Source organism: Draconibacterium sp. IB214405 (assembly GCF_033963885.1).
Classification (GTDB): Bacteria; Bacteroidota; Bacteroidia; order Bacteroidales; family Prolixibacteraceae; genus Draconibacterium.
Map to the genome: position 1 here is coordinate 634,387 of NZ_JAXBMA010000002.1, position 57,671 is coordinate 692,057.

General features: G+C 40.6%; 41 protein-coding genes (2 of these 41 only partly in view). 16 read left to right on the forward strand and 25 right to left on the reverse strand.

Annotation, left to right across the window (positions count from 1 at the left end; translation table 11 throughout):
• The 11 genes from cysC to SLH46_RS09000 all read right to left on the reverse strand — a co-directional run.
• Positions 1-456 carry the 5' portion of an adenylyl-sulfate kinase gene (cysC, locus tag SLH46_RS08950; protein WP_320280833.1) on the reverse strand. It extends 165 nt beyond the left edge of the window, so 456 of the gene's 621 nt are visible here — the first part of the coding sequence; it begins with the start codon at positions 454-456; the stop codon falls past the left edge of the window.
• 229 nt (positions 457-685) lie between these two features.
• Entirely contained in the window at positions 686-1,477 is a 792-nt protein-coding gene (gene cysQ, locus SLH46_RS08955; protein ID WP_320280834.1) for a 3'(2'),5'-bisphosphate nucleotidase CysQ, read from the reverse strand.
• Positions 1,478-1,757: 280 nt separating this feature from the next.
• On the reverse strand, positions 1,758-2,354 hold the full coding sequence (locus tag SLH46_RS08960; protein ID WP_320280835.1) for a transposase: 597 nt from the start codon (positions 2,352-2,354) through the stop codon (positions 1,758-1,760).
• Between the two features lie 253 nt (positions 2,355-2,607).
• On the reverse strand, positions 2,608-3,720 hold the full coding sequence (locus SLH46_RS08965; RefSeq protein WP_320280836.1) for a Wzz/FepE/Etk N-terminal domain-containing protein: 1,113 nt from the start codon (positions 3,718-3,720) through the stop codon (positions 2,608-2,610).
• Positions 3,721-3,784: 64 nt separating this feature from the next.
• Entirely contained in the window at positions 3,785-6,118 is a 2,334-nt protein-coding gene (locus SLH46_RS08970; RefSeq protein ID WP_320280837.1) for an SLBB domain-containing protein, read from the reverse strand.
• Positions 6,119-6,179: 61 nt separating this feature from the next.
• The gene (locus tag SLH46_RS08975; RefSeq protein WP_320280838.1) at positions 6,180-6,704 is read right to left on the reverse strand and encodes a hypothetical protein; all 525 of its coding nucleotides are present in this window, start codon (positions 6,702-6,704) and stop codon (positions 6,180-6,182) included.
• 297 nt (positions 6,705-7,001) lie between these two features.
• Positions 7,002-7,829, reverse strand: a complete 828-nt coding sequence (locus tag SLH46_RS08980; RefSeq protein ID WP_320280839.1) for a hypothetical protein — start codon at positions 7,827-7,829, stop codon at positions 7,002-7,004.
• 431 nt (positions 7,830-8,260) lie between these two features.
• On the reverse strand, positions 8,261-8,788 hold the full coding sequence (locus SLH46_RS08985; RefSeq protein ID WP_320280840.1) for a UpxY family transcription antiterminator: 528 nt from the start codon (positions 8,786-8,788) through the stop codon (positions 8,261-8,263).
• Positions 8,789-9,717: 929 nt separating this feature from the next.
• Entirely contained in the window at positions 9,718-10,494 is a 777-nt protein-coding gene (locus SLH46_RS08990) for a phosphatase PAP2 family protein (protein ID WP_320280841.1), read from the reverse strand.
• Positions 10,495-11,108: 614 nt separating this feature from the next.
• The gene (gene argF, locus SLH46_RS08995; RefSeq protein ID WP_320280842.1) at positions 11,109-12,107 is read right to left on the reverse strand and encodes an ornithine carbamoyltransferase; all 999 of its coding nucleotides are present in this window, start codon (positions 12,105-12,107) and stop codon (positions 11,109-11,111) included.
• A 182-nt stretch (positions 12,108-12,289) separates the two neighbouring features.
• A complete protein-coding gene (locus tag SLH46_RS09000) occupies positions 12,290-13,267 on the reverse strand; it encodes a carbamate kinase (protein WP_320280843.1) in 978 nt (325 codons plus the stop codon).
• Between the two features lie 429 nt (positions 13,268-13,696).
• Between SLH46_RS09000 and SLH46_RS09005 the strand changes: the two genes are divergently transcribed.
• Together SLH46_RS09005 and SLH46_RS09010 are read left to right on the forward strand one after the other, a co-directional pair.
• Complete coding sequence (locus SLH46_RS09005) at positions 13,697-16,141, forward strand: FtsK/SpoIIIE family DNA translocase (RefSeq protein ID WP_320280844.1); 2,445 nt, start codon at positions 13,697-13,699, stop codon at positions 16,139-16,141.
• Positions 16,142-16,236: 95 nt separating this feature from the next.
• Complete coding sequence (locus SLH46_RS09010) at positions 16,237-16,887, forward strand: LolA family protein (RefSeq protein ID WP_320280845.1); 651 nt, start codon at positions 16,237-16,239, stop codon at positions 16,885-16,887.
• Between the two features lie 75 nt (positions 16,888-16,962).
• On the opposite strand, the gene pyk is transcribed toward SLH46_RS09010, so the two are convergent.
• Both pyk and aroQ read right to left on the reverse strand, forming a co-directional pair.
• On the reverse strand, positions 16,963-18,381 hold the full coding sequence (pyk, locus tag SLH46_RS09015; protein ID WP_320280846.1) for a pyruvate kinase: 1,419 nt from the start codon (positions 18,379-18,381) through the stop codon (positions 16,963-16,965).
• Positions 18,382-18,483: 102 nt separating this feature from the next.
• Positions 18,484-18,900 (reverse strand): type II 3-dehydroquinate dehydratase, encoded by a 417-nt coding sequence (gene aroQ / locus SLH46_RS09020; RefSeq protein WP_320280847.1) that lies wholly within the window; start codon positions 18,898-18,900, stop codon positions 18,484-18,486.
• A gap of 140 nt (positions 18,901-19,040) precedes the next feature.
• Here aroQ and xerD point away from each other — a divergent pair, with 140 nt between their 5' ends.
• Positions 19,041-19,940 carry a site-specific tyrosine recombinase XerD gene (gene xerD / locus SLH46_RS09025; RefSeq protein WP_320280848.1) on the forward strand — a complete coding sequence of 300 codons (900 nt, stop codon included), beginning with the start codon at positions 19,041-19,043 and terminating at the stop codon, positions 19,938-19,940.
• Positions 19,941-20,181: 241 nt separating this feature from the next.
• Complete coding sequence (gene pckA, locus SLH46_RS09030; RefSeq protein ID WP_320280849.1) at positions 20,182-21,786, forward strand: phosphoenolpyruvate carboxykinase (ATP); 1,605 nt, start codon at positions 20,182-20,184, stop codon at positions 21,784-21,786.
• Positions 21,787-21,842: 56 nt separating this feature from the next.
• Here pckA and SLH46_RS09035 read toward each other — a convergent pair whose 3' ends face one another.
• Positions 21,843-23,990, reverse strand: coding sequence for an FUSC family membrane protein (locus tag SLH46_RS09035; RefSeq protein WP_320280850.1), 2,148 nt, complete (start codon positions 23,988-23,990; stop codon positions 21,843-21,845).
• A gap of 62 nt (positions 23,991-24,052) precedes the next feature.
• Positions 24,053-24,919 carry a TIGR01777 family oxidoreductase gene (locus SLH46_RS09040; protein ID WP_320280851.1) on the reverse strand — a complete coding sequence of 289 codons (867 nt, stop codon included), beginning with the start codon at positions 24,917-24,919 and terminating at the stop codon, positions 24,053-24,055.
• Positions 24,920-25,015: 96 nt separating this feature from the next.
• Here SLH46_RS09040 and SLH46_RS09045 point away from each other — a divergent pair, with 96 nt between their 5' ends.
• The 3 genes from SLH46_RS09045 (at position 25,016) to SLH46_RS09055 (ending at position 29,694) form a co-directional block, all read left to right on the forward strand.
• Positions 25,016-26,797 carry a chloride channel protein gene (locus tag SLH46_RS09045; RefSeq protein ID WP_320280852.1) on the forward strand — a complete coding sequence of 594 codons (1,782 nt, stop codon included), beginning with the start codon at positions 25,016-25,018 and terminating at the stop codon, positions 26,795-26,797.
• Positions 26,790-28,592 carry a chloride channel protein gene (locus SLH46_RS09050; protein WP_320280853.1) on the forward strand — a complete coding sequence of 601 codons (1,803 nt, stop codon included), beginning with the start codon at positions 26,790-26,792 and terminating at the stop codon, positions 28,590-28,592. The genes SLH46_RS09045 and SLH46_RS09050 overlap by 8 nt, the downstream gene beginning before the upstream one ends.
• Positions 28,593-28,698: 106 nt before the next feature.
• Entirely contained in the window at positions 28,699-29,694 is a 996-nt protein-coding gene (locus tag SLH46_RS09055) for a N(4)-(beta-N-acetylglucosaminyl)-L-asparaginase (protein WP_320280854.1), read from the forward strand.
• 52 nt (positions 29,695-29,746) lie between these two features.
• On the opposite strand, the gene SLH46_RS09060 is transcribed toward SLH46_RS09055, so the two are convergent.
• Entirely contained in the window at positions 29,747-30,181 is a 435-nt protein-coding gene (locus SLH46_RS09060) for an RNA recognition motif domain-containing protein (protein ID WP_320280855.1), read from the reverse strand.
• 329 nt (positions 30,182-30,510) lie between these two features.
• Positions 30,511-31,206: a cytidylate kinase-like family protein gene (locus SLH46_RS09065; RefSeq protein ID WP_320280856.1), complete on the reverse strand. Its 696-nt coding sequence runs from the start codon at positions 31,204-31,206 to the stop codon at positions 30,511-30,513.
• A gap of 301 nt (positions 31,207-31,507) precedes the next feature.
• On the opposite strand from SLH46_RS09065, the gene SLH46_RS09070 reads away from it, so the two are divergent.
• Positions 31,508-32,554 (forward strand): Gfo/Idh/MocA family oxidoreductase, encoded by a 1,047-nt coding sequence (locus SLH46_RS09070; protein WP_320280857.1) that lies wholly within the window; start codon positions 31,508-31,510, stop codon positions 32,552-32,554.
• On the opposite strand, the gene SLH46_RS09075 is transcribed toward SLH46_RS09070, so the two are convergent.
• The 8 genes from SLH46_RS09075 to SLH46_RS09110 all read right to left on the reverse strand — a co-directional run bounded on the left by SLH46_RS09075 (position 32,551) and on the right by SLH46_RS09110 (position 42,384).
• On the reverse strand, positions 32,551-34,191 hold the full coding sequence (locus SLH46_RS09075; RefSeq protein ID WP_320280858.1) for a SulP family inorganic anion transporter: 1,641 nt from the start codon (positions 34,189-34,191) through the stop codon (positions 32,551-32,553). The two genes, SLH46_RS09070 and SLH46_RS09075, sit on opposite strands and share 4 nt — an antisense overlap.
• A gap of 171 nt (positions 34,192-34,362) precedes the next feature.
• Complete coding sequence (locus SLH46_RS09080; protein ID WP_320280859.1) at positions 34,363-35,280, reverse strand: aldo/keto reductase; 918 nt, start codon at positions 35,278-35,280, stop codon at positions 34,363-34,365.
• Positions 35,281-35,370: 90 nt separating this feature from the next.
• The gene (locus tag SLH46_RS09085) at positions 35,371-36,177 is read right to left on the reverse strand and encodes an FRG domain-containing protein (protein ID WP_320280860.1); all 807 of its coding nucleotides are present in this window, start codon (positions 36,175-36,177) and stop codon (positions 35,371-35,373) included.
• 109 nt (positions 36,178-36,286) lie between these two features.
• Positions 36,287-36,502, reverse strand: a complete 216-nt coding sequence (locus tag SLH46_RS09090; protein WP_320280861.1) for a hypothetical protein — start codon at positions 36,500-36,502, stop codon at positions 36,287-36,289.
• A gap of 207 nt (positions 36,503-36,709) precedes the next feature.
• Positions 36,710-37,411 (reverse strand): class I SAM-dependent methyltransferase, encoded by a 702-nt coding sequence (locus SLH46_RS09095; protein ID WP_320280862.1) that lies wholly within the window; start codon positions 37,409-37,411, stop codon positions 36,710-36,712.
• A gap of 162 nt (positions 37,412-37,573) precedes the next feature.
• The gene (locus SLH46_RS09100; protein ID WP_320280863.1) at positions 37,574-38,356 is read right to left on the reverse strand and encodes a PhzF family phenazine biosynthesis protein; all 783 of its coding nucleotides are present in this window, start codon (positions 38,354-38,356) and stop codon (positions 37,574-37,576) included.
• Between the two features lie 127 nt (positions 38,357-38,483).
• The gene (locus SLH46_RS09105; RefSeq protein ID WP_320280864.1) at positions 38,484-40,892 is read right to left on the reverse strand and encodes a TonB-dependent receptor; all 2,409 of its coding nucleotides are present in this window, start codon (positions 40,890-40,892) and stop codon (positions 38,484-38,486) included.
• A gap of 247 nt (positions 40,893-41,139) precedes the next feature.
• Positions 41,140-42,384 (reverse strand): T9SS type A sorting domain-containing protein, encoded by a 1,245-nt coding sequence (locus SLH46_RS09110; protein WP_320280865.1) that lies wholly within the window; start codon positions 42,382-42,384, stop codon positions 41,140-41,142.
• Between the two features lie 205 nt (positions 42,385-42,589).
• Between SLH46_RS09110 and SLH46_RS09115 the strand changes: the two genes are divergently transcribed.
• The 8 genes from SLH46_RS09115 to SLH46_RS09150 all read left to right on the forward strand — a co-directional run.
• Positions 42,590-44,194 (forward strand): fumarate hydratase, encoded by a 1,605-nt coding sequence (locus tag SLH46_RS09115; protein WP_320280866.1) that lies wholly within the window; start codon positions 42,590-42,592, stop codon positions 44,192-44,194.
• Positions 44,195-44,669: 475 nt separating this feature from the next.
• Positions 44,670-45,554, forward strand: coding sequence for an NAD(P)-dependent oxidoreductase (locus SLH46_RS09120; protein WP_320280867.1), 885 nt, complete (start codon positions 44,670-44,672; stop codon positions 45,552-45,554).
• A 44-nt stretch (positions 45,555-45,598) separates the two neighbouring features.
• The gene (locus SLH46_RS09125) at positions 45,599-48,550 is read left to right on the forward strand and encodes a glycosyl hydrolase (protein ID WP_320280868.1); all 2,952 of its coding nucleotides are present in this window, start codon (positions 45,599-45,601) and stop codon (positions 48,548-48,550) included.
• Positions 48,551-48,734: 184 nt separating this feature from the next.
• On the forward strand, positions 48,735-49,349 hold the full coding sequence (locus SLH46_RS09130) for an RNA polymerase sigma-70 factor (protein ID WP_320280869.1): 615 nt from the start codon (positions 48,735-48,737) through the stop codon (positions 49,347-49,349).
• A gap of 66 nt (positions 49,350-49,415) precedes the next feature.
• Positions 49,416-50,417 (forward strand): FecR family protein, encoded by a 1,002-nt coding sequence (locus SLH46_RS09135; protein WP_320280870.1) that lies wholly within the window; start codon positions 49,416-49,418, stop codon positions 50,415-50,417.
• 214 nt (positions 50,418-50,631) lie between these two features.
• Positions 50,632-53,943 carry a TonB-dependent receptor gene (locus SLH46_RS09140; protein ID WP_320280871.1) on the forward strand — a complete coding sequence of 1,104 codons (3,312 nt, stop codon included), beginning with the start codon at positions 50,632-50,634 and terminating at the stop codon, positions 53,941-53,943.
• A gap of 11 nt (positions 53,944-53,954) precedes the next feature.
• On the forward strand, positions 53,955-55,550 hold the full coding sequence (locus SLH46_RS09145) for a RagB/SusD family nutrient uptake outer membrane protein (protein ID WP_320280872.1): 1,596 nt from the start codon (positions 53,955-53,957) through the stop codon (positions 55,548-55,550).
• 322 nt (positions 55,551-55,872) lie between these two features.
• Positions 55,873-57,671: the 5' portion of a glycosyl hydrolase gene (locus SLH46_RS09150; protein WP_320280873.1), read on the forward strand. Its footprint extends 1,867 nt past the window's final position; 1,799 of the gene's 3,666 nt are visible here — the first part of the coding sequence; its start codon is at positions 55,873-55,875; its stop codon lies beyond the right edge, outside the window.

Here is a 57,671-nt window from a genome sequence, read left to right on the forward strand (position 1 = left end):
ACGAGCTTTTTTGTAAAGCCCTTTAGGGTCGCGCTGTTCGCAAACTTCCAACGGTGTGTTTACAAAGATTTCCAGGAAATCGTCTTCTCCAATAATTTCTCGGGCCATATTGCGCATCTCGTCGGTAGGACTGATAAAGGAACAGATCAGAATAATTCCGCAATTCATAAACAGCTTACTTACTTCGGCTATACGTCGTATGTTTTCTAAACGGTCTCCTTCGGTAAATCGCAGGTTTTTGTTAATCCCCGAACGTACATTGTCGCCATCCAGTATCTGGCAAAAGTAGTTCAGTTCAAACAGGCGTTTTTCCAGCTTACTCGCTAAAGTGGTTTTCCCGGATCCGGAAAGACCGGTAAACCAAATTACTTTGCCTCTTTGTTTTAGGTAGACTTCCTTTGCACTTCTGTCTTTGATTTTGTCAAATGTTGTGTAGATGTGATTGTTGTTATTCATGATGATGATCTGTTTTAATAATTTTTGAGCTTAGGTGGCTCAGATGTTGGAGATTCCTCTCTGTGTTCGGAATGACAACACTACTATTTGGTCGGGCGGCGCGGGGACCAACTTTATTATAACGAGATGGATTGTGCGCCGCCGGGTGTTAATAAATGCTCTGTCATTCCGAGGCCTGCCTGCCGGTAGGCAGGGAGGAACGACCGAAGGAATCTCATTTAGCTCTACCTTACTTCACGATAAAGTATGGATTAAGCAGGTTCTCTTTATTATATTTCAATTCTTCGCTTAAATCAGTTAACATGAGATGCTTCCCCGCTGCATTAGCAATGGCATGGCCGGCGGCTGTGTCCCATTCCATGGTCGGGCCAAAGCGTGGGTACTGATGTGCAGAACCTTCGGCAACCATACAAATCTTTAGGGAACTACCTTTAGATACAATCTCGATTTGCGGATGTTCTTTTTTTAGTTCATTGATGTAGTCTTCCGTTTCTTGGCTCATATGCGAACGACTGCCCACCACTTTAAAAACTTCAGAACTAAGTGGAGCAGGGAGCTCTTGTCCTTTGGCTTTTAATTGTTCCAGATCGCAGTTTTCATTCGCATCTTCCAGTTTCCAGGCTCCGTCTTCCGGCGAGCCGAAGTATAAAGTTTCACTGACCGGAACATAGATGACACCCATTACCGGTTGGTTGTTTTTTACCAGGGCAATGTTAACGGTAAACTCGCCATTCTTTTTAATAAACTCTTTGGTCCCGTCAAGCGGATCGATGAGCCAAAAGGTATTCCAATGTCTACGTTCTTCGTATTCGATCGTTTTTCCTTCTTCAGACAGAATAGGAATACCGGTTTCTGCCAAGGCAGCTTCAATCACCTGATGGCTTGCTTTATCAGCAATGGTCAATGGTGAATTGTCGGCTTTTTTCTCTATTGAGAAGTCGGATGTTGGATCCTTATAGATTTTAAGAATTTCTTCTCCTGCCCGGATGGCAGCTTTTATTGCTGTGTTTATGATTGTCATTAATGCTTTTTAGTTTTTTCTGTTCAATTCAAATTGCTGTGTGTTGGTTTCTCCGCCAGCTGGCGGATTTACAAGTTTACCGCGGTTCCCGAACTATCGGGACAGGCTGTTCCTGCCTGCCTGCCTGCCTCGCAAAGACAATTGATTGAATTTGCCGGGCGGCGTGTGAACTTTATTGATAAAATGAGATGTCTAAAACGCCGCCGAATCAGACACAACATTTGGTCATCGCCCCCGCTGGCGCAGATTTGCAATCTGTGCCAGTGCCTGCAGGCCAATACTATTTTATAACATTAAGTATTCCTTGCTCTCCTGCATAATCAGCCGCACTACTGTACAAGTAATCTTCTGCCCGGAATACAATTCCTTCTTCAACCGGATTTATCCCTGTGGAATAACGCTTCGCGTTAGATCTTTGATTTATTCCACGGGATTGAAATGGATGCCTGCCTGCGGTAGGCAGGTAGTCTATTTTTTGATCAATGACCTTATTGCTCCAGAACTCTATCGGTTTATTGTCACCTCGCCAAAAACGATAACCTTCCGGAATTTTAAATTGTTGTAATAACCATTCTTTTCTGCTTTCCAGACTATTTTCTTCAATTGCCTTTATTATAGCTTTGCTAGTAAATTTTTTAAAATCACGAAGAATATCTTGCAATAGGTGGCCATCTTCAGCCCGTGTAATTAAATGTATATGATTAGTCATTACACACCATGCAAAGATTTCCATTCCTTTGTTTTTTTGGCAGTATTTTAAGTTCTCAATAATGATGTTTTTGTACTCATTACGCGTAAATACGTCAACCCATCCCTGCACGGCAGATGACACAAAATAAACTCCATCAGGATTATGAAATTTGTATTTCCGGCTCATTGTTTAAATACAATATTTTTTCAGCCTTGTGGCTGAGGTACGGATTGCAAATCCGCACCAGCGTGGGGAACTAGGGGAGATGATGAAACTTGTTTTTCCTACTCATTGAATTTTTTTAGCCTTTACCATGTCGAATGAGGCTTGGCATCAAAATCTCCGATTTTATTCTACTTGATGACGGGCTAAAGCAAGGATTGCAAATCCGCGCTAGCGCCGGAAGCAATCTGATTTGATGACTGATACTTATTAAAAATTATTCTTCTTCCTTCCACCGTTCCTTAAGCGTTGCCAAAAACTGTTTTCCAAAGATCCAGGCGATGGCGATCACACCACCGAGGAAGGTCCATATCATTAAGGTTTTTGCACCGCTGTTATTATCTTCCAATGGAACGGTAACCGGTTTAATTACGGCAAAAACAGGCGTGTCTTCTTTTACCTTTATCTGTGCCTGTTCCATTTGTTGAGCCAGTTGCGAATACACATCAAAAGCCAGCTGGTAGTCGCTTTGCAGACGCTCTTCCTGGGTACGGGCAAGGGCAGAAGTTACATTTTTATTACGATCGCGGAATTCGGCCAAAGCCGCCTGTGCTTTTTCAAAATCAGCTTTTTTCTCCGCATAACGTTCTTCGATAAAATCAAGTTGAGCTTTGGCTTTTTCAATTTTAAATTCGGTGATCGAAGCCTGTAAAAGTTCCTGTGCTTTTTGCCCTACCTGTGCTGCCAGTGCTGCTTCCTGAAATGTGGATCTTAACACAATATAACCATCCTTATCATTGGTTTCCAGATTGACATTGCCGGCTACTATTTTGCGTACTTTCTCCTGATCCTGTGTTAAGCGGATCGTTGTGCCGGAATTCATAGGATTTACCGATGCTGATTTTTGTTCACCTTTTATGGCTTTCAGTAGCACAAAGGGCAGGCCGATGGTATATTTTTTTACCTGGGCCAAAAAGCCGGGTTTACTGTATTCGGTGTAATAGTCAAACAAAGAAACCGGCTGTTCTACATCCGAAAATGTAAAAGTAGTATTCATCAGTTCCAGCTGAAAGGGAACACTTTGTACGATCTGCGGATACACAAAAGGCGAAAGATCGCTGCTTGTATTGTCCATATTCAGGTTAAAGCCGGCCATCGCTGCCAGCGAGGAAAGACCGCCCATTTTATTGGAACTGCCGGCCAATTGGGGAACCATGGTGGAAGAAGCGGTATATTCTTTTGGTGTTAACAGTGCGACTGTCACACCCAAAATTACAAATACGACCACCACTTTTATGATGAATTTTCGGCTTTCCCAAATGGTCTTTGTCAGGGCAAGAAGATCAATTTCGTCTTCTTCGGGAGCGTTATTTTTTATTTCTTCAGACATTTTAGCTTTTTTGACCCTTAAATCCCCCGAGGAGGACCTAAAGATGATTTTTTATCCGACAATTCTAATTGGTAAGGTTTACAATCGTTGCGATTGATACGGTTAAGGAGGCAATTGCACTGGCAATGGCCAGCCATCGTCCAGATTCTCCAGGTTGTTTCTCCGGTTTCTCCGGTACTACCACCACACTGCCGGGGGTTACTTCCGGGTAGCGTTTAAAAACCACTCCTTTGGTTACGGCTGTTTCGCCGTTAGGGTACCTTACATAGGTTTTTTTACGTTTGGCATTGCTGTCGAAACCTCCTGACCGGTCGATATAGTACTTGGCGTTTTTGCCGCTTTGATAGGTAATCGAGAATGGATTCTGAACGTTACCGGTAATTTTTACAGTCTGCATAAATTCAGGAATACTAAGGCGGTCGCCATTATTTAAGAAAAGGTCTTTTTCGCTTCTTGGGTTTTCCAGTATAGTAGCCAGGTCAATGGCCACTCGTTCAGCTCCCAGTTCTTCGGAATAACGTTCAAGCGTTGCACCTGCCAGGTAAGCCTGTGGTGTGATCCCTCCGGCCATGGTTACCAGGTCGGAGATGCGCAATTGTTTATTGCTAATGGAATAAGGGCCCGCGTAGGTAATTTCACCGGAGATAAAGGCGGTTTCTCCCTGTCGGTAGTTAGGTGCCCGCCGTACGGAGATATGATCGTAAGGCTGTAACTGAAGGTCGGCATCATTTTCACCGATCGTCAGCTTCCTCGACAGGTTGGCAACGATAATATGCCCTACCGTATCAGAAAGAGCAGCTGCCTCAGTATAAGACAATCGTCGTGCAATTTCGATAAATGTGCTGTCGGCACCTTCGGTAAAACCTCCGGCCAGAAAAATTGCATCACCAAGTGTTAATCTATCCGACCAGTTGAATTGTCCCGGTTGAAGCACTTCTCCATCCACGCTAATGTATTGCTGTTCCTTTAATTCAAAATGCGATTTAATCAGGACCATATCTTCCGGCTGTAAAACGATGTCTTTGCTTCCTTCGGCAATTTCAGCCACACTAAAAGCAATGGTTGAAGTGCTAAGATCGGGATTGTAGCGGGTGATCATTCCTCTTGACTGAAAGGCATCTGCCGTCAGGCTGTCTGCCTTTAAAATAAGTTGTGATAAAGTTAAACCTTCTGTCCATTCGTATTCTCCGGGACGGTAAACTGCTCCGGCAATCGTGATCCGGTTGGCAAAACTTTCGAGTATTTTGGCATTACTGACTACATCGCCGTTTAGTAGGGGGGTGGTTGCCATCTGGTCGTAACGTACATCAATGATCTGTTGCCCCTGCTGGGTTTTACGAAGTACCTGTGTCCGTGCCAGGTAAGCATTTTCGGTGAACCCTCCGGTAAAACGGATCAGGTCGTTGAGCATATCCCCTTCTTTAAGTTCAAATATGCCATTACGTTTGAATTCTCCTTTGACCTCCACACGTTTATCGGCAGGAGGAATAAAAAGAATGTCGCCGTCTTTTAGAACAATATTATCAGTAGGATCAGCACTCACCAGAAATTGATAGATGTCGATGACTTTTTCGATTTTATTGTCGCGGATCACTTTGATGTTGCGGAATGAACCGATGTTATTGGGGCCACCCGAAAGGTACAAACCGTTAAAAACAGTAGCTGTTACCGGCAGTGTGTAGGTGCCCGGCGTTACCACTTCTCCCACCAGGTTCACCTGAATTGACCGTAACTGCCCCATATTCACCTGGGCAAAGGTCCCGGGATTGTTTCCGCCCATATCGGAATAGATTTCCGTCAACCTGCTTTTGATTTTTTCTTCTGCTGCGTTGAAAGTCAGTCCGGCGATGTACACCGGTCCTACATCAGGGATATTGATCTGTCCGTTTGAATTAACGTTTAACTGGTAATCGTTTTGTGAGTTTCCCCAGATGTGGATCAGCAACTGGTCGCCAATACCAATCTCATAGGTTTTGGGTGTCTGTATATTCAGCCGGGGCTCAAATGTCAGGTTTTTGCTGTTAAAAAGGTAGGCGCCAAATATCCTTCCACGTGTTTCAAAACCGGCACTGCGTGTCGATCTTTCCACATCCTGCTGTTCTTCTACAAGTTCACTGGCTTCTTCCACGGGATCGGAGATCACGGCATCACCGGTGCCTTCCTCTGTAATGCGGTTGCGAAAATCGTTGATCTGTTGCTCGGTAGCTCCGCGCTGACGTGCGAGGTCTGCTGCGTCGTCAACGGACAGACCGGCATCCTGCATGGCTTGCTGAGCCTTTTTTATGTCTTGCTGCGGTACTGTTTTGACGTCCACATTTTTAACATCCTGTGCGCTGCTTGCAAAGAATAAAAAGATGCAGGCAAACACTGCCAGTATCCTGTTTGGTATAATTTTCATAAAGGTTAAATTTTATTCGAATTTAACTAAATTCTTGTTTAAATTTTGTCTCGGACCCTTATTAATGGTTCCAAAGAAGTAAAGAGGTATTATTTGTCAGGTATTCCTTTTTTTCCTCGGGGGGGAGTACCAGGTAACGTATCCTCCGGTTGATCTGTTTTTCCACTTTTTGTGCCAGCTCTGATAAATGATTGTAGTTGATATTTTTGCCGATCAGCAAAAGGTCAACGATCGTTGAATCCTTACCGGAAGCGAGGTCGCCGACAAGGTAGGCTTCATCCAGGTTTCCGATATTGGCCACTACGTTGTCAATCAGCCGGTCGATACCGATTGTTTTTCGTAAAATGCTGTTTATTTCCTTGTACAAGGGGTAGTCGGTATTCGCCCGAAAATATTTTTTGTTCCCTGATAGCTCCGCATTTAATAAACCGGCTTTTTCAAAACGGTTCAGTTCGATTCGAATGGCATTGGTTGATTCCCCAAACTCGTTCTCAAGGTTTCTAAGGTAACTGGTTGTCTCCTTGTTCAGAAAAAACTTGAGTAATAGTTTTAGCCGGGTTTTGTTAGTAATTAGAGATTCTAACATAAGGGAATTCTGTTTTAAATCGGTTAAACGGGGACTTCGGAATCGTAAAGGATTTTTACTGCTTTGGGCACTGCTTCGCCTCCTCAGTTACAGGTGTCGTATGAGTAGGTTGCTTTTAGTAGAATTGAGTAACAAATGTACTCGTTTTGTTCGGATTCTTATGAGATTCTTTGAAAATATTCAATCTTTTTGACTATTTGTTAAATTAAACATAAGTCATTGTTTGGTTTGTTTGGTGATTGTGTAATGGTCTGGGAATGTGTTCGATAGTGGTGTTTTTTGTTGCTCGGTCTAATATTATTTCCCGGAGAAAGGCAGTACCGGTTGATTATATTTTCCTTTACGGCTTTTGTGTTTCCCCAGTTCGTTGGAGTGGTAGAAAATACCAATCTTAAACTCAGTATACAAACCCCGGATATCATAATCAGTACGTCTGTTGTATTCGCTGTTGCCGATATCATTGTTATAATTGTGTACAGCATCCAGAAAATCGTAAGGTGAATAGTTCAGGGCTATGGATGTGTTGATGATCAGATGCCGGCTTTGATAGGTTCGTATACCTGCCGAAACAAAATACAGACTTTTGGTCAGGTTCCAGTAATTAAAAGCACCGGTATTTTTTCCAAAGATTAGTTCATCGCCCGGAGCATCGATGTAACTGAATTTTGACGTATAGCTGGAATAACCGAGTCCGGCCCGGATAAAAGGTTCAAGACGCATCGGGCGGGTAAAATAGTCGAATTTACGGAAATAGTAGCCTACAAAGAACTTTTGCCCAAAGAGCTGCGTGCGGTATTCCACCGGGTCGCTGATGGGCAGAAGCATTGCCGGGTGGATACCTTCCGCCGAAAATTGCGGATCATAAGTTTCTCCTTTTAAATAGGTGAGGTGTACATCGGTTCCAATTTCAAAATGATTGGCAATTAATTTCGATAGTTCGATGCTAAAAGCGGGCGCCATTTTGTGGTCGAATTCGTTGGGGATTTTTGTAAAATCGGGTGTCAGTTCGGTATTTACCTTGGCCATTCCCAGGTTGACACCAATAATCAGTCCGGCATTGGGATGTTGTGCCAGGGCAAAAACAGAAATAATAAGAAAGCTAACTATTGCTATGAGGTGTTTCACGTTATCCGATTTATGAGTTTGTAAAGAAAGGAAATTATTTGCAACATAAAATTGATTTGCCGGAATTTCCGCCGCTCTTAAAGTTTATTTAGTCTATATCCTGAAACGGATTGGGTGGAGGTTTATTGTGGAGATTGGGAGAGGATGGGAAGATGAGACTGCAAGATGAGACTGCGTGAATATGGGCACTGAGACTGTGAGAGGGTTGAGATAGAAGGAAAAAAAGTCATGAAGGTAAAAGTGAAAAGTAGAAAGGCAAAAGGAGAGGGAAGCATGATTGATTAAGGTTGGATTGGTAACATTGAACGGAGTCAGGTACACAGTCACAGTGAGCAGTCGCAGTTGACATTTTTGTGTTTTCTACTTTGTGTGACTTTGTGATTCCTTTGTGCAACTTTGTGGTAAAACTATAGGATAATAAATTTGAGGTATTAGATTATCGTTTCGGGTAGTGCGCTGAGATAATTAGCTGGAATCTCCACCATGAATGAAGTTTCTATCTGTTCGATACGGAGGGCAAATTTATTTTTTCCACGCGATTCAATAAGCTCGCCTTTTAGTCCGATCATAGGGCCTTCGATGATCTCCACCAACTTGCCGGGTTTGAAATTTTCGGTGGTAACGTCCACGTTAAAATCAAACTGCTGCAAAAGGGTACGAAGGACATCAATTTCCTGCTGGCTGACGATGGCAGCTTTGCCTTCGAAAGTGATGTAGTGAACCACATTATTCAGCTGTAAAACCTTGTCGTAATCTTTGCGGGTGATGTTCACAAAACAATAACCGGGAATGAGTGGTGTCTCTACCCATTTTTTGCGGTCTTTCCATTGTCGCAACCTCTTTTGCAAAGGAAGGAAGCACTCGATTTTGTTCGTGCTAAGTTCCTGAATTACTTTTTTTTCAGCACGCGAACGGGTGTAAACCACATGCCATTTCTTTTGAGCCTGTACGGTAGTCATTAGTCTGTCTTGTGAAACAAAAATAAAGGACAAAAATATAAATTGCAGTTGAAATAACGCGGTATGTTCAACAATATTTTAAACGGGAATAAATTTAGGTGAAATGCTGAGTAGTGTTAAGGTTTTTGGAAGGGATTGGGGAGTAATGAGAGTTTGAGAAGATGGGACTGTTAGATGAAGATGTTAATGAGTGATTGGATTAATGAGGCAGGAATCTTGAGCGCTGAGACGATGAGGCAGTGAGAAGATGAGAGGGTGAGAAAATGAGAAAATGGTCAATCTGAAGTAAAAAGGCAAAGTAGAAAGGCAAAAGTGAAAAGTAAAAATTAGAAAGGTAAAAGGAGAGGGAAAGATGATTGATTAAGGATGAATTCGTAACATTGAACGGAGTCAGGTACACCGTCGCAGTTCACAGTTTTGTGTTTTCTACTTTGTGATTCCTTTGTGCAACTTTGTGGTAAAAATGAGCACTGAGAAATAAGACGGTGTGCGCTGAGACTGTGAGAGTTTGAGAAGATGGGACTGTTAGGTGAAGAAGTTAATGAGTGATTGGGTTAATGAGGCAGGGATCTTGAGCGCTGAGATGGTGAGAAAATGAGAGACTGGGAGCACTGAGATGATGAGGTAGAAGTAAAAAGGAAATAGGAGCACTGAGATGTCGAGACGTTGAGATTGGGGCTCTGAGACGTTGAGAGTGAGAAGATGAGACTGTGAAAAGATGAGTGAGTGTTTAAATGCCTGGTGGCAGATTGATTAAGTTTGAAAACAGATTGGTTAAGATTGGATACGTAAATATGTAGCTAGGTGAATGAGAAATGTCGTAAATGAATGAGGAGTGCAGAGATATTGGTAGGGAGAGTCGAGCACGGAGATTGTTGAGAGACCGAATAGCTCGTAACTCGAGGCTCGTAGCTCGTGACTTAGTATTCCTAAAACGTATAAATCAGTGCGAGCCCTTTTTGCTCTCCTGTTTTGAATGGAAAGATATCGAGATTTTTAAGGTGTTCACTGTCCCATTTGTATTGGTGTGTGAGATAGATGAGTTCGGTAGAGATCATTCCAACTCCGGCGCCAACCAATACATCGGAGGCCCAGTGCCCGCCTTTTGCGACGCGCATTACACCTACTGAAGTAGCACAGGCATAGGCGCCTATGCTGTACCAGGGGCTAAGTTCACCGTATTCGCGATGCATCCATTGGGCAGCAGCAAAAGTAATGGCAGTATGACCCGATGGCATGGAGCCTCCTTCGCCGGTTGGGCGTTCAACATCAAGAATGCTTTTAAGGCTTTTTGTAATAATGGTAGTAAGCAACATGCTTTTTCCCAGTATGGCAGTTTGGTTACCAATGTTGTTTTTGCCTTTTATTCCCAGTGCATTTAATGAGTAAACAGCGACAATGGGAGCAAATCGTAAATAATCATCCAGGTCGCCGGTGTAGTTAAAATGTTCCCAGCGCCATTGGTCAATATCATATTTCCAATCGGAAAAATGGAGAATCGTTCCTCCGGTGATCAGAATAGATGGTGCAATAAAAGGTTTAAATCCTCGCTGTTTATCTGCATAACAAAAATCGATACGGTGAATGGAATCATTGTGAAAGACATAGCCCGGATTACCATTGTTCGTAAACAGTGAAATTCGTTCCTTATTCTTTTTGTCGGATGCCATTCCCTGGAATGATAGAAGCAGAATAAATGCTATCAATATGTTCGTTATTCGTATTGATTGATATTGCACGAGGCAAAAATAGAAAAAGGATTTGCAAGGCAAAAGGAAAAAGTTTATCCCGGTGAAATGATGTCACATCAAAATCTTCAATTTTATTTCACGGGATTTAAAGGCAGAAATAAGCACTAGTTTGAAGCAGGGAATGAGTAATTGAGTGAATGGATAATTGGGGAAGAGGAAGAGAATTGAGCACTGAGCACTGAGAGAATGAAAATGAGCCTATGAGAATTGAGCACTGAGATGGTGAGACGATGAACTAGATTGAATAAAGATTGATGAAGATCGAATGAGTAGGAAGCGAGAAGTAGGAAGTATGAAGAACGTAGTCAATGAAGACAATTTCTTATTTCTAATCTGAAACCAGTCGCTGATAAATCGTCGTTCATGCTTTTGACTTTGTGAACCTCTGTGCCATCTTTGTGTGACTTTGTGGTTCAAATTGACTAATGAAGATTGAATGGCATTTGAATAACTTTCAAATTATATGTTGTGACTATTGTCTACTGCGCTTTGCCATCTGTCTACTCGCAAATAAAAAAGCACTACCTCCAAAAGAAGATAATGCTTAAAAAAAACTATGATGATTTCATCTAAGCCAGAGTTGCAACCATAACAGCTTTTATTGTGTGCATGCGGTTTTCGGCCTCGTCGAATACCAGCGATGCGTTACTTTCAAAAACTTCTTCAGTAACTTCCATGGCTTCCAAACCAAATTTTTGGTAGATTTGTTCGCCAATTTTTGTGTCGCGATTATGAAAGGCTGGTAAACAATGGAGGAATTTTACATCAGGATTACCGGTGAGTTCCATGGTTTGTTTATTTACCTGGTAAGGAAGCAACAGTTTTATACGTTCCTGCCATACTTCGTCAGGTTCTCCCATTGAAACCCACACATCGGTGTATAAAAAATCGCAGTCCTTAACTGCTGCAGCAACATCTTCGGTAACGGTGATCTTAGCACCTGTTAACGCTGCTATTTCCCTGCATTCTCCTTGTAGTTCCTCACTAGGTTGACATGCCTTTGGTGCTGCTGCCCTGAAATCCATCCCAAGTTTGGCGGCACCTACCATCAGTGAATTTCCCATATTGTTTCGGGCATCACCCAGGTAGCAAAACTTGACTTCTGAAAGTGGTTTGTTACAATGTTCCTTCATTGTCAGGAAATCAGCCAGGATTTGTGTCGGGTGAAATTCGTTGGTGAGGCCGTTCCAGACAGGAACTCCTGCATATTCACCCAGTTCCTCAACAATGTTTTGTCCAAATCCTCGGTATTCGATGCCGTCGTACATACGTCCCAGAACACGTGCTGTGTCTTTCATGGTTTCCTTTTGGCCGATTTGCGAACCTGTTGGTCCGAGGTAGGTGACCTGTGCTCCCTGGTCGTAGGCTGCCACTTCAAAAGCGCAGCGTGTGCGGGTTGATGCTTTTTCAAAGATCAATGCAATGTTTTTACCTGAAAGCAGTGGTTTTTCGGTGCCTTCGTATTTTGCTTCTTTTAGGCTTGCTGAGAGTTCCAGCAGATGAGTGATTTCAGCAGGAGAGAAGTCGAGTAGTTTGAGGAAGTTTCTGTTTTTTAAATTATAGGTCATTCTATATTAGTTTTTTATTTGGTTGCTGTTGATTGTAATTCGTTACTAATTTTTTTACCACAAAGTCACACAGAGAAGTCTCAGAGTTTCACAGAGAACAAGGCAAAAAAAAAGAGTAAAGTCAAAAGTTTTAAACACAATTTATCAGTTTTTCAATTTAACAATCTCTCATCAATCTATTTTCAATCACAATCAATCTTTTCTTCATCGTCGTATTCCCTGGTAATTTTCGAGCCGTAATGTTTGTCTTCCAGTTTAGTGGCTTCGGTGATTACACATTTGCTGCCTCCGTTTTTTATAAAATTCAGACAGGCTTGAATCTTGGGCTCCATTGTGCCTTCCGCAAATGTACCATTTTCGAGGTGTTTTAGGGTGTCGGCATAATCTAAAAATTCCAGTTTTTCCTGAGTCTCCAGTCCGAAATCTTTGTAAATAAAAGGAACATCGGTCAAGATGTACAGCTCGTCTGCATCGATGTTTGTGGCCAAAAGGCTGGAAGCCATGTCTTTGTCTATAACTGCATCTAACGTGCGCACATCGTTGTTTTCGTCGAAATAAACAGGTATACCTCCTCCTCCTGCAGCGATCACGATATTTCCGTTTTCAAGCAGCTGGCGGATAATTTGTTTGTTCACAATATCAACAGGCATAGGAGAGGGGACTACTCTCCGATAACCGCCTTTGCTTTTAGAAGTGGACTTAAATTCCCATCCTTTTTGTTGCCAAAGCCGGTCGGCTTCCTCTTTATTGTAAACCTTTCCGATACGTTTTGACGGGGCTTGAAAAGCCGGATCGTTTTCATTGATCTCAACAAGCGTAACCATGGAAATCACATTTTTATCGATGTGGTGTTTGTTGAGCACATTGCGCATCATTCGCTCCATCATAAAACCAATTCCGCCCTGCGAATCGGCTACACAAATATTTAGCGGCATTGGGGCAATTCGGTATAGTTGTTCACCGGCATCGTTGCGCATTAGAATGTTTCCAACTTGTGGACCGTTGCCATGAGTGAGAACCAGTTCGTAACCATCTTTAATCAGATGAACCAGGTTTTCGAGGGTGTCGGTAACATTCTTTTCCTGCTGAGCAATGGTGCCCGCTTCGTTACCGCGCAAAATGGCGTTTCCGCCCAAAGCAACAACAGCTCGTTTCTTCATTGGTCGAATTAATTAGCCGCTTGAGAAAAGTTCAAGCTGTAACAAACTTAGGAAATCAACACAAAAAACGAAATGGTATTAGTATTGATTTTGTGATGTTTAAACTATTATAAAACAGTCTTTTGTGATTGATTTATTAATTCGGAAAACAGTTGGTTGACTTTCTTACGAATTGGCATAAAAGAGGTCGATTTTGTTAACAGTTTATTCTTGATAAGCAGTGCAGGAATAAGCTGGTCGGCATAACTTCTGCCTCGTTTTTTTAGTTAAATTTGCGTTCTGTTTTACCTGTTTGGATTAAAATGTACTGATTTTCAGGTATTATTTCGCGGGAAAAACTGCGGTTTGGTAAAAATTTTGCCGCACGCAAAATTGCGGAGAAACTAAATCGTTATATATTGAATATAAAACCGGAATAAAAATAACTCCATGGCATTTAGAGCTAAGAAAAAACCTGCTAAGACAAAAAAGAAGCGCACCAAAAAACGTATGCCGCTGATTAATAAGGAAAAACTATTTTTCCTGTTCGGGTTATTCGTGCTGCTTGTTGCGGCTTATTTGCTCATTTCATTTGTGTCGTTCCTGTTTTACGGGGCAGCCGACCAAAGTATCATGGATTCCGGTTGGTCCGAATTTTTATTCAATTCCGCAGTAAAAGCACAGAACAAAGGAATGAAAATGGGCGCTTACCTGTCGGAAGTGATTATGAACCGAGGATTTGGACTGGCGTCGTTTACCTTTATTTATCTTTTGGCGATTACCGGCTTGCGAATCCTTGGGCGAAAGACCGGCAACTATCTGAAAAGCGTTTGGTACAGTGTAATTTGTATCATTTGGTTTTCGGTTGCTTTGGGCTTGTTCTTTAACAAAACCGATGCCGGATCGGCCATATACTGGGGTGGGCATTACGGTTTTGTACTCAGCAACTGGTTACGCTCGTTAATCGGAGTTGTCGGGCTGGTTTTTCTGCTGTTTATATCGGGACTTGCCATTATTGTTGTTCGTTTCGACGGTGCTTTTGAACTTATGAAAGGACTGCTGAAAAGGAAACCGAAGCACAACGAGGAAGAAGATATTAGTTTTAATGAGGAATCTGCTCCTTCTGAACTCGAAGGAGAGGAATCGGTAACAAAAGTTATTGAAGACGATGATGATGTGGTAAAAGCCATTTTTGAATCGGATGATGAGGATGATTTGCCGCTTGTTGAGCAAGAGATAGAAATTGATGACCAAATTGAAGTAGAGGAGACGGAAGAGAAAGTAGAGGAGGAGATTGAAGTAATTCCGGTAGAAAAAGAGGATGAGCTGAATTTAACCGTTGCGCCTAAGCAGGAAGAAGAGGAATCGGATAAAGTGGAGCCTGAAGAGTTGGAAGATTATGATCCGACCCTTGATTTGGCCAGCTTTAAATTTCCAACGCTTGAATTGCTTGAAGATCATAAGTTTGGTAATGCAGAAGTTAAAAATGAAGAGCTGGTAGCCAACAAAAATAAAATTGTTGAAACGCTGCGTCATTATAAAATAGAGATCACCAAAATCAGGGCGACCATTGGTCCAACCATCACTCTTTACGAAATTGTGCCGGCTCCCGGAGTTCGTATCTCAAAAATAAAAAACCTTGAGGATGATATTGCATTGAGTCTGGCAGCGCTGGGTATTCGTATTATTGCGCCAATTCCCGGGCGTGGAACCATTGGTATTGAGGTGCCAAACCAGAATCCTGAAACCGTATCGATGCACTCGATTATTCGCTCTAAACGTTTCCAGGAGAGCAAAGCAGAATTGCCGGTTGCTCTGGGTAAAACCATTTCGAACGAAACCTTTATGTTCGACCTGGTAAAAATGCCACACATTCTGGTTGCCGGTGCTACCGGACAAGGTAAGTCGGTGGGTATTAACGTGATTATTACTTCGCTGCTGTATAAAAAACACCCGTCGCAGTTGAAATTTGTTTTTATCGATCCTAAAAAAGTGGAGCTGAATATTTATTCTGTGTTGGAAAAACATTATCTGGCAAAACTGCCGGATGCCGAGGAGCCGGTAATCACCGATATTCAGAAAGTGAAAAATACGCTGAACTCGATAAACGTGGAAATGGATGCACGTTACGATTTGCTGAAAGCGGCGCAGGCACGTAACATTAAGGAGTATAACAAGAAATTCATTTCGCGCAGACTAAATCCGGAGAAAGGACATCGGTTTATGCCATATATAGTGGTTATTATTGATGAATTTGCCGACCTGATAATGACCGCCGGAAAAGAGATCGAGCTACCGATTGCACGTATTGCACAGCTGGCAAGGGCAGTGGGTATACACATGATTATTGCCACACAGCGTCCGTCAACAAATATTATCACCGGTGTTATTAAAGCCAACTTCCCGGCGCGTATTGCCTTTAAAGTGGCGTCAATGATTGACTCGCGCACAATTCTTGATTCGCCTGGAGCAAACCAGTTAATAGGGCGTGGTGATATGCTTATTTCTCAGGGTAGCGAAATGACGCGTGTTCAGTGTGCTTTTGTTGATACACCTGAAGTTGAAAATATTGTTGAATTTATCAGTGAACAGAGAGGTTATCCAACTGCATTCCTGCTTCCTGAGTTTGTTGGCGACGATGAGCCGGGACCGGGAGATGTAGATCTGCGAAATCGCGATGAACTTTTTGACGATGCCGCCCGTATAGTGGTTATGAATCAGATGGGATCGACATCGATGATCCAACGAAAATTTTCGATTGGATATAATCGTGCAGGGCGTTTGATGGATCAGTTGGAAGCTGCCGGAATTGTTGGACCAAGCGAAGGAAGTAAAGCCCGTCAGGTGTTATTGCAGGACGAATATAGTTTGGAACAATTATTGAATAATTTGTAGACAAAATTTTTAAGCGAAAACTTTAGAGGAAGAAAAAATTGAATAAACTCAAAGGTTTTTCTTGGTAATCAAAATAATAAAGAGATTTTAAGAGGATGAAGCGTATAGTATTAGTTGTTGCCTTGGTGGCTTTTACCCTATCAGGATGGGCTCAGGAAGATGCAAAAGCAAAGGAAATTCTGAACGAGGTTAGTGCAAAAACAAAAGAGATATCGGCAATGTCGGCCAGTTTTGTTTTTTCGCTTGTAAACGAAGAAATAGAGGTAAACGATAAATTCGATGGCAACATAAAAATAAAAGGTCAGAAATATTGTGTACAGCTGCCTGATATGGGAGTGGAAGTGTTTTCGGACGGAACAACCATCTGGAACTACATGGAAGACGGTAACCAGGTGACTATTTCGAATATCGATGATGAAAGCAGTGAATTAATGGATCCTTCATCTCTGTTCAGTATTTACGAACGTGGTTTCCGTTCGGAGTTTGTAGACGAAAAAACAGAAGGTGGTAAAACGCTTTATCACATCAATCTTTTTCCTGATTCTGATACCTACGATGTTACAAAAATAGAAGTTGCAATTGATAAGGCGTCAATGATGATTCATTCTGCAACTTTATACAGCACCGACGGGAATTTGTATAGTATTCTGGTAAAACAAATGAATACAAAAGCAGCATTTACTGATGCCGACTTTGTGTTTGATGCATCGAAACACGATGATGTAGAAATAATTGATTTCCGGTAAACCGGGGTGATTATAAAAAGAAAAGCCTTGTTTCTGAAGAAGAAGCAAGGCTTTTTTTATGATTCTATTTTGTTGCTATTGTAATTCGCGAGGTTTTAAGAACAACTTGTCGGCAGTTGAAATTTCGATAAAAGATGCGCCTGCATCCTCACCAAAACGTCCGCCTACATAAATAACAAGGTCATCCATTTTTATTGTTCCCTCGTTAACCAACTCCTGAACAGCTGCCTTTTGTATCTTCATCTTGTTCTTTTTAGTTTCTAAGAACGATGAATGAACGCCAAATGAAAGCGCCAATTCGCGCATTACGCTATGTGAGTGACATTTTACGAAAACCGGGTAAAAAGGACGGTAAGACGAAAGATAACGAGCTGTTTTTCCTTTTGTAGTTGATGTAATAATTGCATCGGGTTTTAATTCGCGTGCAGCACGTATTGCCGATTGTGCAAGGTATGCAGGAATGTCCGATTTTAATGGTACAGCCAGTTCCCGACGGTCGCGGTCTGGTTCTACCTCGCGTGCAATTTTATCCATTGCTTTAATGGATTCAACAGGATATTTTCCGTAAGCTGTTTCACCACTTAGCATTATTGCATCGGTTCCCATGTAAATTGCACTTGCCACGTCGCTCACCTCGGCACGTGTTGGTCGTGGATTCTCAATCATGGTATGTAGCATCTGCGTAGCAATAATAACCGGTTTTTGAAACAGGATTGCACGGCGTACCAAATTACGCTGGATAGCCGGAATTTTTGACTCAGGAAGCTCGATCCCCAGGTCGCCACGGGCAACCATAATACCATAGGCATGTTCCAATATCTCGTCGATATTGTTAACACCTTCCATGTTCTCAATTTTGGCAATAATCTTTATCGGGCTGTTGTGCTCATCCAGAATTTTCTGAACGTCGTTTACATCTTCTTTATGACGTACAAATGAGTGTGCAATAAAATCGAGATTGTTCTCAGCTGCAAAGCGAATAAATTCCACGTCGCGTTCTGTCAGCGATGGTAATTTAATTTCTACTCCCGGTACGTTAATACTCTTACGCTTTTTAATAACACCCGAGTTGCAAACTCTACACAATAAATATTTAATGTGTTTTTCAACTACTTCAAATTCAGTTTCGCCGTCATCAACAAGAATTTTGTTACCAACATTCAGGTCGTTTACAAAACCTTTGTAGTTCACACAAATGTTTTTTACATCATCCAAAACTCCTGAAGAGTAAGAAAGTGTAACCAATTCTCCTTCCTTAACTTCTGTGTCCGAAAGAGTTTGACATGTTCTTATTTCTGGTCCTTTCGTGTCAACAAGAATTGCAATTTTATCTGAAACCGCACGGATATTGTCAACCATTACTTTCCCGCTTTCGGGAGTAATATGGGCGGTGTTAATACGGGCTACGTTTAGCCCTGCATCATAAAGCGACTGAATAAAGTCTACATCGCATTTAAGATCTGAAATTGTAGCAACAATTTTTGTTTGTCTCATTACTTCTAAATTTTAAGGGCGCAAAAGTACAATAAAACCCGATTTAACGGTTAAATTAAATTTAATGAATGATTAAATTTAATAGAGAGTACAGATTAAGTCTCAATTTACGAAACTTTGAATTGCCAATCGATACGATTCGAGACCAAATCCCATAATACATCCTTTACAAACCGGCCCAATAATTGATTTATGCCTAAAATCTTCGCGCGTAAGCGTGTTTGAAATGTGCACTTCAACAACCGGCGTTTTTATTCCTGCAATGGCATCGCGAATAGCCACCGAAGTATGTGTATAGGCTCCCGCATTTATAATAATTCCGTCGATAGAAAAACCATGTTCGTGAAGGGTGTTAATCAGTTCTCCTTCCACATTTGATTGAAAATATATAAGCTCAATTTCGGGAAAATCGCTTTTCAATCGATCATAATAACTTTTAAAACTTTCCGTTCCATAAATCGACTTTTCCCTTACTCCGAGCAGGTTTAAATTAGGACCATTGATAATCAAGAGCTTCATTATTTCAATTTTAATTTATTTTATAGTAACTTTATTCAAGATGCAACGTAATATTTTTTTGATAAAATAGTTCAGATAACTACAGATTAAGAAACAGCAGTATATAAACAGACTTAAAATTAACTTTAATTTGCAAGATTATGAAATGGGAGGAATGTAAAAAGGGATATGAAAATTATTTGAAGTTGGAGAAGTCATTGTCACAGAACTCCATTGCAGCTTACATAAATGATATAAATAAGCTGGAAGTTTTTTTTAATGATAATTTTAAAGGTGTTAACCCTGAAAAGGTTGTATTAAATCAGTTAAAAAGTTTTGTTGAATGGTTAAATGAGAAAGGGGTGAGTCCGAGAACACAGGCACGAACCATTTCAGGAATAAAATCTTTTTATAAATATTTGCTCATTGAAGGCAAAATTACCAGTGATCCGACTGCCTTACTCGAATCGCCTAAAATTGGTCGCAAACTTCCGGATATTCTATCGATGGAAGAAATAGATACACTTATAAATGCCATCGACCTGAAAAAGTCGGAAGGACAACGGAATAAAGCCATGCTTGAAACATTATACAGTTGTGGCCTTCGTGTATCAGAATTGGTGAATCTAAAGATTACCAATCTGTTCTTCGAGCAGGGATTTATTAAAATTGAAGGCAAAGCCGGTAAAGAACGTTTAGTTCCAGTTAGCGGACGAGCCATTGAGGAAATTAATAAATACCTGAGTACTTACCGGAAAAATCTACGTGTAAACAAAGACAGCGAAAATATTCTGTTCCTGAATCGTAGGGGACGAAAGTTGAGCCGGGTAATGATTTTTACGATTATTAAAAATCTGGCCGCAAAGGTTGAGCTGGATAAAAAGATCAGTCCGCATACCTTCCGCCATTCGTTTGCAACCCATTTAATAAATGGTGGAGCCGATTTACGTGCAGTACAGGAAATGTTAGGGCACGAATCGATCCTGACAACCGAAATTTATACACACCTCGATAAAGATTATCTTAAATCGACAATACACCAATTTCATCCGAGGTCATAGTAGAATTAATACAATATTTATAGAGCGTTACATCCTTTTTTGTAGCGCTTTTTTTATGTCCAAATTAAGACAAAAATACCTTATTAAACTCAAAATTTCTATTGTTAAGCTAATGTTTAATTGGTGTGAAAAAATGGTCAAATGGGGGAGATCAATCCTGTCGATTGGAAAATTATGATATTTTTGTGTCCCGATTAAAGTAGACGAAAAATTGTATTATTAAGTTAATTATTAGGTAGTTATGGCAAATTTAGATTTAAGCAAGTACGGTATTGTAGACGTACAGGAAATTGTTCACAACCCTTCATACGAGAAACTTTATGAAGAAGAAATGAATCCTGCCTTAGAAGGATTCGAAAAAGGTCAGTTGACAGAACTTGACGCAGTTAATGTTATGACTGGTATCTTTACTGGTCGTTCTCCTAAGGATAAATACATTGTTAAAGATGCTACTACAGAAAACACTATGTGGTGGACATCTCCAGAATCTCCAAACGACAACAAACCTATTACTCAGGAAGTTTGGAATGACCTTAAAGCTACTACTACTGAGCAGCTTTCAGGAAAAAAATTATTTGTAGTTGACACTTTCTGTGGTGCTAACGAAGACACTCGTTTGAAAGTTCGTTTCATCATGGAAGTTGCATGGCAAGCTCACTTCGTGACTAACATGTTCCTTCGTCCAACTGCTGAAGAATTAGAAGCTTACGGCGAGCCTGATTTCGTTGTAATGAATGGTTCTAAAACTTCAAATGCAAAATGGGAAGAGCATGGCTTGAACTCAGAAGTTTACACTGTATTCAACCTGACTGAAAAAATGCAGGTAATCGGTGGTAGCTGGTACGGTGGTGAAATGAAAAAAGGTATGTTCGCTATGATGAACTACTACCTACCACTTCGCGGTATGGCTTCAATGCACTGTTCTGCTAACGTTGGTAAAGAAGGTGACGTTGCTATCTTCTTCGGTCTTTCAGGAACAGGTAAAACAACGCTTTCAACTGATGCAAGCCGCCAGTTAATTGGTGACGATGAGCACGGTTGGGATGACGATGGTGTATTCAACTTCGAAGGTGGTTGTTACGCAAAAACTATCGATTTGGACAAAGATGCTGAGCCCGAAATTTTCGGTGCTATAAAACGTAACGCTCTTCTTGAGAACGTAACTGTTGACGCTGAAGGTAAAATCGATTTCACTGATGGTTCTGTAACTCAGAATACTCGTGTATCTTACCCAATTAACCATATCGAAAACATCGCAGTACCATCTAAAGCTGGTCACGCACAGAAAGTAATTTTCCTTTCTGCTGATGCATTTGGTGTATTGCCTCCGGTTTCTAAACTAACTCCAGAGCAAACTCAATACCACTTCTTATCAGGATTTACTGCAAAATTAGCAGGTACTGAGCGTGGTGTTACTGCTCCTCAGCCTACTTTCTCTGCATGTTTCGGTGCTGCATTCTTAACATTGCACCCTACAAAATATGCTCAGGAATTGGTGAAAAAAATGGAAGAGCACGGAGCTGAAGCTTATTTGGTAAACACTGGATGGAACGGCACCGGCAAACGTATCTCTATTAAAGATACGCGTGGTATCATCAATGCTATTCTTGACGGATCTATCGAGAAAGCTGAAACTAAATCGATTCCGGTATTCAACCTTGAAGTACCTACTGCATTGCCAGGAGTTGATTCAGGTATCCTTGACCCACGCGACACTTACGCTGATGTTAAAGAGTGGGAAGATAAAGCTCAGGATTTGGGTAGCCGCTTTGTTAAAAACTTCGTTAAATATACTGATAACGAAGAAGGTAAAGCATTGGTTGCTGCTGGTCCACAAGTTGACTAATTTAGATCAATTTTTATATATAATAAGAACCTTCTGCCTTCGGGTAGAAGGTTTTTTTATGCCTGATTTTTTAAGTTGATACCGGAACGTTTCAACTCATCGATGATTTTTGATGTGGTGGCAGCAATGTTGTAAAATAAACGAAGTTGTTGTCGTTGTAATCCAGCCTCGCTTTGTTTGATTTGCTGCTGCATTGTCATTAAAAGTTCCGACAGGTCCGACGAAAACTTTTCTTCTTTAATGGTGCTTTCTTTACCGGCCTCCGTAAGTTTTTTATCTATCTGCAGAAAAAGCGGTTCAATGTTTTTGTAGTTTTCAGTATTGGTTTCGCGATGTGCTCCCAAAGCCGAAATATGCGACAGTAACGCATGATTTAAATAAGTAATGGTTAATGCATTTTCCATAATGCGCTGTTTGCTTTTCGGTTCCTGCCGCATACTGTTCCATGCTTGTGCCAGTTCGTTGTCGGCAAGGTGTGCCTCTCTTCGGGCAATCCGGTAGTTTAAATCGTCGTTACTGGCTTTTTTATATTCCTTTGCAATGGCTTTAAAATAGTTTCTGTTCTTTTCGAGTGCCGTTGAAATAAGTCCCGAAATACGACGATACTGCCATCCCGGCCACAAAAAGCGAATGGTGAGGAATGACAAGGTTGCACCAAGGAATGTGTCAACAAGGCGCGGAATCATGATGTTTATACCACTGTCGTTTGAAATAATGTTAAAAGCACTCAATACAAATGTGGTTACAAATATTACCGCGACCGAGTATTTTTTTCGTAGCCAGTAGAAAAAGGCCATTGCCGAGCCCATCATTAACAGAACTTGTGCGGCGGTGGTGGTAAAAATCTGTAATAATGCCGCTCCGATTACAATTCCTGTTACAGTGCCCAGCAAACGCTCAAATAGTCGGCGACGTGTGTCGCTATACGTAATCTGGCTGACAAATAAACTGGTTAGCATTACCCACTGTCCTTTATCGAGATCGAGGTAAATCTGAAGAAAGTATCCTAAAGCAAATGTAAGACTGAGGCGTAAGGCATAACGCATTCGGGGATGCCTCAAAGTCAGCTGCTCTTTTAATCGCTGAAATGGAGTTCTTTCATCACGTCGTAAACGTGGAATTGAAGTACCTTCCACCAGGTTGTCGAGGTATTTTAGCGAAACATGCGAGCGATGTAAATTATGATGAAGCAGAATTAAATCCTGAGCATCTTCGGTTGGCATGGTTTGCAATTTGTCGTCGATGGCTTTTGAGATCCATTCGAGTGCCGGCGGATGGTTGTACTCCGTTCCGGTTAGCATATTTTCTGCCACCTTTCGTGTGGCGTAAGCCAGTTGACGAAGCATTTCCCCAAACCCTTCCATAATTTCAATTTGCTCGTTGCTGTTTCCCAGTTTATCGTGACGGTCGTGTGTTGAAGCCGCACGTTCGTGGAGACTTTGTAACAACATAAAACGCTGCAGATAGCTATTCAGGGCCTCTGTATTGTTCATCTCCCTGGCATAGTTATTCAATACATTTTTAATGCGTTCGAGTGAAGTTACAACACTAACATTTAACAGGGCCAGATCTTTATTAATTTCTTCCTGGTCTTTTTTATCGCTGGGGAAGAGTAGGGATTTTTTCTCCAGGTAATTGGAAAGCGCACGAAATCCCGTTGCCATTTGCTGGTCGAGCAAGCGCCATGGATTTCGAAAGATCAAGATCAGTGTTAGGATGCCATGAAAAAGCGCTCCGGCAGGTAATAGGACTGCCTGCCAGTACCAGGCCGGACTGATCTCAATGCCAAGCATAGCATAAATACCAACCAATATAGAGCCGAAAGTAATGGCACGGTAACGTTCTCCAATTCCTCCGATTAAAATGAATATGATGGTTGAGAGTATAAAACCAGCTCCAAGAATCCAGGTGTAGTTATTTAAAAGACCCACCGAAAAACTCGAGATAAAGAAACTAAGAATAGTTATCGACAACGATTTTACACGTCCTTTTGGGTGGTCGTCGGTTTCCGACAAAGCGCCGGCCAGTGCTCCCAAAGCGAGAGTTACGCCAAAATAGGGTAGGCCTGCAATGATAAAAGGAACAGCCAAAACTCCCATCGAAATGCTTGCGCGTAAAGCAAACAAACGATCGGGATACAATAAAAATACGTCTCTGAAAAATTTAATGTTGGTTCGCAGATGGCCTTTTTCCTGGTTCTTCATTGTTAAGCGGTATAAGTATTACAAAGCTAATGAATGAGAACATAATTTTACAATTAAAGTTTTTAGCTCTTACTAACTATATCTTGTAAACAAGTATCAATTGTCGGGAATTCGAATTTAAATCCCGCTTTTTGAAGTTTTTCTGCTGATACTTCGGGCGATTGTGTAAGAAGTGAAGATGCCTTGCCAAAGATGAGTTTTAAAGCAAAAGGCGGAATGGGGAAAAATGCCGGGCGGTTTAATTCATTTGCCAGGGCATCAGTAAATTTTTTATTTGATATACTTTCCGGAGCGGTTAAGTTAAACGTATCATTTTTATGAAATTCTTGTGTTGCCCAAACAAAAGCATTAATTACATCTGTTTCGTGAATAAAAGGGAAGGATTGCTCGCCTGATCCAATCTTACCACCAAGCCCGATTTTAAACGGAAGTAGCATATTTTTTATGGTTTTTGCCTCTTTCCCAAGAACAACTCCCAGCCTGAAAATAATGGTTTGTACGCTTTTGGGTAAAGCTTTTAGTTCATTCTCCCAGTCTTTCACCACCTTTCCAACAAAACCTTCATCAAATGATGTACTTTCCTCTGTATGTCGTTCTCCGGGTTTATAAATGCCTATTGCTGAAGCTGAAATCAATTTTTTAGGACGGTCTTCTTCGGGAAGTTGGCTGATTGCCTGCACAAGGTTGCGGGTTGATAGTATTCGGCTATTGTAAATAACTTTCCTGTTTCTTTCTGTCCAACGTTGAAGAATAGGCGCACCTGCAAGGTTGATAATCACATCAGTTCCACGAATCTCACCTTTGAGTACTGAGGTAGGCCCAGTGATGTGTTTTCGCTGAATTCCCAAAACACAATGACCTTCTTTCCTGAGCTTTTCAATGAGTAATGTTCCAATGTAACCGTTGCTTCCAGTAACTCTAATATTCATTTCAAAATTGAATTTGTTAGTTTAACAAAAACTTTAGGTTTTTAGTTCTTAAAAATTGTTAAGAGCAGCTGCTTATTGTTACTTTTACCGAGAGAAATGACTAAAAGCAGACAGCATATCTGGGTTCGGTTTCACCGGTGGCGGTTAAAACATCTGGGCGAACGCGGTTTTTTAACCGTGTTAAGTATTGTTGTCGGTATCCTTGCCGGTATTGCTGCTGTTATCATTAAAAATACGGTACGGTTTACTGAAGATATGGTTCACCGGCTGATTTCGAATGAGGTACAAAACTACATCTATTTTGCCCTGCCTGTAGTTGGTATTTTTCTGGCTATTGTTGTTATAAAATATATCGTTCGATCGGAGGTGCGACACGGAATTCCTAATGTGCTGCACAGTATTTCAAAACGGAAAGGAAAAATCTCAAAACACAATTTATTCTCCTCGGTTGTAACGGCATCGTTAACCGTTGGATTTGGTGGATCGGTAGGATTGGAGGGACCAACTGTTGCCACAGGAACCGCCTGGGGATCGTGGATTGCCGATATATTTCGTTTAAACTACAAGAATACGATACTAATGCTGGCCTGTGCCTGCGCAGGAGCAATGGCGGCAATTTTTAAAGCGCCCATCGCAGCTATCGTTTTTGCAGTTGAAGTGATTATGATCGACTTAACCGTTTTTTCGCTGGTACCTTTATTGCTGGCATCGTCAACGGCTGTTGTAACTTCATATTTATTTTTAGGGCAGGATGTGCTTTACCCTTTTAAAGTTGTCGAAGCTTTTGAATTGGGCGATTTGCCATATTATATTGCTCTGGGAATTGTAACCGGTTTTGTATCGGTTTATTTCACCAAAATGTACTTGTTTATAGCAGATCTTTTTGAGAAGCTAAAAAATAACAGAATAAAACTGGTAGTTGGCGGAACCGGATTGGGCGCACTTATCTTTCTTTTTCCGGCGTTGTATGGCGAAGGTTATGAATCGATAAACGAATGTTTGGCCGGTGATCTGAACTACCTTTTTAATAACAGTTTATTTTATTCGTTAAGAGAAGAATTGTGGGCCGCATTATTGCTAATTGTTGCGGTAATCCTGCTTAAAATTGTTGCCACATCGCTTACGTTCGGTGCAGGTGGCGTTGGCGGTATTTTTGCGCCAACGCTTTTTATGGGTGTAAACACAGGAATGTTGTTTGCTTTGCTGGTAAATCGTTTGGGAATCAGAGATATTAATGCCAATAATTTCGCATTGATTGGGATGGCCGGATTAATTGCTGGAGTTTTACATGCACCGTTAACCGGAATATTCTTAATCGCCGATATTTCAGGAGGATACGCGCTGTTTGTGCCGCTTATGGTCACGGCAACTTTTGCGTTTTTGATCGTGCGGGCTTTTACACCAAATTCGGTTTATCATATTCAGCTGGCACGACGCAAAGAGCTGCTGACACACGATAAGGATGCAAATGTTTTGCAGTTGATGGATGTAAAAAAGCTGATCGAAACAGACTTCGAAGTGCTTTCTCCTGATGCAACTTTGCGCGACCTCACCGTTGCTATTTCCCGAAATCACCGGAACTTATTTCCAGTAGTAACGGCCGATGGAACAATGGTTGGGATGTTAAAAATGGACGATGTTAGGGACATGATCTTTGATCATGAATTATACGATACCGTAAAAATCAGTGAATTAATGTATATGCCGGAATATTCGATCGATCCGAACGATAGCATGGAGATTGTTACTGCTAAGTTCGAGTCATCGGGGCGTTATAATCTTGCTGTTATCGAAAATGGCAAGTACATTGGATTTATTTCGCGGGCTCGTGTATTTACCCGCTATCGAAAACAGATAATAAATGTTTCTCATGTCTAGAATGTTTAGGGTTAATGTATTGAGGTTTAATAAGTTGGTGAACCGACTTGTTGCGTGGAGGATTGCAAAAATTCAGGAGAGGAATTTCTTGTACATTCTGAGTTTGGTTGTTGGACTATTGAGTGGATTGGCCGCTTTATTCTTAAAAAATCTAATTCATTTTGTAGCAGAAGAATTAACAGAAATGATTTCGGTTGAAGGATTTACATATCTCTACCTGCTTTATCCTTTTATCGGAATTTTGTTAACGGTGCTGTTTGTTAAGTATATTATTCGCGACGATATTGGGCACGGAGTTTCAAAAATTCTTTATTCTATTTCTAGAAAAGGAAGTAAGTTAAAACCGCATAAAACCTATTCGTCGATGATCGCCAGTTCGCTGACCATCGGTTTTGGTGGATCGGTAGGAGCAGAGGCACCTATTGTTTTAACAGGTGCATCCATCGGATCGAATTTGGCACGAATTTTTAAATTGCGGTATAAATACATCACCCTGATGGTGGGGTGTGGTGCGGCCGGTGCTATTGCCGGTATTTTTAATGCGCCCATGGCAGGTATTGTTTTTACCCTCGAAGTGTTGATGCTCGATCTTACCATGGCATTTTTAATTCCATTGCTGATTTCGGCAGTGTCGGCCACTGTAATCTCGTACTTTTTTATGGGTGAAGGAGTATTGCTTCATTTTGACCAGATTGCACCATTTCATATTAATATGATATGGATCTACATACTAGTGGGAATTTTTACCGGTTTAATGGGTATTTATTTTACTCGGGGAACAATGTTTCTCGAAAAGCGTTTTGCTGCCGTAAACAACTGGTTTGTTCGTTTACTTGTGGGAGCATTTACACTTGGAATTTTAATCTTTATTTTCCCTCCGTTGTGGGGTGAAGGATATACCAGCATTAACTCGGTTTTTAACAACCAGGGAGCTGAATTACTCAACAACTCGATGTTTTTTCAGTGGAAAGACAATCCATATGTGGTTTTACTCGTCCTAGGCGGAATTCTGATTTTTAAAGTGTTTGCCATGTCGGCCACAACAGGATCGGGTGGTAACGGTGGTATTTTTGCACCAACACTTTTTACCGGGGCCATTGCAGGCTATTTTTTGGTTAATTTATTGAATACCGTTTTTCATCTTGGAGTTCCTGAAAACAACTTCGCACTGGCAGGAATGGCCGGAATGATGGCCGCTGTAATGCACGCACCTTTAACAGGAATTTTCCTTACGGCTGAGCTTACCGGTGGTTACGGAATGTTTATTCCGCTGCTGATTACAGCAACGGTTGCCTATGTTACCATTATGCGTTTTGAACCGCACTCGATTTATACCAAACGTTTGGCACAAACCGGCGAACTCATTACACATCACAAAGACAAAGCTATTCTTCGCTCAATGGAGGTAAAAAGATTAATTGAGAGTGATTTTGAGATTTTATCGCCCGATGCTAGTTTACGCGATTTGGTAAAAGCAATTTCTAAATCAAACCGAAATTTATTTCCAATCGTTGATGCAGACGGTTATTTAAAAGGCATGGTAAAATTATCGAAGGTGAAAAACCTGATTTTCGAACACGAGTTGTACGATAAGGTAATGGTAAAAGACCTGATGTTTATGCCCGAATTTTTTATCTCCTCAACAGATAATATGGAAACTGTTGCCGAAAAATTTGAGACCTCGAACCGCTACAATCTCGCTGTAATTGACGATGGCAAATACCTGGGATTTATTTCGCGAGCGGTTGTTTTCTCCAACTACAGAAAAACATTGGAGTATTTTTCTCACGAATAATTTTTGGTTTCAATAGCGCCAAAATTTTATAATTAAAGTTTAGGCTGGCATAAGATTTGGAGTTAATTTCGTTACTTTTGAAAAAAATTTAAAAAGTCTCTGAATTATGATAACTCGTCGTTCTTTTTTAGCTAAAAGTTCATTACTGCTTGGAGGTGCAGGTCTGGCCTCAAAAACATTTTCAAATACTGTTTTTCAGTCAACAAATAACTACCCGATTGTAATTTCAACCTGGAATCATGGCATGCCTGCAAATGAAGCTGCGTGGGAAGTGCTTTCGAAAGGCGGACATTCGCTTGATGCCGTGGAAGCCGGAGTACGCGTGCCTGAGGGTGATCCGAATGTAATTACTGTTGGTTTAGGAGGAATACCCGATGCAAGTGGAAAGGTAACACTCGATGCCTGTATTATGGACGAAAAAGGTCGTGCCGGAAGTGTAACTTATCTGCAGAATATTGTACATCCTGTTTCGGTTGCTCGTTTGGTAATGGAGAAAACTCCGCACGTAATGTTAAGTGGAAAAGGTGCCTTGGAATTTGCCCTTGACAATGGTTTTGAAAAGGAAAAACTCTTAACCAAAAAACGTAAGGAAGAGTGGAAAAAGTGGAAAAAGGAACAGAAGGAATTCAGTAATAAGATTAACATCGAAAATGTAACTGAAGACAATCACGACACCATTGGAATGCTGGCTATTGACGAACAAGGTCGAATTTCCGGAGCATGTACCACCAGTGGAATGGGCTACAAAATGCCGGGAAGAGTGGGAGACTCGCCGATAATCGGAGCCGGTTTATTTGTTGACGGTGAAGTAGGAGGAGCAACAGCAACCGGATCGGGAGAGTTGGTAATGAAAACGCTCGGATCGTTTTTGGTGGTTGAATTAATGCGAAACGGTTTATCACCGTCAAAAGCCTGCGAAGAAGCTGTGAGAAGAATTGCCAAAAAAATTCCTGATTACCAGAATCACCAAATCGGTTACATCGCATTGAATAAAAAAGGCGAATACGGTTCGTTCTGTATACAGCCCGGATTTAATTATGCGGTTAAAACAGCTGATAATACTGAGCTGGTTGATGCCGAAGCCTGGTTAAAGAAACTATAAAAAAAAGGTGTTCGATTTTCGAACACCTTTTTTTAAATATCTTTCCGGAAGCTTACCAACGATCGTTACGATCGCGGTTGTAACCACCGCCACCGCCTCTGCGGTCGCCGCCACCACCGCCACCACGACGGTCGTAACCACCACCACCGCCTCTGCGATCGCCGCCACCACGGTTATAACCACCACCGCCACCGCGGTTGTAGCCACCACCGCCACCACCACGAAAATCGCGACGTGGGCGCTCTTGAGGAGGATTGGCTTCCTTAACAACAATCTCTTTACCTTCTAATTCGCTTTCGTTCAGCGCAGCTATAGCAGCATTAGCTTCTTCTTCGTTTGGCATTTCAACAAAACCAAAACATTTCGAGTTTCCCGTTTCTCTGTCAAAAATAACTTTGGCAGATGTTACTTCTCCGTGAGCAGAGAAGATCTCATTTAAGTCGTCACCGGTAATCGATGAGTCCAATTTTGCAACAAATAAATTCATAAAAAAATAGAAAAATATAAATGTATAAATGTAAAAACTGCGACAGTATGCCGCTTAATTTTCGTAAATATTAAAAACTCTATAGAACGATTCAGAAGTTAAAACGGAAAATCACAATGGTTGGTGAAGTACGAATTAAAATCTTAGACCAAAGTAACGGACTAATTGTCACATTATCATCATAAAGATGTTATTTTTTAATTAAAATCCAAAAAAAAGCAAGACCTTTCAAAAGAAAGGCCTTGGTAAGGTGAGATTAAAATTAATTTCTTCCGAATTTCAGAAGATGTTGTTTTATTATTTTATACAGTTTAAAAGTACAAAATTCATTACAATTCGAAATGTGGAGCAATAATTTTTTTGTTCCGTAAAATATTGATAACCGCGTCAACAATCTGGTCGTCTTCGAGCGATGCATAATTAAAGATGACATCAAAATCGTTGTTTTCGGCTTTTCTTCCAATGATTTTTTCAATAAATGCATCTCTTTTATTATCCGCTTCAATAATGTAATCTGCTGCTTCTGAGCGGGTCATATCCTTAATTTGCATGATCCGGTGAATTCGCCAGTCTCCGGGTGCCTCCAGCCTGATATTTAGTTTGTTGGGTACATCTTTTAAAATTGCTCCCGACGAACGCCCCACAATAATTGTTCTTCCCTGGTGAGCCAATCTGCATATAATTCCCTTTAAGGTCAGAATCATTTTATCGTCCGAAATGTCGTAAATCGTTTCGTCTGAAAATGCTCTGCCAACTTCTTTCAAAAAGAGAATTGATTCTTTGGCATCCTCAAATTCGCCCGAGCGAACCTCGTCAATCATTTCGTTTACCACCCCTAAAAACATGGCTTTGTCAACATACTTCCACTCCACATCGGTTTTAGTTTCCGACATGTAGCTGTAACCCGTCAGAATTTTTGAAAGCTTAATGGCAATGCGCTTTGCAGAGCATCCCGCCTGTCGCGAAATAGTAAGAAATGGTCCGGGATAGTCTCCTGTTTCGAGGTTAATACATTTTGATTCCATTAGATAACTCTTCAGAAAATTTTTCATATGATTAGGATTGTTTGTTTCCAGTGTTATCAAATGTAACTCGCAGCTGAAATACTATTTTTTGAATAATAAACGTACGCGCTCGTTTCATAACCGGAATTAGTTAGTGCAGTTTACTAGACTAATTTACAATCAAAATTTGTGTAATAGAAGCTAATGTGTTATACAATAGCAACTTTGGCGAATGTTATGCAGCAACTTTTGTCAGGGATACTTATTTCTGTATTTTTATTGAGAAGAAATTTTGGAGTACTAAAATCATACAATTATACGCATGAAAGATCAGGTTGTAGTGGCGTTGGCCTCTTTTGGCATGTCGGGAAAAGTATTTCACGGCCCATTGTTAAAGGTAAATAAGAATTTTACGGTAAAGCTAGTACTCGAACGTTCGAAACGTCTTTCGAAAGAGTTGTTTCCCGATGCAACCATAGTTAATACTTATGATGCAATTTTAGCCGATAATGAGGTTGAATTGGTGGTTGTAAACACACCGGATGAATTTCATTATACCATGGTAAAACAGGCTCTCGAAGCCGGGAAACATGTAGTTGTAGAAAAACCGGCCACCTTACGAAGTGCTGAACTAAAAGAACTGATAGAATTGGCAAGATCTAAAAATCTGGTTTTTACCGTATTTCAGAACAGAAGGTGGGATGGCGACTTCAGAACGGTACAGAAAGTTGTAGAGGAAGCTCGTTTTGGAAGGTTGGTGGAGTTTGAATCGCATTACGACCGCTACCGGACGGAGATTACACCGGACACCTGGAAGGAAGAAGGCGATGAATATTGCGGCGTTTTATATAACCTGGGATCGCATATGGTTGATCAGGCCTATGTTTTATTTGGACGGCCTCTTGCAGTTACAACACACTTAAAAACTGTGCGAGAGGGTGGAAAAGTTGCTGACTATTACGATATCCGCCTGGATTATACCGGTTTTTCTGCTTTGTTAAAATGTTCGTACCTGGTAATGGATCCCGGACCAAGATATATGATAAACGGAGAGTATGGCACCTTCAAAAAGTGGGGGATTGATGGTCAGGAAGAATTGTTAAAAGCCGGTAATTTGCCCGAAGGGGAGGACTGGGGAAAAGAAGAATCAGACGATTGGGGCACACTTGTTTACACCGAAAATGATGATCATGTTGAAGAGCTCGTCGAAACGATTCCGGGAGATTACCGGATTTTCTATAATAATTTGTACCAGGTTATCCGCAACGGTAAAGAGCTTTTAGTAAATCCCGAAGAAGCACTGGAAGTTCTTCAAATTTTGGAGGCTTGTTTGTTAAGTAATAAAGAGCGGCGAACAATTTCTATCTAAGAAACGGTGTTAAGTTTGGCGTGGTCGAGAGCTTTTTCAAACGAATCAACCATATCAATTGCTAAAAGAATTTTGTGGCTAAGCCGCTTTTCAAGATTATTTTTAAGATCGTTATTAACTCCCGACAGAATTACTTTAACACCACCTTTGTTGAGTATTTTTAATGAACTTTGGAGATTATGAATACCCGTTTCATCGATAAATGAAACATGACGCATACGGAGAATTAGTGTTTTGCATCCTTGTCCTGTTTCCTGAATTACTTCAGAGTAGCGTCGTGCTGACGCAAAAAACAGCGGGCCACTAATTTCGTAAACGGCAACTCCTTTTGGCAGTTGCGAATAGTCTTCGATCACATCGGTATCAACAATGTTGTTAATGCGTTTTTCGCTAATGTCCGACATGCGTTTCATAAACAGAATGGCAGATAAAACCACACCAACTTCAATCGCAACAGTTAAGTCAACCAAAACGGTTAAAATGAAGGTGGTAAGCAGTACAATTATATCGAATACCGAACCTTTTAATATGGAAACAAACGAGCGCCATTCGCTCATGTTATAAGCCACAATTATCAGAATCCCTGCCAAACACGACATCGGAATTAACTTGGCCCATTTCCCCAGGAAGAGCATAATCAGCAATAAAGTAATAGCATGTGTAATTCCGGCAATTGGTGTACGTCCTCCATTTTTCACGTTGGTTGCAGTTCGCGCAATTGCACCGGTTGCCGGAATTCCACCAAAGAAAGGAGTAACCACATTAGCAATTCCCTGCGCAATTAGTTCTGTATTCGAGCGGTGTTTACCACTTATCATACCATCGGCCACCACTGCTGATAACAACGATTCGATACCGCCTAACAATGCAATGGTCAGTGCCGGTTCAAGGTAATTTTGTAACTCGTTAAGTCGTATTTGAGGAATGGTGAAATGAATGGTATTGCTGATCTCGCCAAAATAGGTTTCGATGGTTGCAACGGGAATTTTGAAAACCTGAACGACCAGTGTAACAAGGATAATGGCAATAAATGATCCTGGTATTTTTTTGATAAACTTTCCGCTAACAAGCGATATTCCAATTGTTGCCAGCGTGATCAGCAAAGCTGCGATATTTAGGTTGCCGAGATTAATGATGTAAACGTGCCATTTTTCAATAAATTCCGAAGGCAGGTCGGTAATGTTTAATCCCAATGCATCGTTTATTTGGGTAGAAAAAATTACCAGGGCAATACCGCTTGTAAATCCAACAATCAAAGGGTGGGGGATGAATTTCAGAAGTGTTCCCAGTTTTAATACCCCAAATACAATCAAAATTATACCGGCCAGAACTGTAGAGATTATCAGGCCGTTTATGCCGTACTGTTGTACAATTCCGTAAACAATCACAATAAATGCGCCCGTAGGACCGCCAATCTGAACGCGGCTGCCACCCAAGAACGAAATCAGAAAACCTGCAACAACTGCTGTAATCAGGCCTTTTTCGGGAGAAACTCCGGAAGCCACTGCAAAAGCAATCGCCAGAGGCAATGCAACAATTCCGACTACAACTCCCGCCAGTACATCGGAGGTCAGTTGCTTTTTGCTAACGCCATTTTTTAATAGTGTAAATAATTTGGGCTTAAAAATTGTATTCATACCAGCGAAGAAATTTCAGACAAAGGTACGCGTAATCCTGCCAGATTGTTCTGAACTTAAGTTTTAAAGATCTTGAAAATTGTTAGGTATTGAAAATCAGTAGGATAGCCGTTCGGGAATTCTTAACAAAAGCTTTGCGTGAATTTTGTTAATTGTCTAAGGTTGTGTTTGTTAGTATAGTCTTTTAAGTTCTGTTTCAACTCGCGAAATATAATTGTCAACCTGATCTTTGGTTTCAAAACCAACGATCATCATATCTACACAGCCTAATCCCAGAACAAAACGTAACGAGTTATCGATTTTTTGGCTGTCGTTTCGTAATTGGCCGTTACCAACAAGCTTCATTCCGATAATACCTTTTCCCGATTGATGTAATTGCTGAATCACTTCCACAACTTCCTGCGGATCGGGTTTGTCCATAGCAATGCCGTATGGATTGATACGTGCATGCAACACATCAACCCATGGACTTTTAACTGCCGATTTCAAGGCATCAAGTGAATGCACAGAAACGCCATGCGCCTTTATAATTCCTTTGGCTTTCAGCTCCGAAAGAATCTCCATCTGGGGTTTTAATGTTTCAGTCCAGTCTTCGTCAACCATACAATGTATTTGCACCAGGTCGATATAATCAGTATTCAGTTCTTTTCTGAAACGGTCAACCACCACATCTGCATCCGGCCGTTCATTTTCGGGAATTCCGCCGGGGCCTGTCCATATTTTGGTTGTAAGTGTCAGCTCTTCACGGTTCATTTTGTTCATGGCTTCGGCAAAAAGACCGTGGGTGCCGTATGTATCGGCCAAATCAAAATATCGGATGCCTTTGTCGTATGCGTGATGCAATAAATCGAGGCTGGTGGTTTTATCCTGTTTGGTAAGAAAACTGCTACGGTTGGTGGCATGTACACCGGTTCCCATTCCGAGCAGCGTTGTTTTTATTCCTGAGTTCCCCAGATTAACCAACTGAAAAGGATCGTGGCTTCGGGCCGGTAGATTTCCCGCAGAAATTGGATTGGTAAACAAAACATGTGCTGTACCCGCACCAAGGGCAGCGATAAATTTGCGTCTATTCATTTGTAAGTTGGCCATAAGGATATTTTTAAGTTGTTATATTTTAAAACAAGATATGGCAGAATTTGTTGAAACCAAACGATTTAGCCCTGTAGATGCCCTTCCCAATTATATTTTCGGGCGGTAGTGACGTTTTAGCCAACTTGCCAAACCATCAAGACCGGGGAAAAGAACACGTTCGGTAATATTTGCCTGATCGAGTTTATCACGTACTTCCCATTTTAATTCGGCAGGAATAATAATTCGCCTGTAAAGTTCAGGATGTTTTACTAACCATTCGTCTAAAACCTCAGTAGCATCGGTCATTACCGAAAACAGGGCAAACTGGTTTACAATCCGGTCGTCGATCGATGGCGGTTCAAAAAACAAGGCATGCCGGCTTCCAATGGTTTCATCAAGTTTCTGAATAGTAGGGAAAACGGATTCCAACATCTCCACAGTAAAAGCATTACATTTTTCAAGTGTAAGTAAACCTTTTAATGGCTCGGGAATAAGACGGTTCACCTGCACAAAATCTACTTTCCAAATCACACCATCGATATCAAACTTTTCCGTGTTCGATGTGGCAAAATGCATGGCAACAAATGGCGAATAAGTCCAATCCAAAAGGCGTGTAGCCAAACCATGATGTTGGGCCAGTACCAAAGCCCGCAGAGGTGTATTGGCCAACGAAAAATCGTCGATTCGGGCATATTTTCTGAAATTCCGTAGCATGTGGTATTCCAGCTCCGGACGATTTCCGCAGTTTCGTAAAAAACTGTTTTCCAGTTTGTACCGGCAGTCGGAAAGTCCACGAAATGCAAAGTCTGAACGGAAGCGGCCAAGGTCGGGTTTCCACGATTGATGGTAAACTTCCTGTGCCAGTTCTTCCCAACTGTTCACCCGAATATCGTTTGATGTAATTTGGCAATTCATGGTACAACGGTTCTGCTTATTGAGTTACCTAATGTACAAAAACAAAACAGGAAACCATTAAATGATTTCCTGTTTGCAGTTAAATTAATCGTATTTTATTTCTTATGAGTTATTCCAAACATTCATTTGCTGTTGTTGGTTTTTTCTCTGCAGCATCTTCTTCAGCCTTGGCTTCAAATGTTGCATTCTTTTCGGGTTCGGCTGCCTGAACTTTGTGGGTAATGATTTTTTCGGTCGGGTTACTTTTTTTTACGAGATCGATTGTGTTACTGACTTTTAATCCAAGGATATAAAAAATGGACGAGATAAGGATAATAGCTTTCATGAGTTTTCTGTTTCTAATTTGAACACCAAATTATGTAAATCACAGTAATATGCGAAATTATATCTGTGAAATGCAGCATTTACTCTGCAAACAACCGGTTTCTTTCGTTAAAAGAATATGCTCGGTTGGCATCCATATTTTGCAGGATGAGCTAATTCGATAAAAAAGTACTGTAATTATCCTTTTCTGCTGATTTCTGTCTTCGGTTTATATCGAAAGTTTGGCCAGGTAGTCGTAATGATTTCCTTGTTTAATAAGGGTAAAACTGTACCCTAATTCGTTTGCCAAAAGTTGCAATTTCTCCGAATCAATAAACAACCAATCGAATTTATCTGTCGATTTCCGGAAACTCACTTCGTATTGCATCTCACCGTAATAGTTGGTGTTGGCGAGATCAACCCATTGCGAGCCGTCTTCTTCCTCAAATAAATATTTTATGTCCGAAGAATCGATTAAAATTTGTCCGCCCTCAAGCAGAAGGCTTTTCAGGTGCGAAAGCAATTTTTTTAGACCTATAATCGTTCCACCAATTCCGGTGCCGTTCATCAGCAATAATATGGTGTTGAATTGCTTTTCGTCGTATTCAAAAATATCGGCACAAACCACTTTTACAATTCCCTGTTTTTTCATCACTTCGGCTGCCAGTTCTGATTTCTCGAGCGCTGTAACATTGTATCCTTTCTTTTGAAGAATAAGCGAATGGCAACCTGCAGCAGCACCAATATCCAGAATTTTTCCTTTGCAGTTCTTCAGGGCAATTCTTTCGAGAGGAGGAAGTTCTCTCTCGTTTCTGAAAAAATAAGACGGGTCAATAGTTTCGTCTTCCGTATAGTTCGAATTTACATGTATTTGAGGAGCTTTTCCCTTTTCAAAAAATTCTTTAATGGCGATGCCAAAAGGATCATTCATACTTCGATTTTAAAGTTACAGATGTGTGTTATTTACGATTAATTTTGTTAGAATATACGACATTTATTTCTGACAGACCAAAAAATATTGTCTAGTAATTTTCAACATATGTTACATTGTGTGATGGAGTGTTTTTTACCCTTCCGTTTTTCTCGAGACCTTCTAAATCTCAATTTCTCCAACTAAATAAGTTTTAGCTTTCCCGCCAATTTCAACCCGGTTGTTTAAATGTCTGCACTCCAAAACGCCACCTCTTTTCGATAATTGTTTGGCAACCATATTTTTTTTGTTGAGTTGTTTAGCCCAATAGGGAATAAGCATGGTGTGTGCCGATCCGGTTACAGGGTCCTCGTTTACGCCAACTGCCGGTGCAAAAAAGCGCGAAACAAAATCGTATTTTTCAGATTTTGCTGTACAGATTATTCCGCGGGCAGTAGATTCCTGTATTTTAGAAAAATCAGGTTTCAAGTTTATTATATCATCTTCCGATTTGAAAATCAGCATTAAATCGTCGCGACCTTTAAAACATTTCTGCGGATGAATGCCAAAAGCAGTTTTTAAACTGGTCGGAATATATTTGGCTTCTACAATTGATGCCGGAAAATTTAAAACCAACAGTTCGCCTTCCTTTTTAACGCTCAGTTCTCCGCTTCTTGATTTAAAGGTGATTGTTTCAGCAGTATAATTCAGGTAATGAAACATAACATGCGAAGCCGCCAATGTTGCATGTCCGCACAGGTCAACCTCTGCTTCGGGCGTAAACCATCGGATGTGGTAACAGTTATCTTCCGGTACAAAAAAAGCAGTTTCCGAAAGGTTGTGCTCCATTGCCATTTTTTGCATGGTAGCATCCGGAAGCCACTCCGTAAGCGGTACAACAGCGGCCGGATTTCCTTCAAAAACATTTTCAGCAAAGGCGTCAACAAGGTAAACTGTTAGTTTCATAGAGTAACGAATTAAGTTGCAATCAAAGGTAAGTTATTCAGGTTCAAAACTTATCCGTATTGCGTGAGTGTCCGAAACTTTTAATATTGGTTAAACATTTGATTACGAATGAAAGTTCGGCTGGAATTTAAAATTTAACTGTAAGTTTTAAATTGAACTTCCGTGATGTCAGGTAATTCGGCACGGCATATTGGTCGCCGTATATACTTGATACCCAAAAATACGAAATTGTATTGTTGATATTCAACAGGTTAAATACTTCCAAACTCAGCCACATGTCGGTAATATGCCTGAAAAACGGACTGTTTGAGCGGTTTGCCGGACTGATAAATACTTTTGAAAAACCAAGGTCGATACGACGGTAAGGAGGCATACGGAATACATCCTGGTAACGTTCGCCATTTGGTGGTCCTGTAGGAAGGCGCGCCCCGTAAAAACCTGACAGTTGCATTTTATAAGTTGGATTTCCGGGTAAATAATCCTGAAAAAACAGGCTGAAATTCATCCACTGATCGGTAGGGCGGGGAATCATTCCGTGTCCGTCGCCTTTAATATCTTCTTTGGTTTGTAAGAACGATAAACTTGCCCACGATTGTAATCCACTTACAAATTCACCGTTAATTTTCATATCAATTCCGGTGGCATAACCGGTGGCTTCCTGCTCGGCCAGGTAACGAATACGAACATTGTCAACCTGGTAAGGCACGAGGCGACTCATGTATTTGTAATAAGCCTCGGATGTAAAACGGAATGGGCGGTCCCAGGCGGTAAACAACAAATCGGTACCTCCAACTACCTGGAACGAGCGTTGCGCTTTTGAGTCGTAGTTGATGTAACCATCGCTCTGTTTCAGCTCTTTAAAAAATGGCGATTGATTATACATTCCAGCAGAAAGGCGGAAAGACATTTTTTTCTCCCACTCGGGGAAATAACTCAAGGTCGCTCTTGGACTGATCAAAAGTTCGTCGTTAAAATCCCAGTAGTTAAAACGAACACCACCTGTTACATAGAGGTCGCCGTTCTGCACCGGAACACTCCAGCTGTCCTGAATATAACCGGTTACGCGGTTCGAGCTGATTTTGTTTTTTGCAATGAGCGTGTAGAACAGGTTTACCTGTTTATCTGAATACGGAATAGAATAACCGGCAGAATCGCGGTAAATCCATTCGTTTAGTTCGTCGTTAATTTTTTCGTGTTGAAACTTTAGTCCCCAGTTAACAAGGTGTTTTTCGGAGTTGAAAGCTCCCTTGTGCGAAAAACTGTAAACGGTTGCATCCAGACTGTTTCGGGCGTGGTTGAGAAATGTGCCGATACCCAAGTTCAGCGAGCTGTCGCCAAATTCTTCCGAGCCCAAATCGCGTTCCAGTTGGTTCAGGTAATATTGTCCCTGAATGTCGTAAGTCTCATTTTCTTTGGCGTGGTACGCCGATGCAATAAATTTAAGGTTCAGGTTGGCATTTGGATGATAATTAGCTGTAACTGCTCCCAGGTAGGTTTTAAAGTCATCCTGTTCCTGTCCGTTAAAGTATACTTTGGTATTCAGAGGATTCTGCCAGGTGCCAAATGTCGTTTCGCGTGTTTGCGGAATAAAATTGTATTGGTTTTGTGCGATGTTTCCCAGAAAAGAGAGGTCGAATTTTTCATTGAACTGGTAAGTGATATAGGTTTGAAAATCGAGGAAACGCGGATCGTATTCTCCTTGTTCGTCCAAAGTTCCCAATATGTAACGGTTGGTTTTGTAACGTAGGCCTGAGATATGTGTTAACTTGCCATTTAGCGCTACATCTTCGAAATGCGCCGTAGCGCCTAGCATACTTACAGAAGCCGATCCACGGAAATCACTTGGTTTACGGTATTTTATATCGAGTACCGACGACATTTTATCGCCGTATTTGGCATTAAAACCACCAGCCGAAAAATCGATGGTAGAAACCATGTCTCCGTTTATAAAACTAAGTCCTTCCTGCTGCCCCGCACGAATAAGAAATGGACGGTAAATCTCCACATCGTTTACATACACCATGTTCTCATCGAAATTACCACCACGCACCGTGTACTGCGAGCTTAATTCGTTATTCGACGATACACCGGGTAAAGTTTTTAATCCGGCTTCAATTCCACCCGAAGCACTTGCAATGGAGTTAATAATCTTGGGGTCGAGGCTAACAATACTGGCACCATTACGTCGCTGTTCCTTTACAATTATTTCTGCCAGTTCGAGATTCGATTCGGGCATTTCAATTTGTTTGATTATCGTTTCCTCGCGTTCGGCATAAACCGAATCCTGAAAAGTCTGGTAGCCTAATGATGTGAAAATAATGGTAAGTTGTTTGCGCGCCGGAATACGAAGCAGGAATTCGCCATTGGCGTTTGTAGTGGTCCCCAGCGTTGGATATTCTTTTAAAACCACATTTACCATGTCGATCGGAACACCGTTCTGATCTTTAATTAAACCTTTTAAAGTGGCGTTGTTACCTTGCCCGAAAACAATGGTTTGGGTAAGTAGTAATAAGAATAGAATGGTAAAGTTTTTCATTCGTCTGTAATCGCTTGTTTTTATGGAGACTCATGTAACTCGCAAGATAATCATTCAGATGTGTTTTGAAATTTGCCGAGCTCGTTTCATCATTAGCACAAAACTATGCAAACACGTTTTATTATCAACAATATATTGATTAATAAATTGTGCGATCGAAAAATTATTATTTGCAATTTACGTTGTTATTCCCTGTATAACAACTGTTCTGAATGATTGGCGGAAAGTAAATTTAGTCGTGCTTCTCTTAATCCGCTTTACTAATTCGGGTAACCAATTCTTTGGTGCCGGCTTTTATACGTACAATGTAAATTCCCTTTTTTAAGTGTGCCAGCGAAAGTTCGTGTACGTTTCCTTCGAATGATTCCATGTATTGTAAACTTCCTTTCATATCGAAAATTTTGAGCCAGTTGGAGGCAGTAACAGTATTTTCGTTTTCAGGAAGCACCAGCGTACATTTGTCAACCACCGGATTTGGATAAACAAATAATTCGTCCTCGCCGGTTTTAGCATATAAGGGATTTTCAATGTAAATATAATTGTACGGATCTCGCCAGTCTCTTATGTCGTTTTGGTCATTATCGGGTAGCGGACTGTTGCTTCCCATCGGATTGAAGCGCGACAGTGCGCAGTTAACCGTGTCGCAACTGTTATCGAGCCCGTCGGAATCGAAATCCATATTTGAAAAATCCAGTTCAGCAACCTGGTCATTATTGGTGTCGAAAGCTTCAATATAATCTGAAATTCCGTCGCCGTCCGAATCATAGTCCTGAAAATCAGGAATACCATCCATATCAGTATCAACCTGCTCGTAATAGTCGCCACCTTCATCCGGATCGAAAGCTGCATCCCAGCCGTCTCCGTTTTCGTCAATAAGAAGTAGCGGTTTGCAATAGCCTTCGGTTTGCCATTCGGTAAAATCGGTAATACCGTCGTTGTCCGAATCGATATCAAAACAATCCGGGATTCCATCTCCATCGGTATCCACGCTTTCATCGCCTTCATGAACATCCAGAATTCCGTCGTTATCATCGTCAATGTCGATGCTGTTTACTACCTGGTCGCAATCGGCATCATTCTCCACATAAATAACAAGATATGCGCACGAATAAGAATCGGGATCGCTAATGGAGCTCAGCCGGTACTTAAGCACAATTTCTCCCTGAAAGTCGGGATCTGTGGTAAAGACAAAATTGCCAAGTGGACCGCAGGAAAAATTCCCCGTCTTCGGTCCCTCGATCCGGCTAAGCCACGAATCGTCGGGATCGTAGTTGTCGTTCAGCAGCAGATTGCCCGAGACCATATTATTACTACATCCTGTGGCGAGTAAAAAGGTGTCGTTTACTGCTACAGGAACAACTGTTGTTCGCTGAAATGACTGGGAGACTAAGGGATAACAAGAATCATTATTGTTCGCAGGATCCGATGCGAATGCCCACGAGAAAATGCTATGTGTCAATACACACAACAAACCCAAACCTATTTTTTTCATCTTGCTTTTTGTCTGCGGGCAAAAATATATCAGGGCACCGAATTAGTTTCTTAGAATGGGTTTAAATAGCCTGTAGTTATTAACATTGGATGTTTAAAAAGCAATCTGTTCCAAGTTTTAATTTTTGTTTGATTCGCCATAAAATAAAATGTAAACCAGCGAATAGTTTTATCTTTGAAGGAAAATTAATTTAACCGATTTTACAATGGCAGATTTTAAATATCAAAAACCATTTCCAATTTTAAAAGACGATACTGAATATCGTTGTATAACAAAAGATTATGTGTCGACCATTGAAGTTGACGGCCGCGAGATTTTAAAAGTTGATCCAAAAGGTTTGGAAGAACTGGCAAAAGAAGCATTTACCGATGTTTCGTTTTACCTGCGTGCTTCGCACCTTGAAAAGCTGGCCAAAATTCTTGAAGATCCGGAAGCGACCGATAACGACAGATTTGTTGCCCACACCATGTTAATGAACCAGGCTGTTTCTGCTGAAGGCGAACTGCCAACCTGCCAGGACACAGGAACAGCAATTGTTATTGGCAAAAAAGGTGAGGATGTGTACACCGGTGCCAACGATGCTGAAGCCTTATCGAAAGGTATTTTTGCAACTTATGCCGAAAAGAATTTACGCTACTCACAGGTGGTTCCTTTCACCATGACAAAAGAGAAAAATACAGGAACTAACCTTCCTGCACAAATCGATCTTTATGCCGAGCAAGGCAATAAATATGAGTTTTTATTTGTAACAAAAGGTGGAGGTTCTGGTAACAAAACATACTTGTATCAGCAAACAAAATCGTTGTTAACAGAAGAAAACCTAACCAAATTTGTTCAGGATAAAATTATGGATCTGGGTACTTCTGCCTGTCCTCCATATCACCTGGCGCTTGTAATTGGTGGAACTTCTGCCGAAGCAACATTGGCAACAGTAAAAAAAGCATCAGCAGGTTATTTAGATCATTTGCCAACTGAAGGTAACGAAGGTGGTCAGGCTTTCCGCGATTTGGAGTGGGAAGAAAAAGTAACCAAAATTTGCCAGGAGAGTGGAGTAGGTGCTCAGTTTGGCGGAAAATATTTCGTACACGATGTTCGTGTAATTCGTTTACCACGTCATGCTGCTTCGTGTCCCGTTGGTTTGGGTGTTAGCTGTAGCGCCGACCGTAACATAAAAGCAAAAATTACCAAAGACGGTATTTTCCTCGAGCAACTGGAGAAAAATCCCGCACGTTTCTTGCCTGCAAAAGCTCCTGCAATGAGTCCGGCTATCGATATCGACCTGGATCAGGGAATGGACAAAGTGTTGGCAGAATTGACAAAATATCCAACAAAAACACGTTTGAACCTGAGTGGTACTTTAATCGTAGCACGCGATATTGCACACGCTCAGATTAAACAAATGCTCGACGAAGGTAAACCAATGCCTGAATACTTTAAAAACCATCCGGTGTATTATGCAGGTCCTGCAAAAACACCAAAAGGAATGGCTTCGGGTAGTTTTGGTCCAACAACTGCCGGACGTATGGATCCTTATGTTGACGAATTCCAAAGTCAGGGCGGATCGATGATTATGCTGGCAAAAGGAAACCGCTCGCAAGCTGTTACCGATGCCTGTAAAAAACATGGTGGTTTCTATCTTGGATCGATTGGTGGTCCGGCTGCTATCCTGGCTAAAAACAGTATCAAATCGGTTGAAGTGGTCGATTTTGAAGACCTCGGAATGGAAGCCGTTCGTAAGATTAAAGTGGAAAATTTCCCTGCTTTCATTATCGTTGACGACAAAGGAAACGACTTCTTTAAGGAACTATAAGAACATTTGACAGATACAAAAGAAACCTTCGGAGTTTATCCGGAGGTTTTTTTATGCCTTGACCTGGGCTTTAAAAAAGAAAACGGAAAGTAGTCAGCATCCACTCTCCGTTATCATATATAAATCTATGCGAAAGATTTTGGCTAAATATAATTGTTTGTTTTGTATTTAAAAATTAAAATGTGTTAAATGATCTGTTGTTGAGTGTGTTGTAAAAGAGTAAAATGTACTTTTTATAAAGTGTTTTAACTATTTTGTATATATAAAAGTGTGAAAATAAGTATTAAGAGACTGGTGGTATTAAGCTTTTTAATGTCTGATTTGTAGGCTTTAACAGTTTTCAGAACAGAAAGCTTAAGCAGTTTAAAAAGATGCTAAAACGTTGCCTTTTGTCTGCGATTTGATTTTGTCGCGTGCCATTAAAACTTTAGCTTTGGCATACTTATAATACTGTTAAAGCAAACAATTTAATCAAATGAAAAAAGATATTACGATAGGCTGGATCGGTACCGGAGTGATGGGGACTTCGATGCTGGGCCATTTAAAGAATGCAGGCTATTCATGTACCACATTTACTCGTACAAAAAGTAAAGCAGAGTCGCTATTGGCTCAGGGCGTAAATTGGGCCGATAGTCCGGCAGAAGTTGCAGCAGTTTCTGATGTGATTTTTACGATTGTTGGTTTTCCAAAAGACGTTCGCGAAGTTTATTTTGGTGAAAACGGAATATTCGCAAAAGCAAAACCGGGTGCTGTTTTGGTTGATATGACAACCACAGAACCGAGTCTGGCTGTTGAAATTTATGAGGCTGCCAAAGTAAAAAATATTCAGTCGGTTGATGCGCCTGTTTCAGGTGGTGATGTTGGTGCTAAAAAAGGAACATTGTCAATAATGGCCGGTGGCGACAAGGATGCTTTTGATAAGGTTTTTCCTCTGTTTGAAATAATGGGTAAACAGATCGTTTATCAGGGCGAAGCCGGATCGGGTCAACATACAAAAATGTGTAACCAGATTACTATTGCAGGTACAATGATCGGCGTTTGCGAAGCTTTGTTGTACGGACAAAAGGCAGGTCTTGACTTGCCGACTATGCTTTCCTCAATTAGTGGTGGAGCGGCCGGTTGCTGGACACTCGATAACCTGGCACCGCGAATTGTAAACCGTAATTTCGATCCCGGATTTTTTGTGGAGCATTTTATAAAAGACATGGGAATTGCCTTAAAAGAGGCCGAAGTTATGGGTTTGTCTTTGCCCGGATTGGCATTGGTAAAACAACTTTACCTGGCAGTTCAGGCACAGGGCCATGGAAAATTGGGAACACATGCCCTGACTTTGGCATTGGAAAAGTTATCCGGTTTGTAAATTAGCCCGGCAAAATCAACTTCAATTCGAAAGAATATCCAGCTATGAGAAGATTTGTATTATTTATCTATTTGATTACTTTTCTTGGGCAGTCCTGTACTCAGAAAGATAATCAGAAAATACCCGCAAAAGAGCAGTTTGCTTACACTGATGTAAGAAACAATTTCGAAAATCCATCGCGCGAATATGGCGTGAACTGCTGGTGGTGGTGGTTAAACGGCAACGTAAACAAGGCGGCCATCACAAAAGACCTGGAAGCTATGAAATCGAAAAACTTTCAGGGGGCGATGATCTTTGATGCCGGAGGTCATAACCAACGGGGAAATAAAGATATTCCAAAAGGTCCGTTGTATGGTTCGGATGAATGGAACGAACTTTTTGTGTTTGCGCTCGACGAAGCCAAACGCTTGGGTTTAACAATGGGCTTTAATATTCAGAGTGGCTGGAATCTCGGTGGGCCGCGTGTAACATCTGAATACGCTGCTAAACAATTGACTTTTTCTGAAACGAAGGTAGAAGGAGGGAAAGCAGTTTCTCTGAAATTGGAACAGCCATTTACCAGAGACGATTTTTATAAAGACATTATAGTACTTGCTTTTCCGTTAAATGAAGCAGCAAAAACCAAAGAGGTGATTACCGATCTGGATTATAAGCTTGGATTTCATGAATTGGGTGGTTCCGCGCCTGATTGCAGGTTTCTTCTTTTTAATAATCCGGAAAAGGAAAAGCCAGAAGGGGCGGAAAATTATTTCATTAACAAGGATGAAATCGTTCTGTTGGATGCCTTTGTAGCGGAAGATGGAACATTAAATTGGGATGCACCTGCAGGAAACTGGAACATTATGCGAATCGGTTACACATGTACCGATGCTGAGGTTTCAACATCGAGTGGTGACTGGCAGGGACTTGTGTTGGATTACATGAGCAAAGATGCGTTTGATTTTTACTGGAACGATGTGGTTGAACCTATATTTGAAGCTGTTGGCGATCATGTTGGAACAACCTTAAAATATATGGAAACTGACAGTTGGGAGTGTGGCGGAATGAACTGGACCGACAAATTTGCACAGGAATTTACCGATTATCGCGGTTACGATATGTTGGATTATCTGCCGGTTGTTGCCGGATACATTGTTGATGATGTAAACACTACCAATGCTTTTTTATCCGATTTCAGAAAGACACTGGCTGATTTGGTTGCCGAAAACCATTATAAACGTTTCCAGGAATATGCTCATAAGTATAACATGGGAGTTCAGCCTGAATCTGCAGGTCCGCACGCCGGTCCTATGGACGGCATTAAAAACTACGGTTACAACGATATTGTAATGAGCGAGTTTTGGGCACCGTCTCCACACCGTCCGCGCGACGAGAACCGCTTTTTCCTAAAACAAGCTTCTTCTGCAGCACACATTTACGGAATTAAAATAGTAGGTGCCGAAAGTTTTACAACGATCGGTCCGCATTGGAACGACGAATTATGGCACGATCAGAAATCGTCATTCGATCATGAAATTTGTGCAGGATTAAATCGTATGTATTTCCACACTTTTACTTGTTCGCCACCCGAAATGGGATTACCCGGACAGGAGTATTTTGCAGGAACACACGTAAATCCGCAGGTTACCTGGTGGAATGAATCCGGCCCATTTATCGATTATATGCAACGTGTTCAGGCAGTTGTGCAAGAAGGCAAATTTGTTGCCGATGTGTTGTATTATTACGGCGATCATGTCCCAAATGTATTTCCATACAAACATTCCGATCCGGCAGGAGTGATGCCCGGTTTCGATTACGATGTAACCGATGAAACTATTTTCTTGCAGTTGAAAGTGAAGGACGGGAAAGTTGTTGTTCCCGGAGGAATTGAATACAAGGTTTTGGTTTTACCTGATCATGAAGTTTTATCGCTCGCTGTGCTTAAAAAGCTGGAGGAGCTGATAAATCAGGGAGCAACCGTAATTGGATACAAGCCAAAAGGAGCAATTAGTCTGGTTGGTGGTGATGAGGCCGAAGAGACATTTAAATCGCTGGCGGATCAATTGTGGGGAAATGATAATAATGCTGCAGGTTCGCGTGAGTATGGTTCCGGGAAAGTTGTTTGGGGAGCCAGTGCCCGTGAATATTTGCTTTCGCAAGGAATCGAGCCGGATTTTTCAGTAGAAAACAAAAATAGTAAAACCGACTTCGATTACATTCATTATACAATTGGTGAGGCTGAAATTTATTTTGTATCGAATCAAACGGCAGAAAAGCAGCAAATAAATGCAACATTTCGTGTTGAGGGATTACATCCTGAATTGTGGGATGCCAATACCGGTGATATTCGTGATGCGCTTGCTTTTAAACAGGCTGATGGAAAAACCAAAGTTCCGTTAACTCTGGAGCCTTACGAATCGGTAATGGTGGTTTTTAATTCGAAAATACCTGCCGACAGACAAGGAATTGCAAAACGAAATTATCCCGATTATAAAATGGTTGAAGCAATTGATGGAGAGTGGGAATTGTATTTTGATCCGGAGTGGGGCGGACCGGGGGAGGTTGTTTTCCCTGAATTAATGGATTGGTCAAAAAATGCAAATCCGGGCATAAAGTATTACTCAGGAAAGGTAAATTATACCAAAACATTCGATTTGAATTTTGTACCTGACAATGGTAGCGACTATTTCCTTCAACTGGAAACCGTAAAAGATGTTGGTATTGCTGCAATTACAATAAATGGTAAATACAAAGGAATTACCTGGACAAAACCGTTTCGGGTTGATGTTACCGGCGATTTAAAAGAAGGCGAAAATACCCTTGAAATTATGGTTGTCAACTCATGGTTTAACCGTTTGGCCGGCGATGAAATTCTTAATGATCAGAAAAAATACACTTCAACAAACATTGTAATTTCTAACGATTATTTGGGGCATAAACTACCTGAAATTGGATTGGAATCCTCCGGTTTAATTGGTCCGGTTACCATTAAAACAAGTGTTTGGGAAGGTGAGTAGATATGTTCCTGCGTTGACTTATATAATAGGTAAAAGTAATAGGTCAAATTGAAGTTCGGAGAAATAATATGTTTTGAAATAAAAATTAAAGCTACAAATCAAACCATTAATTTTTTATATTAGCTATCCTTTAATATTGTCATTAAACTAATTCTAAAACCAGAGAATTGTCTGCCTAATTAAGATGGATAAAAGACCAGACATAAAATCGCTTTTAATCTTAATCTCCAGTGATGATGACGAAAAAGCATTTAAAACCTTTTTTGACATCTTCGCTTCCAAACTTTATCAATTCTCCTTTTCTTTTTTAAAAAAGAAACTTTTGGTTGAAGAAGTCATTTCTGATGTATTTTTTAAAGTCTGGCTGAACAGGCAGAATCTCAGCAAAATTGAAAATATAAAAGCATATCTTTATAAAGCAACCTACAATACAACATTAAATTACCTGGCAGAAGAAAAAAGGATCAAAGCAATTGCGCTTGAAGATCTTGATGTTAAGCTTGGAGTGGATTGCATCAATCCGGAAACAAAATTAATTGACAAAGAACTCCGTGAGATTTTGAATAAAGCTATCGAGTCGTTGCCACCACGATGCAAACTAATTTACAAGATGGCAAAAGTGGAAGAAATGAAGTATAAAGAAATCGCCTCTCTACTCGATATTTCAGTAAAAACAATCGATAATCAAATCTCCATTGCAGTTGAAAGAATTGGAAAAGAGATCAAAACTTATCTCGAAAACAAAGGCGATACAAAGCAATATCTAACTCTATTTCATCTTTTTTTGCCTAAAGATTAAATTTTTTCAGTTTTCGTTTAGGGGAATTCATAGAATATGCTGTTATAGGGTTTATAACACGATACGATGAATAAAGAAAATATTTGGTCATATATTTCCCGAAAATTAGCTAACGAATCTACTTTAGAAGAAGAGAAGATCATTGGAGAATGGGTAGAAGAAGAGGAGGTTAATAAACTAACCCTGGAATATCTTGAACAAGTGTGGAAGAATAATACTCCTCAGAAAATCAATACTAACAGTATTTACAATACCCTGCATCACCGAATCTCTTCCTTTAATCGCAAGGAAAAGAAAACCCGCGTTTTGTATTACTTTACAAGAATTGCAGCAGCTCTGCTTCTTTTAGTGGCGTCTTCATTTTTGGTTCATCATTTTCTTACTCGTATCGATAATGAGGAAATTGCTTTTCATGAAGTACATGTACCCCGCGGAAGCAGAAGTTCTATTTTGTTAGCCGATGGAACCAAAGTTTGGTTGAGTAATGATTCAAAATTAGTGTATCCTTCAGAATTCCATGGAGAAGAAAGAAAAGTTGAGTTGCAGGGTGAAGCCTATTTTGAAGTAACTCATAATGAAAATGAACCATTCATAGTAAATATTGGCGAAAATAGAATCAAGGTACTGGGAACCGTATTTTCGGTAATGGCCTATCCCAACGACAATATCGTTAAAACTGATTTGATCTCAGGAAAAGTACAATTTCAAATAAAAGAAGATAGTAGTGTTGATCATTATCATACCTATACATTAAGCCCAAATGAAAGCATTGTTCTAGATAGGAATAATGGAAAATTATATCAGTCAGAAGTTTTGACTAATTTCTATGAATATTGGGAAAAGGGCGTTTATGTATTTAATAACGAAAGTCTTGAAAGTCTGGCAAAAAAAATAGCGAGGATATACAATGTTGAAGTGATTTTCGAAAACGAGTCATTGAAAGAAAAGCGCTTCAGCGGGGTTATGAGTATCAACGACAACATTTTTACTTTTTTCGAAGCAATAAAACGAACATCAATCGAACCAATAAACTATAAATTCGAGAAAAATAAAGTGTATATGAACTAAAACTTAAAACCGAACTGCTTATGAACATCTAACTATCAAAAGAAAAGACGGTAATGCGCCTACATTGCCCGTCTTAACTGAAATCTTATTATTTCATTTTAACAAAAAATAGCTGTAGAGCTATTAGTCATTAACTTAACACGACAAATTTATGAAAAAAAACGAATCGCGTATGGAAAGCGTATGCTTTCTACCGGTGAAAAAATTATTGCTTATGGCAAAGATTACTGCGCTCTTTATACTTGTTGCTTTTATGCAAGTTTCTGCCAAGAGTTATTCCCAGGTAGGGAAGATAAAGCTAAGTGTAAACAATGCTACTCTGGTCGAAGTTTTTCAGCAAATTGAAAATGAAAGCGACTACCGTTTCTTTTATGATAATGAACAGGTAGACTTGACTAAAAAGGTTACAGTAAGTACTGAAAACAAAGAACTTTCAGAACTTCTTAACGAACTTTTTCTGGATACCGATCTCACCTACGAAATGATGGATAACCTGATTCTGGTTAAATCGAAAAATAAAGCTGGAGATGATCTTATTTCGGCGAAATCAGAACAAGGTGACATTAAAGGAAAAGTAACAGATATTAATGGTGAGCCAATGCCAGGTGTTACTGTGGTTGTTAAAGGAACAACCAATGGGACTATTACTGATATCGACGGTAGCTATATTATTTCGAATGCACCGGAAGATGGAATTCTTGAGTTTTCGTTTGTTGGTATGCGAGCACAGGAAGTTGAAATTGCCGGACAATCTTCTATCAATGTTACTCTAGTTGAGGATATGATTGGGATTGAAGAAGTAGTTGCAATTGGATATGGAACTCAAAAGAAAGAAACTGTAACAGGGGCTATTACCCAGGTAAACACAGAAGATGTTAATTTAAGTCCGGCGCCAAAGTTAACTGATGGTTTGGCAGGAAGGGTATCAGGTGTAATTATTAATCAACGTGGGGGTGAACCAGGTCGTACAGAAACAGAGATTTTTATTCGTGGTAGAAGTACCACTGAAGATTCTTCTCCTTTGTATGTTATTGATGGAATTGCTCGTGATTATAATGGATTGGACAGGCTCGATCCGAATGATATTGAATCCCTAACAGTTTTGAAAGATGCTTCTGCTGCTATTTACGGTGCCAGGGCAGCAAACGGTGTTATCCTTATTACCACAAAACGGGGTAGAATTGGTAAACCAACTATAAAGGCTTCATACAATCACGGTTTCTCCCAACCAACCAGAAGAGAAAATCTTGCCTCTTCTGCCCAGTTTGCAGAAGCGTGGAATTTGATAAATGCTGTTAATGGATTGGAACCGCAATATTCTGATGAAGAAATTCAGAAATTTGCAGATGGATCAGATCCTGTAAATTATCCAAACACCAGATGGTATGATGTAATATACAAAGATTGGAAACACCAAGATAGAGCCAATTTATCAGTTAGTGGAGGTTCTGAAAAAGTAAAATACTTTGTTGGTGCAGGTTATTTGCAACAAAAGTCTCCATTTAATGATGGATTTGGGTATAATAAACAGTACAACATCCGATCAAATCTGGATGCTACTATAACTCCGGATCTTACTGTTTCGATTGATCTGTCAGGACGTCTTGATGATATTTTATCAGGAGACATTGATTATCCACACATTTATTTGGGATATCCATATGTTAATGCATTTTGGCCAGGAACAGATTATTATACCGATGCCCGTACCGGAGATAATGTTGCTTTAATGACCCGTGAAAAGGATTATGGATATACTTCTACAGATAGAGGAGTTTTTACCAGTAGTTTATCTGCAACCTATAATATTCCTGGCGTCGATGGACTAAGTTTAGCCGGAACTTTTGCCTACGATTACAATAAAAATTATGAAAAAGATTATACCGGAGTAACTTATATATACGACTACGATCAATCGTCAGGTGAATACATTCCTAAAATGAATTCCAATTCTTCAACACCAACGTTGGATGTGGCTTTCTTACAGGGAAAATCACAAACAGCAAACCTGCGTTTGGCCTATGTAAAAACATTTAACGATGTACATAACATTGATGCCTTTGTTGCATATGAGCAAAACAAAACACATATCGATAATTTAAGTGCAGGCCGTTCACAATTCCTGAGTGGTGCCATTCATGAATTATTTGCTGGTACGGCTGATAAAAACTATCAAACCAATGATGGCTCTGCATTTGAAACTGCACGCCAGAATTATTTTGGACGTATTCAATATGATTATGCCAACAAATATTTATTCCAGTTTTCTTTACGTCGCGATGGTTCGCAGAACTTCGCCTCAGATAAACGCTGGGGATGGTTCCCAGGAGTTTCAGCAGGATGGACGCTTACTGAAGAATCATTTATGAAAGGTTTAAGTTCTTTAGACTTTTTAAAAATCCGTGCTTCATGGGGGCAACTTGGTAATGATAATGTTGATGCCTTTCAATACCTGACTGCGTATTCTTATGGTGACAACTATATATTTGGAGGAACTACAGCACAAGGATTGGTTCAGAGTGGAGTTCCAAATCCGAATATAACCTGGGAGGTTGCAGAAACAACAGATTTAGGTGTGGAAGCCCGTATGTGGGGCGGTAAATTGGGAATGGATGTCGACCTGTTTAAGACCAGAAGAAGTAATATTTTGGCAACACGTAATGCATCGGTTCCGTATTATACAGGATTAGAACTTCCTGACGAAAATATTGGTATTGTTGAAAACAAAGGTCTTGAGCTAACCCTAACCAACAGGGGACAAATCGGTAACGAAATTGAATATTCATTAGCCGGTAATTTTACTTATATCCATAATGAAGTAATTGACATAGATGAAGCTCCGTTAAGCGAAGATTATCAGTTACAAACCGGCAAACCAATTGGAGCCCCGCTGTTATATGAAGTTATTGGAATTTTTAAAGACGAGGCAGACTTAGCTTCATATCCGTCATATTCGGGTTATGGCCCTGGTGATTTTAAAATATTAGATGCCAATGATGATGGTGTTATTAATTCGAATGATATGATTCGTCAGGACTTATCTTCCTCTCCGGAAATTGTTTTTGGATTTACTTCAAATTTTCAGTACAAACAATTTGAGTTGAATTTGAGCTTCCAGGGACAGGCTAGGGTATTGGTAACAGCATTGCCGGTATTCCCGTTTAATCCTCCCGCATTTGGGAACTTTAACGCATGGTTGGTAGAAGACGGATGGACATTAGAAAATACAGATGCCACGAAACCAAAACCGGGAATTGGATTTGGTGTACCTTATTCAAATACAACATTTCTTCAACGAAATGGCGCATTTGTACGCTTGAAAAATGCGGAATTGGCATATAATATTCCGAAATCTCTCCTAAGTCGCACCGGCATTAGCAACTGCAGGGTATATGTTTCAGGTTATAACTTATTCTCAATCGATGGATTGAAAGATTTGGGTGTCGATCCTGAAGTGAACAGTGGATTTGGTGTACCTGTAATGCCTGATCGTATTATTAACCTCGGCGTTTCATTAACCTTATAAACTAGAATCTCATGAAAAAAATAATATTATTCCTATTAACGAGTATTATCTTATTTGCTTGCAACGATGATATGCTGGAGTTAACTCCATTGGATAGAATATCTGAAAGTGCAGTGTGGAACGATGAAAACCTTTTACAGGCTTATGTAAATGCGCAATATAATGTCATTCAAGATGGATTTACCAATAATCTTATGTATTATTCCGACGAAGCATATTCACAATTTGATCCTTCCAGTGCATTCGGCTTCCGAAATAATACGTTAACAGCCGATAACGTTGAAAATCTTTATACCACATTGAATTTTTGGGAAACAGGTTATAGTTACCTGTATAACCTCAATCAATTTTTTGTAAATATCGAAGAATCAGCAATATCTGATGATGCAAAAACCAGCTTGATCGCGGAGATGAGATTTCTGAGAGCTTATATTTATACAACTTTGTTAAACAGTTACGGAGGTGTTCCGATTATCGATAAAGTATTCGATTTAAGCGAAGAACTTACCGGAGTAACCCGAAACTCTTACGATGAAGTGCTGCAATATATTATAGATGATCTGGATTATGTTATTCAGACATTGCCGGCAAAACAAACTGGAAGCGATGCCGGAAAAGCTAGCGGAGACGTTGCTCAGGCAATGAAATCCCGCTTACTTTTGTACGACGCCAGGGCCTTACATAATCCAACCGACGATGTTACAAAATGGCAGGCTGCTTCTGATGCTGCTGCAGAATTGCTTGACGCAGGTTATTCACTATATCCTGATTATGGAACATTGTTCTTTAGCGATGGAAACAGTGAAATTATTTGGCAAAGGTATTATTCTCCGGAAATAGGACATAGCTTTACTTTTCAAAGTTCTGCTCCGCTGCATGGTGGATGGGGTTTGTTTGATCCGACACAAAACCTGGTAGATGACTATGAAATGAGTAACGGGGAAATGCCCTATCTGGAAGATGGTTCTGTTAATCCTGAATCAGGTTACGATCCCGATCAGTTTTGGGTAGACCGCGATCCTCGTTTTTATGAATTGGTTACTTATCCCGGTTTTGTATTTCAGGGGAAAGAAACAGTGTATTACAAAGGTTTATATACGCAGGACTTCACTCAGACTGGTTATTACAACCATAAATTCCTGGACCCCAGTTATGTAATTGCAAATACAGGTAACTTTACGACTCCATGGATCCATTACCGTTTGGCTGAAATTTATTTGAACTATGCTGAGGCACAATACCATTTAGGTAATGAAGATTTAGCCCGCCAATATGTGAATATGGTGAGGGCACGTGAAAGTGTTGACATGCCACCAATTGATGAAACCGGGGATGAACTGTTGGCAAAAATATATCATGAAAGAAGAATTGAGTTGGTATATGAAGGACACCGCTATTTTGATATTAGGACTACTAAAATGGCTCCTGAAACTCAGTCAGAACCTCTAATTGGTAATATTGATGCAACTGAGACTGACGAAGAATATGTATATCAAAGACAGACATTATTACCGGGCAATTGGGATGATAAATTTTATTACACCCCAATTCCTTACTCGGAAATTAAACGAAGTAATGGCAGTTTAGAACAAAACCCAGGGTGGTAATAGTTTAGTTAGTAAAAAAGAGTAAGGCTAATTAGTCTTACTCTTTTAATTATTTATACTGCAATTCTACATTTTACAAGTTAATATTGAAAATTTAAGCGATCATTCCAATTGATTGGGCTGTGAATACTATTGGTTATAAATCAGAAACATAAACAAAGAAGTTTTACAAATAGATATGTTAATCTTCTTAAAGTAGGGCCTAGTAGATGTTACCTAAAATTATTAATTCTAATCACCTCGATCACTTCCATATTGTCTATATAACAACGAAAGTAATACCTCAATTAATAAGAACGCAAATCAATTAAACCTAAAAATAATGAAACGAAGAAATTTTATAAAAACTACCGGTGCTGCCGGTGCTGCATTATGTCTTTTAACACCACAAACATTAAAAGCTTTTGCTGAAGGTGATTTTGCTGCTCTTGAGAACAGTTTTATAAACCCCTTGAAATCAGACGGTCCCTGGGCTGTATGGCACTGGACAAGTGCCAATCAAACCAAAGCAGGAGTAAAAAGTAACCTCGAAGGAATGGCAAAAGTAGGTATTGCGCGTGCAACCTTGTTTAGTTTCCCTCCGGGTGATGGTTTTCGGGGAACAACAATTCTGGAAGATCCGGCGACACCGCTCACCCCCGAATGGTTTGATTTAATGAATTATGCTGTTTCTGAAGCAGGCCACCTCGGTATTGAATTGGCAATACAGATTTCTGCGGGATGGGCAACTGCCGGAGGTTCGTGGGTAAAACCGGAAGAATCGCAGCAACAAATTGTTTATACCGAAGATACGCTTGAAGGAGGTAAACGCTATACAGGAATACTCGCCAGACCACAAGTTCCAAGAACGATGGAATTTGGCCGTTTAAGTGATCCGCTCCCTGAAGAATGGAGCAGCTACTACCGCGAATTGGCCGTGTTGGCTTTCCCTGTTCCGGAAGACTGGGATAAGACAAGCAGTAGTGAGAAGGCTACAGTTACCTCAAACCTTAATGTTAAAGATTTCAATAAATTATTAGATATTCAAAACAGCGAAAATGTTCTGAACACCACAGATGCCGGTTGGATTCAGTTTGCTTTTGACGTACCGTTTTTACTTCGAACAGTTACAATGAATCCCGGATCCTACAATATGCCGGCCCACAGTATGGAGGTTCAGGCCAGCGACGATGGAAGTACGTTTCATAAAATTGGTCAGTTGGAACCGATGATGACCAGCTGGCAAACAAGTGTAAATGAATTAACACATGTGGTTCCGGAAACAAAAGCAAAATACTTCCGCCTTGTTTACAAACCCGGACCGCCTAAAGCATACGATGAAGGCTGGGCCAGTGGCACATTCAGGGGACCCAATAACCGTGGTTTCGGACCATCGACAAACGAAGGACCTCAATACGATGCATCTGTACCAATGCTGGAAAGACTCGATCCTTTAACTATTTGCAGTATCGAATTATCCAGTACTCCACGAGTTCATCATTTTAAAGGAAAAACTGCAGCCACCTGGGGAGGTGTGAGTCGCCGGATCACCAATGAAGAAATGCCGGCAGGCGCCTGTTTAAAACTAAGTTCGATTATCAACCTGACCGATAAATTACAAGAAGACGGATCGATTGACAACTGGACTCCTTCTGATGGTAAATGGAAAATTTTAAGAGTGGGTTATACTACCACCGGTAAAACCAATGGCTCCGGTGCAGGTCAGGGATTGGAAACGGATAAGTTAAGTCCCGTTGGTGCCAGAGTATCTTTCAATGGCTGGTTCAAAAAAATACTGGACCATGCAGGTCCCCGACTGGCCGGCACAGTTGTTAAATCGCTCAACTTCGATAGTTGGGAGTGCCGGGCTCAAAACTGGTCGCCTGTTTTTGCCGATGAATTTATAGCCCGAAGAGGTTACGATGCGCTTAATTACTTACCGCTTATGGCTGGAATTCCTCTTGAAAGTGCCGATGTTACTGAAGGTTTCTTATTTGATTTGCGTAGAACCATCGCCGATTTGATCAGTGATAATTTTATGGGAACACTAAAAGAACTGGCACATGCACATGGGACTACCATTACCCAGGAAGCTCAACATCCTGCCCTGGCAACCGACGGTATCTTCGGACATAAAAATGT

What these genes read in the sequence shown, in the direction of transcription:
- SLH46_RS09045 (WP_320280852.1), top strand. Translation starts at nt 25,016, where the DNA reads ATGACTAAAAGCAGACAGCATATCTGGGTTCGGTTTCACCGGTGGCGG.
- SLH46_RS09070 (WP_320280857.1), top strand. Translation starts at nt 31,508, where the DNA reads ATGAAAGATCAGGTTGTAGTGGCGTTGGCCTCTTTTGGCATGTCGGGA.
- SLH46_RS09085 (WP_320280860.1), bottom strand. Translation starts at nt 36,177, where the DNA reads ATGAATTGCCAAATTACATCAAACGATATTCGGGTGAACAGTTGGGAA.
- SLH46_RS09100 (WP_320280863.1), bottom strand. Translation starts at nt 38,356, where the DNA reads ATGAAACTAACAGTTTACCTTGTTGACGCCTTTGCTGAAAATGTTTTT.
- SLH46_RS09140 (WP_320280871.1), top strand. Translation starts at nt 50,632, where the DNA reads ATGGCAAAGATTACTGCGCTCTTTATACTTGTTGCTTTTATGCAAGTT.
- SLH46_RS09000 (WP_320280843.1), bottom strand. Translation starts at nt 13,267, where the DNA reads ATGAAGAAACGAGCTGTTGTTGCTTTGGGCGGAAACGCCATTTTGCGC.
- SLH46_RS09125 (WP_320280868.1), top strand. Translation starts at nt 45,599, where the DNA reads ATGAGAAGATTTGTATTATTTATCTATTTGATTACTTTTCTTGGGCAG.
- SLH46_RS09035 (WP_320280850.1), bottom strand. Translation starts at nt 23,990, where the DNA reads ATGAAGAACCAGGAAAAAGGCCATCTGCGAACCAACATTAAATTTTTC.
- SLH46_RS08975 (WP_320280838.1), bottom strand. Translation starts at nt 6,704, where the DNA reads ATGTTAGAATCTCTAATTACTAACAAAACCCGGCTAAAACTATTACTC.
- SLH46_RS09095 (WP_320280862.1), bottom strand. Translation starts at nt 37,411, where the DNA reads ATGAATGATCCTTTTGGCATCGCCATTAAAGAATTTTTTGAAAAGGGA.
- SLH46_RS08985 (WP_320280840.1), bottom strand. Translation starts at nt 8,788, where the DNA reads ATGACTACCGTACAGGCTCAAAAGAAATGGCATGTGGTTTACACCCGT.
- SLH46_RS09010 (WP_320280845.1), top strand. Translation starts at nt 16,237, where the DNA reads ATGAAGCGTATAGTATTAGTTGTTGCCTTGGTGGCTTTTACCCTATCA.
- SLH46_RS08960 (WP_320280835.1), bottom strand. Translation starts at nt 2,354, where the DNA reads ATGAGCCGGAAATACAAATTTCATAATCCTGATGGAGTTTATTTTGTG.
- SLH46_RS09110 (WP_320280865.1), bottom strand. Translation starts at nt 42,384, where the DNA reads ATGAAAAAAATAGGTTTGGGTTTGTTGTGTGTATTGACACATAGCATT.
- SLH46_RS09145 (WP_320280872.1), top strand. Translation starts at nt 53,955, where the DNA reads ATGAAAAAAATAATATTATTCCTATTAACGAGTATTATCTTATTTGCT.
- SLH46_RS09080 (WP_320280859.1), bottom strand. Translation starts at nt 35,280, where the DNA reads ATGGCCAACTTACAAATGAATAGACGCAAATTTATCGCTGCCCTTGGT.
- SLH46_RS09130 (WP_320280869.1), top strand. Translation starts at nt 48,735, where the DNA reads ATGGATAAAAGACCAGACATAAAATCGCTTTTAATCTTAATCTCCAGT.
- SLH46_RS09090 (WP_320280861.1), bottom strand. Translation starts at nt 36,502, where the DNA reads ATGAAAGCTATTATCCTTATCTCGTCCATTTTTTATATCCTTGGATTA.
- SLH46_RS09005 (WP_320280844.1), top strand. Translation starts at nt 13,697, where the DNA reads ATGGCATTTAGAGCTAAGAAAAAACCTGCTAAGACAAAAAAGAAGCGC.
- SLH46_RS09065 (WP_320280856.1), bottom strand. Translation starts at nt 31,206, where the DNA reads ATGGAATCAAAATGTATTAACCTCGAAACAGGAGACTATCCCGGACCA.
- SLH46_RS09050 (WP_320280853.1), top strand. Translation starts at nt 26,790, where the DNA reads ATGTCTAGAATGTTTAGGGTTAATGTATTGAGGTTTAATAAGTTGGTG.
- pckA (WP_320280849.1), top strand. Translation starts at nt 20,182, where the DNA reads ATGGCAAATTTAGATTTAAGCAAGTACGGTATTGTAGACGTACAGGAA.
- SLH46_RS09060 (WP_320280855.1), bottom strand. Translation starts at nt 30,181, where the DNA reads ATGAATTTATTTGTTGCAAAATTGGACTCATCGATTACCGGTGACGAC.
- SLH46_RS08970 (WP_320280837.1), bottom strand. Translation starts at nt 6,118, where the DNA reads ATGAAAATTATACCAAACAGGATACTGGCAGTGTTTGCCTGCATCTTT.
- pyk (WP_320280846.1), bottom strand. Translation starts at nt 18,381, where the DNA reads ATGAGACAAACAAAAATTGTTGCTACAATTTCAGATCTTAAATGCGAT.
- xerD (WP_320280848.1), top strand. Translation starts at nt 19,041, where the DNA reads ATGAAATGGGAGGAATGTAAAAAGGGATATGAAAATTATTTGAAGTTG.
- SLH46_RS09135 (WP_320280870.1), top strand. Translation starts at nt 49,416, where the DNA reads ATGAATAAAGAAAATATTTGGTCATATATTTCCCGAAAATTAGCTAAC.
- SLH46_RS09075 (WP_320280858.1), bottom strand. Translation starts at nt 34,191, where the DNA reads ATGAATACAATTTTTAAGCCCAAATTATTTACACTATTAAAAAATGGC.
- SLH46_RS09105 (WP_320280864.1), bottom strand. Translation starts at nt 40,892, where the DNA reads ATGAAAAACTTTACCATTCTATTCTTATTACTACTTACCCAAACCATT.
- SLH46_RS09115 (WP_320280866.1), top strand. Translation starts at nt 42,590, where the DNA reads ATGGCAGATTTTAAATATCAAAAACCATTTCCAATTTTAAAAGACGAT.
- SLH46_RS08965 (WP_320280836.1), bottom strand. Translation starts at nt 3,720, where the DNA reads ATGTCTGAAGAAATAAAAAATAACGCTCCCGAAGAAGACGAAATTGAT.
- SLH46_RS09120 (WP_320280867.1), top strand. Translation starts at nt 44,670, where the DNA reads ATGAAAAAAGATATTACGATAGGCTGGATCGGTACCGGAGTGATGGGG.
- argF (WP_320280842.1), bottom strand. Translation starts at nt 12,107, where the DNA reads ATGACCTATAATTTAAAAAACAGAAACTTCCTCAAACTACTCGACTTC.
- aroQ (WP_320280847.1), bottom strand. Translation starts at nt 18,900, where the DNA reads ATGAAGCTCTTGATTATCAATGGTCCTAATTTAAACCTGCTCGGAGTA.
- SLH46_RS09055 (WP_320280854.1), top strand. Translation starts at nt 28,699, where the DNA reads ATGATAACTCGTCGTTCTTTTTTAGCTAAAAGTTCATTACTGCTTGGA.
- SLH46_RS09040 (WP_320280851.1), bottom strand. Translation starts at nt 24,919, where the DNA reads ATGAATATTAGAGTTACTGGAAGCAACGGTTACATTGGAACATTACTC.
- cysQ (WP_320280834.1), bottom strand. Translation starts at nt 1,477, where the DNA reads ATGACAATCATAAACACAGCAATAAAAGCTGCCATCCGGGCAGGAGAA.